Source organism: Acidovorax sp. LjRoot38, assembly GCF_964252975.1.
In the GTDB taxonomy this organism is placed as follows: domain Bacteria; phylum Pseudomonadota; class Gammaproteobacteria; order Burkholderiales; family Burkholderiaceae_C; genus Acidovorax; species Acidovorax facilis.
In genome coordinates this window covers 1-57,671 of the sequence record NZ_CAXUPT020000005.1, presented here as the reverse complement: position 1 = coordinate 57,671, position 57,671 = coordinate 1, and the positions used below count along the sequence as shown (strand labels likewise).

48 protein-coding genes and 1 riboswitch (1 of these 49 running past the window's edge) are annotated in these 57,671 nt (G+C 65.5%); of the genes, 32 read left to right on the top strand and 16 right to left on the bottom strand.

The features are described 5' to 3' along the window. The 10 genes from ACSQ22_RS10345 to ftsZ all read left to right on the top strand — a co-directional run. Positions 1–1,339, top strand: the 3' portion of a protein-coding gene (locus tag ACSQ22_RS10345; protein WP_436130236.1) for a UDP-N-acetylmuramoyl-tripeptide--D-alanyl-D-alanine ligase. 125 nt of this gene lie to the left of the window's left edge; the window shows 1,339 of its 1,464 coding nt (coding positions 126–1,464); the start codon falls outside the window, past its left edge; its stop codon occupies positions 1,337–1,339. A 51-nt stretch (positions 1,340–1,390) separates the two neighbouring features. Next, positions 1,391–2,569, top strand: a complete 1,179-nt coding sequence (gene mraY, locus ACSQ22_RS10340) for a phospho-N-acetylmuramoyl-pentapeptide-transferase (protein WP_121507542.1) — start codon at positions 1,391–1,393, stop codon at positions 2,567–2,569. Beyond that, complete coding sequence (gene murD / locus ACSQ22_RS10335) at positions 2,566–4,596, top strand: UDP-N-acetylmuramoyl-L-alanine--D-glutamate ligase (protein ID WP_436130235.1); 2,031 nt, start codon at positions 2,566–2,568, stop codon at positions 4,594–4,596. Before mraY ends, murD begins: the two co-directional genes overlap by 4 nt. Next, positions 4,593–5,867, top strand: a complete 1,275-nt coding sequence (gene ftsW, locus ACSQ22_RS10330; RefSeq protein WP_055399564.1) for a putative lipid II flippase FtsW — start codon at positions 4,593–4,595, stop codon at positions 5,865–5,867. The genes murD and ftsW overlap by 4 nt, the downstream gene beginning before the upstream one ends. Beyond that, positions 5,864–6,928, top strand: a complete 1,065-nt coding sequence (gene murG, locus ACSQ22_RS10325) for an undecaprenyldiphospho-muramoylpentapeptide beta-N-acetylglucosaminyltransferase (RefSeq protein WP_436130234.1) — start codon at positions 5,864–5,866, stop codon at positions 6,926–6,928. Before ftsW ends, murG begins: the two co-directional genes overlap by 4 nt. After that, on the top strand, positions 6,925–8,358 hold the full coding sequence (gene murC, locus ACSQ22_RS10320; RefSeq protein ID WP_436130233.1) for a UDP-N-acetylmuramate--L-alanine ligase: 1,434 nt from the start codon (positions 6,925–6,927) through the stop codon (positions 8,356–8,358). The genes murG and murC overlap by 4 nt, the downstream gene beginning before the upstream one ends. Then, positions 8,355–9,344, top strand: coding sequence for a D-alanine--D-alanine ligase (locus ACSQ22_RS10315; RefSeq protein ID WP_055399558.1), 990 nt, complete (start codon positions 8,355–8,357; stop codon positions 9,342–9,344). Before murC ends, ACSQ22_RS10315 begins: the two co-directional genes overlap by 4 nt. After that, complete coding sequence (locus tag ACSQ22_RS10310; RefSeq protein ID WP_121422313.1) at positions 9,344–10,159, top strand: cell division protein FtsQ/DivIB; 816 nt, start codon at positions 9,344–9,346, stop codon at positions 10,157–10,159. The genes ACSQ22_RS10315 and ACSQ22_RS10310 overlap by 1 nt, the downstream gene beginning before the upstream one ends. Before the next feature lie 107 nt (positions 10,160–10,266). Further along, positions 10,267–11,496 (top strand): cell division protein FtsA, encoded by a 1,230-nt coding sequence (gene ftsA, locus ACSQ22_RS10305; protein WP_008903721.1) that lies wholly within the window; start codon positions 10,267–10,269, stop codon positions 11,494–11,496. 235 nt (positions 11,497–11,731) lie between these two features. After that, entirely contained in the window at positions 11,732–12,973 is a 1,242-nt protein-coding gene (ftsZ, locus tag ACSQ22_RS10300; RefSeq protein ID WP_055399554.1) for a cell division protein FtsZ, read from the top strand. A gap of 124 nt (positions 12,974–13,097) precedes the next feature. Here the strand turns inward: ftsZ and ACSQ22_RS10295 are convergent, their stop codons facing one another. Then, positions 13,098–14,885: a methyl-accepting chemotaxis protein gene (locus ACSQ22_RS10295; protein WP_436130232.1), complete on the bottom strand. Its 1,788-nt coding sequence runs from the start codon at positions 14,883–14,885 to the stop codon at positions 13,098–13,100. Between the two features lie 215 nt (positions 14,886–15,100). Here ACSQ22_RS10295 and lpxC point away from each other — a divergent pair, with 215 nt between their 5' ends. The 4 genes from lpxC (at position 15,101) to ACSQ22_RS10275 (ending at position 20,234) form a co-directional block, all read left to right on the top strand. Further along, a complete protein-coding gene (gene lpxC, locus ACSQ22_RS10290) occupies positions 15,101–16,024 on the top strand; it encodes a UDP-3-O-acyl-N-acetylglucosamine deacetylase (RefSeq protein WP_121422316.1) in 924 nt (307 codons plus the stop codon). Positions 16,025–16,031: 7 nt separating this feature from the next. Continuing rightward, entirely contained in the window at positions 16,032–16,208 is a 177-nt protein-coding gene (locus ACSQ22_RS10285; protein ID WP_176888338.1) for a hypothetical protein, read from the top strand. 42 nt (positions 16,209–16,250) lie between these two features. Beyond that, positions 16,251–16,374: riboswitch (TPP riboswitch) on the top strand. Positions 16,375–16,488: 114 nt separating this feature from the next. Beyond that, on the top strand, positions 16,489–18,381 hold the full coding sequence (gene thiC, locus ACSQ22_RS10280; protein ID WP_436130231.1) for a phosphomethylpyrimidine synthase ThiC: 1,893 nt from the start codon (positions 16,489–16,491) through the stop codon (positions 18,379–18,381). Positions 18,382–18,578: 197 nt separating this feature from the next. Next, positions 18,579–20,234, top strand: coding sequence for a methyl-accepting chemotaxis protein (locus tag ACSQ22_RS10275; RefSeq protein ID WP_055398550.1), 1,656 nt, complete (start codon positions 18,579–18,581; stop codon positions 20,232–20,234). Between the two features lie 249 nt (positions 20,235–20,483). On the opposite strand, the gene ACSQ22_RS10270 is transcribed toward ACSQ22_RS10275, so the two are convergent. The 10 genes from ACSQ22_RS10270 to gspG form a co-directional block, all read right to left on the bottom strand. Beyond that, positions 20,484–21,872: a GspE/PulE family protein gene (locus ACSQ22_RS10270; RefSeq protein WP_121422318.1), complete on the bottom strand. Its 1,389-nt coding sequence runs from the start codon at positions 21,870–21,872 to the stop codon at positions 20,484–20,486. Positions 21,873–21,885: 13 nt separating this feature from the next. Continuing rightward, positions 21,886–24,498: a type II secretion system secretin GspD gene (gspD, locus tag ACSQ22_RS10265; protein WP_436130230.1), complete on the bottom strand. Its 2,613-nt coding sequence runs from the start codon at positions 24,496–24,498 to the stop codon at positions 21,886–21,888. 4 nt (positions 24,499–24,502) lie between these two features. Next, positions 24,503–25,312, bottom strand: coding sequence for a type II secretion system protein N (gene gspN / locus ACSQ22_RS10260; protein ID WP_121507533.1), 810 nt, complete (start codon positions 25,310–25,312; stop codon positions 24,503–24,505). 28 nt (positions 25,313–25,340) lie between these two features. Further along, on the bottom strand, positions 25,341–25,898 hold the full coding sequence (gspM, locus tag ACSQ22_RS10255; RefSeq protein WP_055398546.1) for a type II secretion system protein GspM: 558 nt from the start codon (positions 25,896–25,898) through the stop codon (positions 25,341–25,343). Further along, positions 25,895–27,163: a type II secretion system protein GspL gene (gene gspL, locus ACSQ22_RS10250; RefSeq protein WP_431151895.1), complete on the bottom strand. Its 1,269-nt coding sequence runs from the start codon at positions 27,161–27,163 to the stop codon at positions 25,895–25,897. The genes gspM and gspL overlap by 4 nt, the downstream gene beginning before the upstream one ends. An 82-nt stretch (positions 27,164–27,245) precedes the next feature. Then, positions 27,246–28,232 carry a type II secretion system minor pseudopilin GspK gene (gene gspK, locus ACSQ22_RS10245; protein ID WP_055398544.1) on the bottom strand — a complete coding sequence of 329 codons (987 nt, stop codon included), beginning with the start codon at positions 28,230–28,232 and terminating at the stop codon, positions 27,246–27,248. A gap of 134 nt (positions 28,233–28,366) precedes the next feature. After that, the gene (locus ACSQ22_RS10240; protein ID WP_228897326.1) at positions 28,367–29,044 is read right to left on the bottom strand and encodes a PulJ/GspJ family protein; all 678 of its coding nucleotides are present in this window, start codon (positions 29,042–29,044) and stop codon (positions 28,367–28,369) included. A gap of 82 nt (positions 29,045–29,126) precedes the next feature. Beyond that, positions 29,127–29,513, bottom strand: a complete 387-nt coding sequence (gspI, locus tag ACSQ22_RS10235) for a type II secretion system minor pseudopilin GspI (protein WP_436130229.1) — start codon at positions 29,511–29,513, stop codon at positions 29,127–29,129. Beyond that, positions 29,510–30,025, bottom strand: coding sequence for a prepilin-type N-terminal cleavage/methylation domain-containing protein (locus ACSQ22_RS10230; RefSeq protein ID WP_255484830.1), 516 nt, complete (start codon positions 30,023–30,025; stop codon positions 29,510–29,512). The genes gspI and ACSQ22_RS10230 overlap by 4 nt, the downstream gene beginning before the upstream one ends. Positions 30,026–30,056: 31 nt before the next feature. Further along, positions 30,057–30,521 (bottom strand): type II secretion system major pseudopilin GspG, encoded by a 465-nt coding sequence (gene gspG, locus ACSQ22_RS10225; RefSeq protein ID WP_370109541.1) that lies wholly within the window; start codon positions 30,519–30,521, stop codon positions 30,057–30,059. 48 nt (positions 30,522–30,569) lie between these two features. Here gspG and ACSQ22_RS10220 point away from each other — a divergent pair, with 48 nt between their 5' ends. After that, positions 30,570–31,025: a type II secretion system protein N gene (locus ACSQ22_RS10220; RefSeq protein WP_055398539.1), complete on the top strand. Its 456-nt coding sequence runs from the start codon at positions 30,570–30,572 to the stop codon at positions 31,023–31,025. A 31-nt stretch (positions 31,026–31,056) separates the two neighbouring features. On the opposite strand, the gene ACSQ22_RS10215 is transcribed toward ACSQ22_RS10220, so the two are convergent. The 3 genes from ACSQ22_RS10215 to ilvA form a co-directional block, all read right to left on the bottom strand. Further along, complete coding sequence (locus ACSQ22_RS10215) at positions 31,057–31,638, bottom strand: histidine phosphatase family protein (RefSeq protein WP_436130472.1); 582 nt, start codon at positions 31,636–31,638, stop codon at positions 31,057–31,059. Continuing rightward, positions 31,629–32,435: an adenosylcobinamide-GDP ribazoletransferase gene (locus ACSQ22_RS10210; protein ID WP_436130228.1), complete on the bottom strand. Its 807-nt coding sequence runs from the start codon at positions 32,433–32,435 to the stop codon at positions 31,629–31,631. The genes ACSQ22_RS10215 and ACSQ22_RS10210 overlap by 10 nt, the downstream gene beginning before the upstream one ends. Before the next feature lie 83 nt (positions 32,436–32,518). After that, positions 32,519–34,081, bottom strand: coding sequence for a threonine ammonia-lyase, biosynthetic (gene ilvA / locus ACSQ22_RS10205; RefSeq protein ID WP_431151900.1), 1,563 nt, complete (start codon positions 34,079–34,081; stop codon positions 32,519–32,521). Positions 34,082–34,437: 356 nt separating this feature from the next. On the opposite strand from ilvA, the gene ACSQ22_RS10200 reads away from it, so the two are divergent. Next, a complete protein-coding gene (locus ACSQ22_RS10200; protein ID WP_436130227.1) occupies positions 34,438–34,887 on the top strand; it encodes an OsmC family protein in 450 nt (149 codons plus the stop codon). A 163-nt stretch (positions 34,888–35,050) separates the two neighbouring features. Here the strand turns inward: ACSQ22_RS10200 and coq7 are convergent, their stop codons facing one another. Next, a complete protein-coding gene (gene coq7, locus ACSQ22_RS10195) occupies positions 35,051–35,668 on the bottom strand; it encodes a 2-polyprenyl-3-methyl-6-methoxy-1,4-benzoquinone monooxygenase (RefSeq protein ID WP_436130226.1) in 618 nt (205 codons plus the stop codon). Positions 35,669–35,983: 315 nt separating this feature from the next. On the opposite strand from coq7, the gene ACSQ22_RS10190 reads away from it, so the two are divergent. The 8 genes from ACSQ22_RS10190 to ACSQ22_RS10155 all read left to right on the top strand — a co-directional run bounded on the left by ACSQ22_RS10190 (position 35,984) and on the right by ACSQ22_RS10155 (position 46,206). Continuing rightward, a complete protein-coding gene (locus ACSQ22_RS10190) occupies positions 35,984–37,036 on the top strand; it encodes a porin (RefSeq protein WP_436130225.1) in 1,053 nt (350 codons plus the stop codon). A 361-nt stretch (positions 37,037–37,397) separates the two neighbouring features. Further along, a complete protein-coding gene (locus ACSQ22_RS10185; protein ID WP_121507525.1) occupies positions 37,398–38,978 on the top strand; it encodes an ABC transporter substrate-binding protein in 1,581 nt (526 codons plus the stop codon). Between the two features lie 152 nt (positions 38,979–39,130). Then, entirely contained in the window at positions 39,131–40,111 is a 981-nt protein-coding gene (locus ACSQ22_RS10180; protein WP_121422333.1) for an ABC transporter permease, read from the top strand. A 148-nt stretch (positions 40,112–40,259) separates the two neighbouring features. Beyond that, entirely contained in the window at positions 40,260–41,477 is a 1,218-nt protein-coding gene (locus ACSQ22_RS10175; protein WP_121507524.1) for a M20 aminoacylase family protein, read from the top strand. An 85-nt stretch (positions 41,478–41,562) separates the two neighbouring features. Continuing rightward, positions 41,563–43,143, top strand: coding sequence for an ABC transporter substrate-binding protein (locus ACSQ22_RS10170; protein ID WP_029413932.1), 1,581 nt, complete (start codon positions 41,563–41,565; stop codon positions 43,141–43,143). Positions 43,144–43,274: 131 nt separating this feature from the next. Further along, positions 43,275–44,186 carry an ABC transporter permease gene (locus ACSQ22_RS10165; protein WP_055398531.1) on the top strand — a complete coding sequence of 304 codons (912 nt, stop codon included), beginning with the start codon at positions 43,275–43,277 and terminating at the stop codon, positions 44,184–44,186. 26 nt (positions 44,187–44,212) lie between these two features. Beyond that, positions 44,213–45,199 carry an ABC transporter ATP-binding protein gene (locus ACSQ22_RS10160; protein WP_121422335.1) on the top strand — a complete coding sequence of 329 codons (987 nt, stop codon included), beginning with the start codon at positions 44,213–44,215 and terminating at the stop codon, positions 45,197–45,199. Next, on the top strand, positions 45,196–46,206 hold the full coding sequence (locus ACSQ22_RS10155; RefSeq protein WP_436130224.1) for an ABC transporter ATP-binding protein: 1,011 nt from the start codon (positions 45,196–45,198) through the stop codon (positions 46,204–46,206). Before ACSQ22_RS10160 ends, ACSQ22_RS10155 begins: the two co-directional genes overlap by 4 nt. Positions 46,207–46,359: 153 nt before the next feature. Here ACSQ22_RS10155 and ACSQ22_RS10150 read toward each other — a convergent pair whose 3' ends face one another. Next, positions 46,360–47,280 (bottom strand): LysR family transcriptional regulator, encoded by a 921-nt coding sequence (locus ACSQ22_RS10150; RefSeq protein ID WP_056745237.1) that lies wholly within the window; start codon positions 47,278–47,280, stop codon positions 46,360–46,362. 161 nt (positions 47,281–47,441) lie between these two features. On the opposite strand from ACSQ22_RS10150, the gene ACSQ22_RS10145 reads away from it, so the two are divergent. From ACSQ22_RS10145 to ACSQ22_RS10110, 8 genes are all read left to right on the top strand, one after another. Further along, positions 47,442–49,568, top strand: coding sequence for a 3-hydroxyacyl-CoA dehydrogenase NAD-binding domain-containing protein (locus ACSQ22_RS10145; protein WP_436130223.1), 2,127 nt, complete (start codon positions 47,442–47,444; stop codon positions 49,566–49,568). Between the two features lie 103 nt (positions 49,569–49,671). Then, complete coding sequence (locus ACSQ22_RS10140; RefSeq protein ID WP_436130222.1) at positions 49,672–50,847, top strand: acetyl-CoA C-acyltransferase; 1,176 nt, start codon at positions 49,672–49,674, stop codon at positions 50,845–50,847. A 162-nt stretch (positions 50,848–51,009) separates the two neighbouring features. Continuing rightward, positions 51,010–52,206: an acyl-CoA dehydrogenase family protein gene (locus tag ACSQ22_RS10135; protein ID WP_436130221.1), complete on the top strand. Its 1,197-nt coding sequence runs from the start codon at positions 51,010–51,012 to the stop codon at positions 52,204–52,206. 10 nt (positions 52,207–52,216) lie between these two features. Then, positions 52,217–53,350, top strand: a complete 1,134-nt coding sequence (locus ACSQ22_RS10130) for an acyl-CoA dehydrogenase family protein (RefSeq protein WP_436130220.1) — start codon at positions 52,217–52,219, stop codon at positions 53,348–53,350. A gap of 4 nt (positions 53,351–53,354) precedes the next feature. Beyond that, entirely contained in the window at positions 53,355–54,191 is an 837-nt protein-coding gene (locus tag ACSQ22_RS10125; protein WP_436130219.1) for an oxepin-CoA hydrolase, alternative type, read from the top strand. Next, positions 54,188–55,435: a CaiB/BaiF CoA transferase family protein gene (locus tag ACSQ22_RS10120; RefSeq protein WP_121422342.1), complete on the top strand. Its 1,248-nt coding sequence runs from the start codon at positions 54,188–54,190 to the stop codon at positions 55,433–55,435. Before ACSQ22_RS10125 ends, ACSQ22_RS10120 begins: the two co-directional genes overlap by 4 nt. Before the next feature lie 78 nt (positions 55,436–55,513). Next, positions 55,514–56,521: a Bug family tripartite tricarboxylate transporter substrate binding protein gene (locus tag ACSQ22_RS10115; RefSeq protein WP_121507517.1), complete on the top strand. Its 1,008-nt coding sequence runs from the start codon at positions 55,514–55,516 to the stop codon at positions 56,519–56,521. Between the two features lie 38 nt (positions 56,522–56,559). After that, positions 56,560–57,564 carry a Bug family tripartite tricarboxylate transporter substrate binding protein gene (locus tag ACSQ22_RS10110; protein WP_228897313.1) on the top strand — a complete coding sequence of 335 codons (1,005 nt, stop codon included), beginning with the start codon at positions 56,560–56,562 and terminating at the stop codon, positions 57,562–57,564. The last annotated feature ends 107 nt before the right edge of the window (positions 57,565–57,671 follow it).

Genomic DNA, 57,671 nt, shown 5'->3' with positions numbered 1-57,671 from the left:
GCGCACGCTGCAGGCGGGGGACCTGTTTGTGGCGCTCAAGGGCGAGCGGTTTGACGCCAATGCGTTCTTGCCCGACGCCCGCGCTGGTGGCGCCGCTGCTGCCATCACCCACGGCGGCCTTGCCGCAGCAGGCTTGCCCGGCATCGAGGTGCCGGACAGCCTGGCAGCGCTGGGCGCGCTGGCTGCAGCGTGGCGGGCGCAGTTCAGCCTTCCGTTGGTCGGCGTGACGGGCAGCAACGGCAAAACCACGGTGACGCAGATGATTGCGTCCATCCTGCGCGCCTGGAAGGGTGAAGCTGCCTTTGCCACGCAGGGCAATTTCAACAACGACATCGGCGTGCCGCTCATGCTTCTGCGCCTGCATGCCAGCCACGCCGCCGCCGTGATCGAAATGGGCATGAACCACCCGGGCGAGATCGCCACGCTGGCCGCCATGGCGCAGCCCACGGTGGCGCTGGTCAACAACGCGCAGCGTGAGCACCTGGAGTTCATGCACACGGTGGAAGCCGTGGCCCGCGAGAACGGCTCGGTGTTCGCCAGTCTGCCTTCCGACGGTGTGGCCGTGTTCCCTGCGGAGGATGCCTACACGGGCCTCTGGCGCTCGTTGGCGGCAGGGCGCCGCGTTGTCACTTTTGGCGACGGTGGCGATGTGGCCTGCGCGCAGGCTGCGTGGGGCCAGGGCGCTTGGGCCGTCACACTGGCCACGCCACAAGGCGAAGTGGCCACCCACCTGCACATTGCGGGGCGCCACAATGTGACCAATGCACTGGCAGCCGCTGCCTGCACGCTGGCGGCGGGGGCGCCCCTGGCCGCCATCGCCCAAGGGCTGAACGACTTTGTGCCAGTCAAGGGCCGCTCGCGCGCTTTCAGCGTGCACTGCGCGGGCCGCGACATCACCGTGGTGGACGACACCTACAACGCCAACCCCGACTCCATGCGCGCCGCCATCGACGTACTGGCCGAGCTGCCCGGCCCGCAACTGCTGGTGCTGGGCGACATGGGCGAGGTGGGCGACCAGGGCCCGCAGTTCCACGCCGAGGCCGGTGCCCATGCGCGTGCGGCAGGCATCCCCCTGCTGTTCGCGCTGGGCGCGCAGTCGGTGCACGCCGCCACGGCCTATGGAGGTGCCCGGCATTTCAACGATATGAGTGCGCTGCTGGTGGCAGTGCGCGATGCCCTGTCCACCGTGGGCAGTGTGCTGGTCAAGGGATCGAGATTCATGAAGATGGAACAGGTGGTGGAGGCGATTGCCGCCACTGCAGCCGCCGCAGCGCAGCCGCAAGAACAACAACAAAAGCAGAACCGGGCACTGGAGGGACACCATGGCGCAACACTCTGAAGTCACCCGTGTGGTGGCGGCACCCAAGGCCGTGCGAGCGGGGGAGGTCACATGCTGCTGATGTTGTCGCAATGGCTGCAGGGTCTGTCGCCCGAGTTCGGCTTTTTCCGCGTGTTCCAGTACCTCACGTTCCGCGCGGTGATGGCCGCCATGACGGCGCTGCTCATCGGCCTGATTGCGGGCCCCAAGGTGATCCGTGTGCTCACCTCGCTCAAGATCGGCCAGCCCATCCGGGGCTATGCCATGCAGACGCACCTGTCCAAGAGCGGAACGCCCACGATGGGTGGCGTGCTGATCCTGCTGTCGATTGCGATTTCCACGTTGTTGTGGTTCGACCTGTCCAACCGCTTTGTGTGGATCGTGCTCATCGTCACGCTGGGTTTTGGCGCCATCGGCTGGGTGGACGACTGGCGCAAGGTGGTCAACAAGGACCCCGAAGGCATGCGCTCACGCGAGAAGTATTTCTGGCAGTCGGTGATCGGCTTGATTGCTGCGCTGTATCTGGTGTTCAGCATTTCCGAAAGCTCCAACGCCAAGGTGTGGGAGCTGTTCGTGGGCTGGGTGCAGTCGGGCTTCTCGCTGGACCTGCCGCCCAAGGCAGGCTTGCAACTGCCGTTCTTCAAGGAGATCAGCTACCCGCTGGGCGTGCTGGGCTTCGTGATCCTGACCTACCTCGTCATCGTCGGCTCCAGCAATGCCGTGAACCTGACAGACGGCCTGGACGGCCTGGCCATCATGCCGGTGGTGATGGTGGGTTCGGCCCTGGGCGTGTTTGCCTATGTCACGGGCAGCTCGGTGTACTCCAAGTACCTGTTTTTCCCGCACATTCCGGGCGCGGGCGAACTGTTGATCTTCTGCGCCGCCATGGCGGGGGCGGGCCTTGCCTTCCTGTGGTTCAACGCGCATCCAGCCCAGGTGTTCATGGGCGACGTGGGCGCACTGGCGCTGGGTGCTGCGCTGGGCACCATCGCCATCATCGTGCGGCAGGAAATCGTGCTGGCCATCATGGGCGGCATCTTCGTGGTTGAAGCACTGTCGGTGATGCTGCAGGTGACCTGGTTCAAGTTCACCAAGAAGCGCTACGGAGAAGGCCGCCGCCTGCTCAAGATGGCGCCCCTGCACCACCACTTTGAAAAGAGCGGCTGGAAGGAAACGCAGGTGGTCGTGCGCTTCTGGATCATCACCATGCTGCTGTGCCTCATCGGCCTGTCCACCTTGAAACTGCGATGAACGCTGACGAGCCTCTCATCCGTCCCACGCCCGCCGAAACCGGGGCGCCCGATGCCGCGCGGCCGTTGGCAGGGCCGGGCGCGGACGCCGACGTGAATGCGCCCGCCGGTGACGACTTTTTTGCACCGGACCCCACGGAAACTGTCGATACCGATACCGATACCGAGGCGCTGAACACCGATGCGCAGCAGCCCAGCGTGGGCATTGCGGCTGAGCCGTCGTCCCGAGCTGGCGAACCCGTCGCCGCAGTGCCGCCTGAAATGGCCGCGCCGGACGTAACCCCTGCGGCCGGGAACGCACCCGCCAAGGGCCATACCTGGGACCCTGAAGCCGTGCCCGCCATCTCGGCTGCCAAGGCTGCCGCCGATTTCGTGGCGCAGATCTTTGCCGACGTATCGGCGCCCGAGGCCGCGCCCGTCGAGCACAGTGTCGACGTTGAAGGCGTTGACGTCCCGGGTGCATCCGGCGCAGAGGCCGAGCCGCAGGTCGCGCCGCGCGAAGCCATGGCCCAACTGCTGCAAGGTCAGAACATCCTTATCCTGGGGCTGGGCGCCTCGGGCCTGGCCATGGCCCGCTGGTGCGTGCGCTGCGGGGCCGAGGTCACCGTGGCCGACACCCGCGCTGCGCCGCCACAGCTGCCCCTGCTGCAGCAGGAGCTGCCCCAGGTGCGTTTTGTCGCCGGTGCCTTTGATGCCAGCCTGGTGGAAGGCCAAGGCCTGAACGCGGTCTACCGTTCTCCCGGTTTGAGTCCTGAGGCAATAGCTCCTGTTTTGATAGCTGCTGGTGCTTGTGGAATAAGCGCTGGGGGCGAACTAAGTTTGTATTCCATGGCGCTGAACGCGCTGCGGGCATCCCACGGCTACGCACCGGCGGTGCTGGCGATCACCGGTACCAACGGCAAAACCACGGTCACATCGCTCACGGGCCAGCTCGTGGAGCGTTCGGGCAAGAGCGTGGCCGTGGCTGGCAACATCGGCCCCACGTTGCTCGATACCCTGGCGGGCCACATCGACGCGGGCACGTTGCCCGAGGTGTGGGTGCTGGAGCTATCAAGCTTCCAGCTCGATGGTGTGACCAACTTTGAGCCCACTGCGGCGACCGTGCTCAACATCACGCAGGACCACCTGGACTGGCACGGTGACATGGCGGCCTACGCGGCGGCCAAGGCGCGCATCTTTGGCCAGACGGGGCTCATGATTTTGAACCGCGAAGACGTGGCCGTGATGCAGATGCTGCCGCCTCCGGTCAAGGTCAAGCTGCAAAAGCCCCAGGTGCGTGAGCACCTGACCTTTGGCGCCGACATGCCCCGGCGCCCCGGCGACTTTGGCATTGAGGTCGTGAGCGGCATGCCCTGGCTGGTGCGCGCGATGGACGCGGATGAAACCCGCAAGCGCGGCCGCAACGAAGTGGCGGAAGACCTGCACATCCAGCGCCTGATGCCCGCCGATGCGCTGCGCATCCGGGGCCGCCACAACGCGGTGAACGCGCTGGCTGCGCTGGCCCTGGCCTCGGCCGCAGGCTGCACGTTGGCCCCGCTGCTGTACGGGCTGCGCGAATACCGGGGTGAGCCGCACCGTGTGGAGCCCGTGGCGATCATCAATGGCATTGAGTACTTTGACGACAGCAAGGGCACCAACGTGGGCGCCACGGTGGCGGCCCTTACGGGCCTGGGCGCAGAGCGCCGCATCGTGGTCATCCTGGGTGGCGAAGGCAAGGGGCAGGACTTCTCGCCGCTCGCAGCGCCGGTGTCGCGCTATGCGCGCGCTGCGGTGCTCATCGGGCGCGATGCGCCGCAGATCCGCGCTGCGCTGCAGGACTGCGGTGTGGTACTGCTGGATGCCGAGACGTTGCCTCAGGCTGTGGCTCTGGCCACGCAGCGGGCCCATGCGGGCGATGCCGTGCTGATGTCGCCCGCCTGCGCCAGCTTTGACATGTTCAAGGACTACGAACATCGCGCACAGGTCTTCTGCGACGCGGTGCGCACGCTGGCAGACGATGCCGGGCAATCCCTGGAGGGCATGGCATGACGGCCGATGTGCGCAACTCCACATTGCTGCAGCGGGTGACCGGCTGGTTTGGCGGCCTGCCCGGCAAGGCCGCCGACGTATTGCCCGTGCGCGTGGGCGGCACGGAGTACCGCCAGTCGTCGAGCACGCCGGCCAGCGTGCTGGGCTTCGACCAGGCCCTGCTGTGGGTGGTGGTCGCGCTGCTGGCCTGGGGGCTGGTGATGGTGTATTCGGCCTCGATTGCCATGCCGGACAACCCGCGTTTTGCCAACTATGCCTCCACCCATTTTCTGACCCGCCACGCGATGTATCTGGTGATCGGGTTTGTGGTGGCCTTGCTGGCCTTCCAGGTGCCTATGGCGCTGTGGGAGCGTGCGGCGCCGTGGTTGTTCGTGGTCGCGTTGCTGCTGCTGATCGCGGTGCTGATCCCCGGCGTGGGCAAGGTCGTCAACGGCGCGCGGCGCTGGTTGTCCATCGGACCCATTGGCTTTCAGCCCTCTGAAGTGGCCAAGTTTGCCGTGCTCATCTATGCGGCCGACTACATGGTGCGCAAGATGGAAGTGAAGGAGCGGTTTTTCCGCGCCGTGCTGCCCATGGGCGCTGCCGTGGGCATTGTGGGCGTGCTGCTGCTGGCCGAACCCGACATGGGCGCGTTCATGGTCGTGGCCGTCATTGCCATGGGCATTCTGTTCCTGGGTGGCGTCAACGCCCGCATGTTCTTTCTCATCGCCGGGGTGCTGGTGGCGGCTTTTGGCGTGATGATCGCCAGCTCGCCTTGGCGCCGCGAACGCGTGTTTGCCTACCTCGACCCCTTCAGCGAGGAGCACGCTCTGGGCAAGGGCTACCAGCTCTCGCACTCGCTCATCGCCATCGGGCGCGGCGAGATTTTTGGTGTGGGCCTGGGCGGCAGCGTGGAAAAGCTGCACTGGCTGCCCGAAGCGCACACCGACTTTTTGCTCGCCGTGATCGGCGAGGAGTTTGGCCTGGTGGGCGTGGTCACGCTCATCGTGCTGTTCTTGTGGATGACGCGCCGCATCATGCACATCGGCCGCCAGGCGATTGCCCTGGACCGCGTGTTCGCTGGATTGGTGGCGCAGGGCGTGGCGATCTGGATCGGCTTTCAGGCCTTCATCAACATGGGCGTGAACCTGGGCGCGTTGCCCACCAAGGGGCTCACGCTGCCGTTGATGAGCTTTGGGGGGTCTGCGATTTTGATGAACCTGGTGGCGCTTGCGGTGGTATTGCGGGTCGACTACGAGAACAAGCTCCTCATGAGAGGGGGCCGCGTATGAGCGCGCAGAAGACTGCTCTGATCATGGCCGGTGGCACCGGTGGCCACATCTTTCCGGGCCTTGCGGTGGCCGAAGAGCTGCGCACGCGTGGCTGGCGTGTGCACTGGCTGGGCGCGCCCGGCAGCATGGAGGCGCGCATCGTGCCCACGCACGGCTTCGCCCTCGAACTGATTGACTTCTCGGGCGTGCGCGGCAAAGGCATCGTGACGCTGGCCCTGCTGCCGCTGCGCCTGTTGCGTGCCTTCTGGCAAGCCCTGCAGGTGGTGCGGCGCGTCAAGCCCGATGTGGTGGTGGGCCTGGGCGGATACATCACCTTTCCGGGCGGCATGATGGGGGTGCTGGCAGGCAAGCCGCTGGTGCTGCACGAGCAGAACTCGGTGGCGGGCATGGCCAACAAGGTGCTGGCCGGAGTGGCCGACCGGGTGTTCACCGCCTTCCCCAACGTGTTCAAACAAGGCCAGTGGGTGGGCAACCCCCTGCGCACGCCGTTCACGCAGCAGCCCGGCCCGGCCGAGCGGTTTGCGGGGCGCGCCGGTCCGCTGCGCCTGCTGGTGGTGGGTGGCAGCCTGGGGGCGCGCGCACTCAACGAGATCGTGCCAAAGGCTATTGCCCTGATGCCTTCCGACCAGCGCCCGCAGGTGATTCACCAGAGCGGCGCCACGCAGATCGACGCCCTGCGGGCCAACTATGTGGCTGCAGGGGTCGAGGCGGAGTGCACGCCCTTCATCGATGACACCGCCAGCGCGTTTGCGGCGGCCGACATCATCGTCTGCCGCTCTGGCGCGAGCACGGTCACCGAGATCGCTGCCGTGGGCGCTGCTGCCTTGTTTGTGCCGTTCCCGTCAGCGGTGGACGACCACCAGACCACCAATGCCAGGTTCCTCGTGGATGCCGGTGGCGGCTGGCTGGTGCAGCAGCGCGACCTGACGCCCGAAGGGCTGTCGCAGATGCTATTGAAATTGGAGCGCCCTGCGCTTGTAGATATTGCGCTGAAGGCCAAAAACATGCAAAAAATCAACGCCACCCGCGAAGTGGTGACTGCCTGCGAGGAGTTGGCATGAAACACGCGATTCGCCATATCCATTTTGTGGGCCTGGGCGGCGCGGGCATGAGCGGCATCGCCGAGGTGCTGCTCAACCTGGGCTACCGCATCTCGGGCTCGGACCTGGCCGACAGCGCCACGCTGCGCCGCCTGGAGGGGCTGGGCATCAAGACCTGCCTGGGCCATGCGGCTGCGCACATTGATGGTGCCGATGCGGTGGTCACCTCCACTGCCGTCACGCCCGACAACCCCGAGGTGCTGGCCGCGCGCGAGAGAAAAATTCCCGTGGTGCCCCGCGCGCTGATGCTCGCCGAGCTGATGCGCCTGAAGCAGGGCATCGCCATTGCAGGCACGCACGGCAAGACGACCACCACCAGCCTGGTGACCAGCGTGCTGGCCGAGGCGGGCCTGGACCCGACCTTTGTGATCGGCGGCAAGCTCAACAGCGCAGGCGCCAATGCCAAGCTGGGCAGCGGCGACTACATCGTGGTCGAGGCCGATGAGTCCGACGCGTCGTTCCTGAACCTGCTGCCCGTGATGGCCGTGGTGACCAACATCGACGCCGACCACATGGAGACCTATGGCCACGACTTCGGCCGCCTCAAGGGCGCGTTTGTCGATTTCCTGCACCGCATGCCGTTCTACGGCACGGCCATCCTGTGTGTGGACAGTCCCGCCGTGCGCGACATCCTGCAAAGCGTGACCTGCCCCGTCACCAGCTACGGCTTTTCGGAAGACGCGCAGGTGCGCGCCATCAACGTGCGCGCCGAGGCGGGCCAGATGCGCTTTACCGTGCAGCGGCGCAACGGCGTCACGCTGCCCGACATGGAGATCGTGCTCAACCTCGCGGGCGAGCACAACGTGCTCAACGCGCTGTCGGCCATTGCCGTGGCCGTGGAGCTGAACATTCCGGACGAAGCCGTACAGCGTGCGCTGGCAGGCTTCAAGGGTGTGGGCCGGCGCTTCCAGCGTTATGGCGACCTGCCCGCCAAGGATGGCGGCCAGTTCACCGTGATCGACGACTACGGCCACCACCCGGTGGAGATGGCTGCCACCTTGGCTGCCGCACGGGGTGCCTTCCCGGGGCGCCGCCTGGTGCTGGCTTTCCAGCCGCACCGCTACAGCCGCACGCGCGATTGCTTCGAGGATTTTGTGAAGGTTATTGGCAATGCCGATGCCGTGCTGCTCACCGAGGTGTATGCCGCTGGGGAGGCGCCTGTGGTGGCCGCCGATGGTCGATCGCTGGCCCGCGCGCTGCGCGTGGCGGGCCGCGTGGAGCCGGTGTTCATCGACAGCGTGGCCGACCTGCCGCAAGCCATTGCCGACAACGCGAAGGACGGCGACGTGGTGATGTGCATGGGCGCAGGGTCGATTGGCGCCGTACCTGGCAAGGTGGTGGAGATGCTACAAAATAGTGAGCTTTCGGCGCTTGAAGGGAGCGCGCTATGACCGTTTTTGATTCCAATTTTGATGTGAAATCCCTGGGCAAGGTTGCCGTACTGATGGGCGGTGACTCGGCCGAGCGCGAGGTCTCGCTGATGTCTGGCAGCGGCGTGCTGCAAGCGCTGCGTTCGCGCGGGGTGGATGCCCATGCCTTCGACCCTGCGCAGAACGCACTGGGTGACCTGAAGCGCGACGGCTATGCACGCTGTTTCATCGCGCTGCACGGCCGCCATGGTGAAGACGGCACGGTGCAGGGCGCGCTGGAGCTGCTGCGCATCCCGTACACCGGTCCGGGCGTGATGGCCTCGGCCATCGCCATGGACAAGGTCATGACCAAGCGCGTGTGGCTGGCCGAGGGCCTGCCCACACCACGCTACGTGTGGCTGGCGCCCGACCGCCAGCAGCGCGAGGTGGTGCGCACCGTGCCCGATGAGCTGGGCCTGCCCCTCATCGTGAAGCCGCCGCGCGAAGGCTCCTCCATCGGCGTGACCAAGGTGCGTGGCTACTCGGACATGCAGGAGGCCGTGCAGCTGTCTGCCCAGTACGACCCCGATGTGTTGTGCGAAGAGTTCATCGAAGGCGAAGAAGTGACCTGCCCCGTGCTGGGCCAGGGCGCCAGTGCCCGTGCGCTGCCAGTGATCCGCATCGTGGCGCCCGATGGCGCCTACGACTACCAGAACAAGTATTTCACCGATGACGTGAAGTACCAGTGCCCGAGCGGCCTGCCCGAGGCTGAGGAGCGCGAGATCCAGCGCATCGTGCTGGAGGCGTACCGCACCCTGGGCTGCCGGGGCTGGGGCCGTGCCGACCTGATGATCCGCGCCAGCGATCGCAAGCCCTTCCTGCTGGAGATGAACACGTCCCCCGGCATGACCGGGCATTCGCTGGTGCCGATGTCCGCACGGGCTTCGGGCATCAGCTACGAAGAGCTGTGCCTGCGCATCCTGGCCGATGCCGCCTTGGACACACCGACAAGGTCGAAGGCAGACTGATGACCCAAACGTTGCCCGCACCGCTGGACGTCAAGCTCATGAACCTGACCGCATCGGTCTTGTTCGTGGGCTGCGTCCTGCTTGTGCTGGCGGCGGGGGCCTGGTGGGTGCTGCGCTACCCGGGCTTTGCGATTGCGCGCATCGTGGTGCAGGGCGAGCTGGTGCACAACAACGCGGTGACCTTGCGGGCCAATGTCGCGCCGCACCTGGTGGGCAATTTCTTCACGGTGGATTTGCGTGCCGCGCGCGAGGCCTTCGAGCAGGTGCCCTGGGTGCGCCGCGCCCAGGTGCGGCGGGTGTACCCCGGCAGCCTGCGCGTGGAACTGCAGGAGCATGACGCGGTGGCGTACTGGGGGCCGGACACCGGCTCTGCACTGGTCAACAGCCAGGGCGAAGTGTTCGAGGCCAACGTGGGTGATGTGGAACAGGACGGCCTGCCGCGCCTGCTGGGACCTGCCGGCAGCTCCCCCGAGGTGCTGCAGATGTTTGGCCTGCTGCAGCCGGTGTTCAAACCGCTCGGGCTGGAGGTGGAGACGCTGGAGCTGACGGGGCGGGGCGGTTGGCGGGCCACGCTGGACAGCGACGCCGTGGTGGAGCTGGGCGGCGGCACACCGCAGGAGGTGGTGCAGCGCACGCAACGCTTCACGCGCACCCTGACACAGGTGGCTGCGCAGTACGGGCGGCGTGTGGATGCCCTGGAGTCCGCCGACCTGCGGCATGCCGGGGGCTACGCCCTGCGCATGCGCGGTGTGACCACGGTGGTGACCGATACCGCAGCGGCGGCTGCTTCGGCCAGTGCCGTGCGCAGGAGGTAATGGCATGCAGCAACAGCAACAGCGCTGGTATGTGGAGCGGTACGCAGGTGGGTTCGTGAATGGGGCCGTGGGGCGGCGGGACAGAACAGAGAAGGGCAGAGACTGATATGGCAAGAGAATACAAAGACGTTGTGGTGGGGCTGGATATCGGCACCGCCAAGGTCATGGCCGTGGTGGCCGAGGTCCTGCCCAATGGCGAGCTCAAGCTTGCAGGCTTGGGCGTGGCCCCGAGCAATGGCCTCAAGCGCGGCGTGGTGGTGAACATCGACGCTACCGTGCAAAGCATCCAGCAGGCCCTGAAAGAGGCCGAGCTGATGGCCGACTGCAAGATCCAGCGTGTGTACACCGGCATCACCGGCAGCCATATCCGGGGGCTCAACTCCAGCGGCATGGTGGCCGTGAAGGACAAGGAAGTCACCTCGGCCGACGTGGCGCGCGTGGTCGAGACGGCCAAGGCCATCAACATCAGCAGCGACCAGCGCCTGCTGCTGGTGGAGCCGCAAGAGTTTGTGATCGACGGGCAGGATGTGAAAGAGCCCATCGGCATGAGCGGCATCCGCCTGGAGGCCAAGATCCACATCGTGACCGGTGCGCAGAGCGCGGCCGAAAACATCATCAAGTGCGTACGCCGCTGTGGCCTGGAGGTCGAGCAGCTCATGCTGAACCCGCTGGCCAGCAGCCAGGCCGTGCTGACCGACGATGAGCGCGAGCTGGGTGTGGTGGTGGTGGACATCGGCGCGGGCACGACCGATGTGGCCATCTTCACCGGTGGCGCGATCCGCCACACGGCAGTGATTCCGATTGCGGGCGACCTCATCACCAGCGATATCGCGATGGCGCTGCGCACGCCCACCAAGGACGCTGAAGACATCAAGGTGGAAAGCGGCTACGCCAAGCAATTGCTGGCCGACCCCGAGGCGCAGGTGGAAGTGCCGGGCCTGGGCGACCGCAGCCCGCGCATGCTGAGCAAGCAGGCGCTGGCCGGTGTGATCGAGCCGCGGGTGGAAGAAATTTTCTCGCTCGTGCAGCAGGTGGTGCGCGAGTCGGGCTATGAAGAAGTGCTGTCGTCGGGCATCGTGCTCACAGGCGGCAGCTCGGTGATGCCCGGCATGATCGAGCTGGGGGAAGACATCTTCCTCAAGCCCGTGCGCCGAGGCATTCCCAAGTATTCCAGCGCGTTGTCTGACATGGTGGCCCAGCCCCGTGCTGCTACCGTCATGGGCCTTCTCGAAGAGGCCCGGCTGGCCCGTCTGCGCGGCTTCAAGGTGGCGCAAAAGAGCGGGTCCATGAAGACGGCGTTCGGCCGTTTCAAAGATTTCATCGTGGGGAATTTCTGACCATGAAATACCCAGGAATGAGCGCCGCCGGGCCGCCCCAAGGTGCGAAGGCCCCCTTGGGGGGCAGCGCAGCACACGCAGTGGCAAGCGTGGGGGCCTTGTGGTTAGCCCGTGGTAGCCCGCACGGCACTGCGCGAGAGCGATGGCGATGTACAGGACCGCCTCGTTCTCCAGCCACCAGTACCCCCTTCCCCATATGGCAATTGCCTACGAATTTAGAAACAGGAGCTCCAAGATGACCATCGAAATGATCGAAGCCGAAGAATTCAACCAGGGCACCCAGATCAAGGTGATCGGTGTGGGCGGTGGCGGCAGCAATGCCGTCGAGCACATGATTTCCCGCAGCGTGCAGGGCGTGGAGTTTGTCAGCGCCAATACCGACGCGCAGGCGCTCACGCGCAGTTCGGCCCACCGTGTCATCCAGCTGGGTGGCAGTGGTCTGGGGGCAGGCGGCAAGCCTGAAAAGGCGCGCGATGCAGCCGAAGCGGCAGTGGAAGACATCCGCGACGCCATCCAGGGCGCGCACATGCTGTTCATCACGGCCGGCATGGGCGGCGGCACGGGCACGGGGGCTGCCCCGGTGATCGCGCGCATCGCCAAGGAGATGGGTATTCTGACCGTGGGTGTGGTGACCAAGCCTTTCGACTGGGAAGGTGGCCGCCGCATGAAGAACGCCGACGAAGGCCTGGCCGAGCTGGAAGCCAATGTGGATTCGCTGATCGTGGTGCTCAACGAAAAGCTGCTCGATGTGCTGGGCGATGACATCACCCAGGACGAAGCCTTTGCACACGCCAACGATGTGCTCAAGAACGCCGTGGGCGGTATCGCTGAAATCATCAACGAGTACGGCCAGGTGAACGTGGACTTCGAAGACGTGCGCACCGTGATGGGCGAGCCCGGCAAGGCCATGATGGGTACGGCCACTGCCAGCGGCCCCGACCGCGCCCGCATCGCTGCCGAGCAGGCCATTGCCTGCCCGCTGCTCGAAGGCATCGACCTGTCGGGTGCCAAGGGCGTGCTGGTGCTGGTCACCGCGAGCAAGGGCAGCCTCAAGCTGTCCGAGTCGCGCCAGGCCATGAACACCATCAATGCCTACGCATCGACCGACGCTCATGTGATCTTCGGCGCTGCCTACGACGAAACCCTGGGCGACGAGATCCGCGTGACCGTGGTGGCCACAGGCCTGTCGCGTGCCAACGCACGCCGCCAGCCCATCTCGGTGGTGCAAGGTGGCCTGCGCACGGGCACGGACAATATGGCCTACCAGATGCCCATGGCCGGTGTGGGAACGCTGGGGGGGGCTGTGGGTGTGCAAGGCGGCCACACGGGCAGCGCGCAAGCCGACTACGGCAGCATGTCGGTGCCCAGCGTGTGGCGCACCAACCGCACGCAGGCGGCAGCCCGCGTGGACGCGCTGTCCTCGGGTGGCATGGATGACCTGGAGATCCCGGCCTTCCTGCGCAAGCAAGCAGACTGATCGACAACAGGCTCTTCCATGGGCCGCAAGACAAGAAGCCCTGCCAGCACAAGCTGGCAGGGCTTCTTTTTTTTGGCAGCGAGGTTTGCTTGCGCTGTGCTTGTGCTGCTTCAGGTCCTGGGGGTCAGAAGGACTCCCAATCGTCGTTGTTGTTGTCCGTTGCAGGTTTGGGGCTGCTGGCCTTGGGCGGCAGCGCCGCTGCCGGGGCCTTGGCGGGCGACGCTGGGCGGGGTGCAGCGGCCTTGGCCAGTGCGGGGCGCGGTGCGGCAGCGCGTCCGGGAGCGGGTGTGGGGCGGGGTGTGGCCGCAGGGGCGGGCCGGCTTGCCGGGGACGGCGCTGGGGCATTGCTGCCATTGACCCGGAACAGCGCGACCACCTGGGTGAGCTTCATGGCCTGCTCGCGCAGACTGTCTGCGGCGGCAGTGGATTGCTCCACCAAGGCAGAGTTCTGCTGCGTCATCTGGTCGAGCTGGTTCATGGCCGTGTTGACCTGGGCAATGCCCTGGCTCTGCTCGGATGTGGCCGAGCGGATTTCGCCAATGATGTCGGTCACGCGCTGAACGCTTTCCACGATCTCGGTCATGGTGGCGCCCGCATTGCCCACCAGCTGCGTGCCCGATTCCACCTTTTCGACCGACGCGCCAATCAGGGCCTTGATCTCCTTGGCGGCTTCGGCACTGCGTCCGGCAAGGCTGCGCACCTCGCTGGCCACCACGGCAAAGCCCCGGCCTTGCTCGCCCGCGCGGGCCGCCTCGACGGCGGCATTCAAGGCCAGGATATTGGTCTGGAAGGCGATGCCATCGATCACGCCGATGATGTCGCTGATCTTGTTGCTGCTGGCGTTGATGTCCTGCATGGTGGCCACCACCCGCGACACCACTTCACCCCCACGTGCCGCGACCGCAGCGGCCGATGTGGCCATCTGGTTGGCCGTCTGGGCGGAGTCCGAGGTCTGCTTGACGGTGCTGGTCAGCTCCTCCATGCTGCTGGCCGTGCTTTGCAGGTTGCTGGCGGTGTCTTCGGTGCGGTGGGCCAGGTCGTTGTTGCCCTGCGCGATTTCGCTCGACGCGGTGGCGATGCTGTCGGTGGCGGCGCGCACGTCGGTGACCAGCTTGCGCAGCGAAGTGACCATGTGGGCGAGCCCGTCGAGCATCGAGCCTGGGTGGGCCGTGGGGATGTGTGTATCGAGATTGCCTTCGGCCACTTCCGACATGATCGCGATGGCGTCAGTGGGCTCTCCCCCGATCTGGCGCAGCACGGAGCGCGATACGAACAGGCCGATGGCCCCCACCACAAGAATCACCACCACCACCATGGCCAGGCTCGACAGCAGGGCCTTGCGCAGCAGCATGTCCACGTCATCGGTATACAGCCCCGAGCCCACCATCCAGTTCCAGCCGTCTACACGGACGATGTACTGGAGCTTGGGCACCGGGGTAGTCTGGTTGGGGCGGGCAAACATGGTGGGGACAAACGCTTTGCCATCCTTGCTGCTGCGCATGCCGTTCACCAGCAGGGCGATGATGTCCACCCCCGAGCCGTCCTTGACCTTGCCCAGCATGTTCTGCCCATCCCACTCGGGTTTGAAGGGGTGCATCACCCCCACGCCCTCGGTGGTCCAGATGTAGAAATACTCGGTCTTGCCCTCGGGGCCGCCATAGCGCGCAATGCGCAGGGCGTCCTTGGCGGCCTTTTGGGCCTCCTCCTGGGGCATGGCGCCGCTGGCGGCCTTGGCCTGGTAGGCGGCCACTATGCTGTGGGCGGACTGGACGGCGGTGGTCAGCAGCTCTTTTCGGGACTCGGTGATGAGTCGTCGCTCCTGCAGGAGGGAGGTGACGGCCATGATCAGCAGCGCGACAAGCGCAGTGCCGATCATGAGCATGATTTTCATTTTGAAGCTGAGCTTGCTCATGGGAGTCTCCTGGGGGGCATTTGTGGTGTGTTCATGTTGTATCTTTTCAAGGCCCTCTGGCCCCAAATTGTGCGGCGAACCCGGGGGCCTGCGCAGTAGGTGAAAACGCGGCGGTAGCTCTACGTACGGGCCCCAAGCGCTCCGGGCATGGCGTCTGCAAGGCAGGCAAGACCTCAGCCCGTGCGGGACAGGGCGCCAGAAACTAAAATGGCGGGATGCTCCAGCAACGCACCCTCAAGACACTGACCCGCGCCGTAGGCGTCGGGCTGCACAGCGGCCAGCGGGTCGAGTTGACCCTGCGGCCAGCGCAGCCGGACACGGGGATTGTCTTTCGGCGGGTGGATCTGCCACAGCCCGTGGACATCCCGATCCGCGCCGAGGCCGTGACGGACACCCGGCTGGCATCCACCATCGCGGTCGGCAATGCCAAGGTGCACACGGTGGAACACCTGATGTCGGCCTGTGCCGGGTTGGGGCTGGATAACCTTTATGTGGACATCACGGCCGAAGAGGTGCCTATCCTCGACGGATCTTCCGCATCTTTCGTTTTCCTGCTCCAAAGCGCAGGGGTCGAGCTGCAAAACGCGCCCAAGCGCTTCATCCGCGTCCTGCGGCCGGTGGAGGTCCGCGAGGGCGAGGGCGCCAATGCCAAATGGGCACGTTTGACGCCTTACCACGGCTACAAGCTCAGTTTCGAGATCGACTTTGACCACCCGGCCGTGGACTCCACCGGCCAGCGTGTGGAGTTTGACCTGGGGCAAGGCAACTACAGCCGCGACATTGCCCGCGCCCGCACCTTCGGCTTCACCCGCGATGTGGAGATGATGCGCTCCAACGGCCTGGCCTTGGGCGGCGGGCTCGATAACGCCATCGTGATGGACGACTACAAGGTGCTCAACAGCGACGGCCTGCGTTATGACGACGAGTTCGTGAAGCACAAGATCCTGGATGCCATGGGCGACCTGTACCTCATTGGCAAGCCCCTGCTGGCTGCGTACAGCGCTTTCCGCTCGGGCCACGCCATGAACAACCTCTTGCTGCGCGAGCTGCTGGCCCAGCGTGATGCCTGGGAGGTGGTCACCTTCGAGGATGAGCGCCAGGCCCCCACCGGCTTCGCTCAGCCCGCGCGCGCCTGGTAGCACGCACATGTTGATCTTTCGCTGGCTGGCCATGCTGCTGCTTCTGGCGGCTGCCGTGTCGTTTGCGTTTTATGCCGGTACGGGGCAGGCGCGCTACAAGCGCCTGGGGCTCATCATCCTCAAGTGGACGGTGATTGCCGCCGTCTTTTTCTTTGCGGTGATCCTCATTGGCCGACTCGCGTGATGCGCGGGCTCTGCAACGCAGTTTTTTCTCTGGCCTATACTCGCGCCTGCTCCGGGGTGTGCTGATGCGCTGAGATGCAAGAGGCCTGAAGAAATTCAGGCCAGCTTGCGAACCCGACGAACTTGATCCGGTTCATACCGGCGGAAGAAGAGCCGACCTCCTTGTCCCCGTGCCCGCAGTCCCTGTGGGCACGTCATGCCCCAGGTGCTGCCGCCCCTGGGGGGCGCACAGGTCCATTCCGGAGCAGACCCCACCGCCACCGGAACCAGGAGACCTGCCCATGAACGCCCCCGATCCCATCGCTCGCGAGAAGTTTGCTGAATTGCTGGCGCTGACGCGCGAGCCCTTCCCCGCATCGCGCAAAGCCTATATCCCCGGCCAACTGCACACCGACCTGCGCGTGCCCGTGCGCGACATTGCGTTGACCAACGGCGAGCTGGTCAGCGTGTACGACACCTCCGGCCCCTACACCGACCCTGAAGCCGTGATCGACGTGCGCAAGGGCCTGGCCAGCGTGCGCGGGGGCTGGATCACCGGCCGTGGCGATGTGGAGCACTACGAAGGCCGCGCTCCCGTGGCGCTGGACGATGGGCAAAAGAGCGAAGACGCCACGCGCCTGGCCCAGCTGCGCGCCGAGGCCGCCGCCCTGCAGCGCAAGCCCCTGCGCGCCAAGGCCGGTGCCAACGTCACGCAGATGCACTACGCCAAGAAAGGCATCATCACGCCCGAGATGGAGTACGTGGCCATCCGCGAAAACGGCAAGCGCGAGTGGATGGAGCAGTACATGGCTGACGCAGGCCGCGAGCAGCGCCTGATGGGCAACCCGATGGGTGCCAGCATCCCGCGCATCATCACCCCCGAATTCGTGCGCGACGAAGTGGCCCGGGGCCGCGCCATCATCCCCGCCAACATCAACCACCCCGAAGTGGAGCCGATGGCAATCGGTCGCAATTTCCTGGTCAAGATCAACGCCAACATCGGCAACTCGGCCGTCACATCGAGCATTGAAGAAGAGGTAGAAAAGCTCGTGTGGGCGATCCGCTGGGGTGCCGACAACGTGATGGATCTTTCCACCGGCAAGAACATTCACACCACACGCGACTGGATCGTGCGCAACTCGCCCGTGCCGATTGGCACGGTGCCGATCTACCAGGCGCTGGAAAAGGTGGGCGGCGTGGCCGAAGACCTGACCTGGGAGATCTTCCGCGACACGCTGATCGAGCAGGCCGAGCAGGGCGTGGACTACTTCACCATCCACGCGGGCGTGCGCCTGGCCTACATCCACCTCACGGCGCAACGGCGCACGGGCATCGTCTCGCGCGGCGGCTCCATCATGGCCAAGTGGTGCATGGCACACCACCGCGAGAGCTTCCTGTACGAGCACTTCGAGGACATCTGCGACATCATGAAGGCGTACGACGTCTCGTTCAGCCTGGGCGATGGCCTGCGTCCCGGCTGCGCGTCTGACGCCAATGACGAAGCGCAATTCGCCGAGCTGCACACGCTGGGCGAACTCACGCAAGTGGCTTGGAAGCATGACGTGCAGACCATGATCGAAGGCCCCGGCCATGTGCCCATGCACATGATCCAGGCCAACATGACCGAGCAGCTCAAGACCTGCCACGAAGCGCCGTTCTACACCCTGGGCCCGTTGACCATCGACATCGCACCGGGCTATGACCACATTGCCAGCGCGATTGGCGCGGCCATGATCGGCTGGATGGGCACGGCCATGCTGTGCTACGTGACGCCCAAGGAACACCTGGGGCTGCCCGACCGTGATGACGTGAAGCAGGGCATCATTGCCTACAAGATCGCCGCCCACGCGGCCGACGTGGCCAAGGGGCACCCGGGCGCCCGCTCGCGCGACGATGCGCTCAGCCAGGCGCGCTTCGACTTCCGCTGGCAGGACCAGTTCAACCTGGGCCTGGACCCGGAAACAGCGAAGGAGTACCACGACGAAACCCTGCCCAAGGACTCGGCCAAGGTGGCGCATTTCTGCTCGATGTGCGGCCCCAAGTTCTGCTCGATGAAGATCACGCAGGAAGTGCGTGACTTTGCAAAGCAAAAGGGTGTGGCCGAGGCTGAAGCCCTGGCCCAGGGCATGCAGACCAAGGCGGCAGAGTTTCAGAAGGGCGGGGGCGAGTTGTACATCCCCCTGAAGCCCGTTTGAGAACAGTGCAATAAGCGCAGCTACTGGCCCCGAGGATTCCCTGAAGCAGGGCCTCGGGGCCGTGCTTACCCTGTGCGGTGGATAGCCCCGCCCGGCATATAGTCCCGCCCACCCCCGGTTCAGAAGACCGGGAGGAAGGGCGTGTGGCACTAAATTTGCTATGCTGAGTTACCTGTTAAAAAATGTAAGGAAGAGCCATGAATGCTCTCGGCCGCTTCTCTATCCGCACACGTCTTTACTTCGGAACCGTTTTTTCGCTGATTCTTCTGATCGTCATTGGCGCCATGGGCTATGTGGCCCTGGACCGCACCCGGGGCACATTGCAGGAGCTGTTTTCGCAGCGGGTGCAAACCCTGACTGATATGTCCGACCTGCGCACGACCCTGGGTGACCTGCGCCGGACCGAAAAAGACATCATCATCAATTTCAACAACTCGGTCGAGGTCTCTGCCCTGCGCGAGTCCTGGGCCAAGACCCTGGCTGCCCTGCGCAAGAGCCTGGCCGAGGTGCGCCAGGTGCAGTCGGGCGATGCAGAGTTTGTGGCCTCCATCGACAAATCCCTGGACGAGATCAAGCAGTACGAAACCGGCATTGCCCCCATCTTCGAGAAGATTGAGGGCGCGCAGCTCGATGGTGCGGGGGGCGGTGCCTACGCCGACCGCCTGAAGGTCCACATGGAGGCCACCGACAAGCTGTTCTCCAGCCTAGCCAGCGCGGCCCGCTCGCAGATGGACGAGGCCCGTGCGGGGGTTGAATCGCGCACTTCCACCATGTCGGCGTTGATTGGCATCGGGCTGGTGCTGGGGTTGGCGGTGCTGATTCCGCTCACCTTCTTCAGCGTGCGCTCCATCACCAAGTCGCTGGGGCAGGCGCAGGAACTGGCCGACCGCATTGCCAGTGGTGACCTCTCTCGCGATGTGGCGGCCATGAACCAGGACGAGGTGGGCCAGCTGGTGTCAGCCATGGGCCGCATGCAGGACGCCTTGCGGGGCCTGGTGCGCCAGGTGCAGGACGCGGCAGGCAACATCACCACCGCCAGTTCCGAGATCGCCAGCGGCAACCATGACCTGAGCCACCGCACCGAGCAGACCGCGGCCAATCTGGAGGAAACCGCTTCGTCCATGGAGCTGCTGACCAGCACCGTGCAGCAAAGCGCCCAGTCCTCCCGCCAGGCCAGCGACTTCGCTTCGTCGGCCGCCGAAGTGGCCGCACGCGGTGGTGCCGTGGTGTCGCAGGTGGTGACCACCATGGACCAGATCACCACCAGCTCGCGCAAGATCGCCGACATCACCGGCGTGATCGACTCCATTGCCTTCCAGACCAACATCCTCGCGCTCAATGCCGCCGTGGAGGCCGCGCGTGCTGGCGAGCAGGGTCGGGGTTTTGCGGTGGTGGCCAGCGAGGTGCGCAACCTCGCGCAGCGCAGCGCCGAGGCGGCCAAGGAGATCAAGGGCCTGATCGGTTCGTCGGTGGAGCGCGTCGAAGATGGTTCGCGCCTGGTCAGCCAGGCCGGGCAGACCATGACCGAGATTGTCAGCAGCGTGCGCCGGGTGTCTGACATCATTGCCGAGATCACGGCCTCGTCGGCCGAGCAAAGTGACAACATCGGCCAGATCAGCCAGTCCGTGAGCCAGCTCGACCAGATGACGCAGCAGAACGCCGCGCTGGTGGAAGAGTCCACCGCTGCCTCTGAATCGCTGCGCGAACAGGCGCTGCACCTGAGCAGTGCGGTCAGCCAGTTCAAGCTGCAGGACGGCGGGGCTCCTGCACCCTCGGTCTTCAGCGCGGCAGCGGCGCCCGCTGCGCCAGCCGTGGCCCAGGCGCAGCGCAGGCCTGCGCTGCGCATACGTTAATTTTGAGCATTTTTTGAACGCTAGGGACCCTCTGCACGAATCACCTCGCCGTGTGCATCTGCGGTCTCGGGCGGTCTGCCGCGTTGCAAAACCTCGCAATAGCTACGGCTATTGCTGCGTTTTGCGCCTTGCAGCCCATCCCGATCCGCAGCGCACACTTGCCGCTCGATTCGTGCAGAGGATCCCTAGCGCTTATCTATTAATCGCTAGTTGCTATCAAAATGATATCAAACTGGCCTCTGCGGCTGGCTAGTCCCGCGTCACCCGCAGCACTTCCTCGCGGCTGGTGATGCCTGCTGCAATCAGCCGTTCCCCATCCTCGCGCATCAGCGCCATGCCGTCGGCCAGCGCGGCGGTGCGGATGTCGGCTTCGGACGCCTGGTTGTGGATTTGCGCGCGGATCGCGTCGGTGGTCACCAGCAACTCGAACACACCGGTGCGGCCCGTGTAGCCCGTCTGGCCGCAGTGCTCGCACCCGCTGCCGTGGCAATGGCTGCAGTATTTGCGCACCAGCCGCTGGGCCAGCACGCCGAGCAGGGACGACGACAACAGGAACGGCTCCACCCCCATGTCGGTCAGCCGCGTGACGGCGCTGGCTGCGTCGTTGGTGTGCAGCGTGGCCAGCACCAGGTGGCCCGTGAGTGAGGCCTGGATGGCGATCTGTGCGGTTTCGAAGTCGCGGATTTCGCCGATCATGATGATGTCCGGGTCCTGGCGCAGGATGGCGCGCAGGGCCTTGGCAAAGGTCAGCTCGATCTTGCTGTTGACCTGCGTTTGCCCCACCCCGGGCAGCTCGTACTCGATGGGATCTTCCACCGTCATGATGTTGTTGCGCGTGGCATCGAGACGACCCAGCGCCGCGTACAGCGTGGTGGTCTTGCCCGAACCCGTGGGCCCCGTCACCAGAATGATCCCGTGCGGCTGGCTGATCAGGCCCTCGAAGCGGCGCAGCGTCTCACCCTGCATGCCCACGGCTTCCAGGCTCAGTTTGCTTTCGCTCTTGTCCAGCAGGCGCAGCACCGCGCGTTCACCATGGGCGCTGGGCAGGGTGGAAACGCGTACGTCAATGGCGCGGGTGCCCAGGCGCAGGCTGATGCGGCCGTCCTGCGGCAGGCGTTTCTCAGAGATGTCCAGGTCGGCCATGATCTTCAGGCGCGAGATCAGCGCGGCGTGCAGCGCGCGGTTGGGTTGCACCACCTCGCGCAGGGTGCCGTCCACGCGAAAACGCACGCTGGAATGGCGCTCGTAGGGCTCGATGTGGATGTCGCTCGCGCCATCGCGCGCGGCCTGCGTGAGCAGGGCGTTGAGCATGCGGATGATGGGTGCGTCGCCCGCGGATTCGAGCAAGTCCTCGACGGCGGGAAGCTCCTGCATCATGCGCGAGAGGTCCGCGTCGCTCTCGACCTCGCTCACCACGGTGGCGGCGCTTGATTCGCTGTGCGAATACACGGCGCTGATGCGCTGGGCCAGGGCCGGGGCGTCCAGCGGCAGCAACTGCTGCACCGGGTGTTTGCGCAGCACTTCGGACAGCGCACCGGCGTCGGGGTGGGGGCCATGCCACAGCACCAGCTGGTGGCCGTCGTCCTCCAGCAGCAGCTGGGCGGTGCGGGCAAAGGCGTAGGGCAGGGGGTGGCGCATGGGCGTGGGTCCGTCAGAGCGCCTTGGGCGAGACCGTGGCGTTGAGTGCCAGACTGCGCACGGTGGCGGCAGCGGCGTTGGCCGCATCTTCGGTGTTGTAGGGGCCCACACGCACGCGGGTGAGCGTGCCCCGGTTGGTGTCTACCGCCTGGATGGACAGGGGCAGTGCCGTGCTGCGCAGCTTGGTCATGGCGCTGCGCGATTCCGCGTCCTTGCCGAACACGCCCACGTTCACGTAGTACAGCGGCGCGGGGACCTGCGCCTGGGCCGTGGGGCTGGACTGCTCCACAGGCGCGCTGCTTTGGGGAGCGGTACCCGGTGTGGGTGGGGGCGGCGCTACAGGGGTGAGCTGCTGCATGGGAACGGGCACCGGCGCGGCGGGCTGCACAGGCATGGGGCTGGCGACCGAAGGCGCCCGCTCGGGCAGCGAGGGAAGGATGGGGGCGCCAGAGACCGACTTCATGACGGTGCTGGCGGCGGGCTGCGTGGCCTGCTGCAGCGCGCGGATCGCTTCGTAGCGGTCCATCATCAGTGCGTCGCTGGTGGCGTTGTCACGCACCACAATGGGGCGCAGGAAGACCATGAGATTGGTCTTGTTGCGCGAGCGGGTTTCGCTGCGGAACAGGTTGCCCACCACCGGCAGGTCGCCCATCACCGGCACCTTGTCCTGGCCTTGTTGGTAGCTGTCTTCCAGCAGGCCGCCGATCACGATGATGCTGCCGTCGTCCACCACCACGTTCGACTCGATGGAGCGCTTGCTGGTGCTAGGGCCGTTGGCATTGCTGAGGGTGGCGGTGTCGATCTTGGACACCTCCTGGTAGATCGCCATCTTCACCGTGCCGTTTTCGCTGATTTGCGGACGCACCTTGAGCATCAGGCCCACGTCCTTGCGTTCCACGGTCTGGAACGGGCTCACGGTGCTGCTGCCCGTGGTGTTGGCGTACGAGCCGGTGACGAAGGGCACGTTGTTGCCGATGATGATTCGCGCTTCCTCGTTGTCCAGCGTCATCAGGTTGGGAGTGGAGAGCACGTTGGCATCGCCGCTGTTCTGCAAAAAGTTGGCCAGTGCGCCCAGGTAGTACTGGCCGTTGATGCGTGGCGCCAGCGCCAGGTTCATGCCCTGACCCAGCGTGCCCGCCGCCGTGGCGATGCTGGATGCATTTCCTGTCGCCAGTGCCGCAGTGATGCCCAGGATGTTGGCGCCCGCCTGTCCGGAATTGGTGCCGATCACGCCCACGGTGCCATCGCCTTGTTTGCCCAGGATGCCTTGCCACTGGATGCCGAACTCGGCGAGCTTGTTGGCCGAGACTTCCACGATCAGGCTTTCCACCAGCACCTGTGCGCGGCGTCCGTCGAGTTTGTCGATCACTGCACGCAGCTGGCGGTACAGGGGCTCAGGCGCCGTGATGATGAGCGAGTTGGTGGTGGGGTCGGCCTGGATCTGGCCGCCCGTGGACGGCTGGTTGTTGTTGGTGCTGCTGGTGCCCATGCCACTGCTTCCCGAGCCCAGTCCCCCACTGCTGCCACCTGATAGACCGCTGCCTGTGGACAGCATGTTGCCGCTGGTGCCGCCACCGCCCAGGCCTCCACTGGGCGCGGCCGGTGCGGCGCTTGCGCCCGCGCTGCCACCTCCCGTGTTGCCGGTGCCGCCCATGGCTGCCATGGCGGCACGCAGCGTGGTGGCCAGCTTGGTGGCGTCGGCGTTCTTCAGGTACACCACATGGATGTTGCCGGTGGACGCACTGCTGCCGGGCGCAGGCGCCTGGTCCAGCTGTGCCACCAGCGCGCGCACCTGGGCCACACGGGCCGGGTTGGCGGCGCGCAGGATCAGCGCGTTGCTGCGCGGCTCGGCAATCAGCGTGGTCTTGAACGAGGTGTCCGCCTGCCCCTGTGCGGCGACCGGCGCGGCACCGCTGCCCCCGTCGATCAGGCGCGCCACCAGCGGCGCGAGGTCAGTGGCGACGGCGTTGCGCAGCGGGATCACTTCCACATCGCTGGCGTTGGAGACATCCATGGCCGCCACGATGCGCGCCAGGCGCTGCAGGTTGTCAGCGTAATCGGTGATCACCAGCGAGTTGTTGCCGGGGTTCACGTTGATGGTGTTGTTGGGGCTGATCAGCGGGCGCAGCACGGGCACCAGATTGGCGGCGTTTTCAAAGTTGAGCTTGAAGATCTGGGTGACGATCTGACCGCCACCGGGCGCGCTGCCAGAGCTGCCCTGCACCACGCTCACGCTGCCGCCTTGCAGTTTGGCGTCGGCCTCGGGCACCACCTTGTACAGGCCTGCAGCCTCCACCACCGTAAAGCCCTGCAGCCGCAGCGCGGCCAGGAACTGCTGGAAGGCGGCGGCGGGCGACACGGCGCGTTCGGTGACCAGGTTGAGCTGGCCCTTCACGCGCGGGTCGACCACCACGTTGCGGCCCGTGATGGTGGCCATGGTGCGGGCCACGGCTTCGATCTCGGCGTTGGCGAAGTTCAGGGTGACGGGCTCGCCGGCGCGCACGCTGCCGGTGCCGGTATCAATGGCGGTTTGGGCGATAATTTGCCCGCTAGCGCACGCCAGTATTGCGCTAGCTGCTATTGCTTTAAGAGCAAAACCCAGGCGTGGTGACAACAAGGAGTTCATAGGTTCAACCCACGGTGATGATGGAGCGCGCGCCGTTGCGTCGTCCAATGATGTTCAGAAGATTCGACAGGGCGGCTTCGCGCTCGGGGGTGGCGCTGGCCTCGCCCGCAAAGCGCAGGCGGTTGCCCACCCACTGGCCGGTGCCGTTGAGCTGCAGGTGACCGTCCAGCGTGCTCAGCGTGAGCGTGGGCGCCTCGCCGCCCTGCACCGCCAGCCGGTAGCTGCCCATGGGGCGCAGGGTGGACAGGCGGGACGACATGGCCCGTGCATCCAGCTGCACCTGGCCTGCCAGGGACATGCGTCCGGCACTCCAGCGCATGGTGAAGCCACGGGTCTGCAGCGCCAGCTGGCCCTGGGGCTGCAGCGTGTTCCAGGGCGTGCCCAGCCCGGTCAGCACGGAGGCCGGCCACAGGCTCTCGCCGTCGATGATGGTCAGGCGCGTACCGGACCAGCCGGCACTCGCCTGCAGTCGCAGGGGTGTAGGGGTGCAGCAGCTGGCATTCAGTTGCGCGTGCAAGCCACCCCAGCCGGGGCGGATGCGCCAGTCCAGGCGGCTGGGCAGGGCGGCGCTGTCCTGGCTGGCCGAGCCCCCCGTCAGCACCAGTTGGGCCGAACCTGTCCAGACCGTACCGCGTGCCTGCAGCAACTGTACCTGTCCGCCCGTTGCGCTGGCGACACTTTGTGCCAGCCAGTGCGCGGGTGCAAACGCCACCACGGCAGGCACTACGCCCGCCACAGCGCCGACCAGCGCCCAGCCCCATGCGCTGCGGGGAGTGCGGGGTACGGGTTTTCGGTGTCGTGAGGAGGTGGCCACGGGAGAGAGTGTCTGTGCGGGGGCTGATTCAGGGCTGGGCAGGCGGCAGGGCCAGCACCAGAGTGCCGTCCCAACGTGGCATCGCCGTGGCCGCGTTGCCCAGTTTGACCGGTGCCGGGGCGTTGGGTGCGGAGCCTGCAGGGGCGGCGCTGCGCGTCAAGCGCGCCTCCACCGGGGCGGCGCGGGCGTTGCTGCGTGCCTGGGCCAGCCATTGGGCCAGCGCATCGGCGGGAGCGCCTTTGAGCGTGACCGTGGCGCGGTCTCCCACCACATTGAGCTGGGCCGTATTGCCCAGGCGCTGTGTGAGCGCGGTACGCAGCGCACCGACGGAATCGCCGCGCGTGTTGCGCGGGGCCGACTGCAGCTGCTGCGCTTCGGCGCGCAGGCCTTGCATGCGCTGCAGCTGTGAGTCCAGCTCGGCATGGCGCGCGGGTGCGGCGCGCAACGTGGACAGGGCCGGGGCCACGGCCAGCCACCACAGCAGGGCAAACGCGACGAGGCCACCTGCGGCCAGGACCAGGGTCTGCTCCCGGGGGGCCAGGGCCTGCCAGCGGGCGCGCAGGGCGGGAGAGGTGATGACAGTCATGGTGTGCCTTCAGCGCGCAGCAGCAGGCTGCCGTCGTCCAGCCGGGCCCGGTAGCCCGCAGCCTGCAGGCGGGCCGAGAGCACGGTTTCTTCATCGGGGGCCAGCGTGACGCCGCGCAGGCGCAGCTCGCCGGGGGCGTATTCGATGCCCGTGGGCTGGCGGCCGCTGGGGAGGGAGGCTCCGGCGGCGGCAAGCAGGGGCTCTAGGTCGCGGGCCGAAACGGCGCCGGCCGCCTGCCGCAGCTGGGCCAGCTCGCGCTCCATCTGCACCGGGGCATCCACCACCACCTGCACCTTGGGGAAAGTCTGGGTCAGCGTGGACCGCACGGCCGCCTGTTTGGCGGCCAGCGCCTTGCGCTCCTGCCAGGCCCAGGCATTGAGACCCACCAGATGCGCCACCACCAGCAGTGCTGCGCCCCAGCGCGCTGCGCGCCACTGCGGGGCGTTCAGCAGTGCGCTGGCCAGGCTGCCCGCCTTGCGCAGCGCCCGGGTGCGGCCGGTGCTGGCCAGATCGAACTGGGCCAGATCCCAGTCGCCGCGCGCGGCGTCCAGCGCCCGCTGGCTGGCCGTGTGCAGAGCCACGCGCTGGCCCAGCGTGCGCTCTGCCAGGGCCGCGACCGCAGGCTCGGCGCGCACCACGGGCGCATCGTCTCCGTCCGTGGCCGTATCCTGGGGGAGCCCGGCACGGGCCAGCATCACGGAGGCAATGGACAGGGGCAACACGGCCACGCCGTGTTCGGCGCCCTGCCCAGTCAGCACCACGCAGGCGTCTTCGGGGGTGCCCAGGGCGCACAGCTCGGGGCGGCCACTTTGGGTGGGGCCGGGGGCGAATTCAGGCACGACACGCGACACGCGGCGACCAGCGGCTTCCAGGGCCTGCAGGTTGTCGCGCAGCCAGGTGCGGTCGCACACCGCCACCCACACGGGTTCTCCGGGATTGGCATCCGGCTGGATGGCAAAGTGCAGCTGTGATGCGTCGTCGAGCAGGCGGTCTTCAAGCAGACCCTCCAGCACCGATCGCAGGCGCGGTGTCTGCTGGCCCGCGCCCAGTGCCAGGCCGGGCGGCAGTTGCACCCGTTGCCAGGACAGCGCCCGGGCGGGTACCACGGCCACCACTTCGCCGCCGGGGCGCGTGGGTTCGGGCAGCAGCGCGGCCGGGGCAGTGGCGTGGCGAAGGGCAGTGTGGCCGTCCGCCGTCAGCGTGTAGCTGTACTCGGTGGCCGGCCCCGGACGGGCCGGCGGCAGGAAAAGGATGAGGGTGCTCATGGACAGGTTTTGCGGGCCATTTTAGGGGGCGGGCTTCACAGTGCGGGCCGAACCTGCGGATGTGTTGCAGATGTGTCAGATTTCAGCGCTGGGCCTCCCGAGCGCCCGGGGCGGTTTCGCGGTCAAAAGCACCCCGTTCGCGCCATAGCGTGGTGACCTCGATGCCCTGTTTGCGCACCAGTGATCGCTCGTCCACCATGGCATCGCCCAGGCGCAGGCGGCCGCGCACCTCAAAGTACGAAGAGGCCACGGCATGGGCGCCTTCATTGATGTCGATGCTGGCACCCAGAAGGTCGCGCACCTCGCTGAGCGTGCGGAAATGCCGAGCCTCGCGGGCCTGCAGCATCTTTTGGGCGCTGGCCATGTCCAGGCCGTCGATGGCGGCCAGCAGCACGTCGATGTCGGCGGTGTTGAGGTTGACCGGCGCGCGCACGGGCAGCAGCGTCACGTGGGGCGCCAGGCGGGCCACGGTGGTGGGCGCCAGGCCCAGCCAGCCCAGTTGCGACATGGTGGGGGGCAGCAGCGGGGCGTTCGTGCTGTCGGTGCCGGTGGTGGCCTGCGCGCGCCGCAGGGCGTCGGTGAGCAGGCTCAGCTCCTGCAGCGGCAGGCCCAGGCGCTCGAACAGCCGCGTGAACTGCCGCAGTGCCAAGGTCTGCACATTGCCGTTGTCGACCAGGTTGGTCAGATTCAGGCGGCCCTGCATGTCCGAGATCTGCCCCGACAAAAAGGCCTCGGTGGTGTCGGTGGTGGCGTCGTCCACCTGGCTGACGTTCTTGTCGGCCGCGAGAAAGGTGGACAGCCGTGCCTCCTGCAGGGGCACGGCCCAGGGCTCGGCCAGGTGGTCCGCACCACCCGAGCGCCCGTCTTCGCGCAGGATCAGGCGCGACCAGTCGAGCGCACCGACCAGAATCCAGGTGGACTGCACGCGGCCGCGCTCGGCCGTTTCAATCTCTACCGCGCGCCATTGCTGCCACATGGACGCCGCTGCAAAGGTCGCCACGAGGGTGACCGTGAGCATAGCCAGCAGCAGCGCCGCACCGCGTTCCCTGCGGACCGGGCGCGGCCCCATGTGGAATCCCCCTGGGTCGCTGTGAAACTGGCGCGGCCCAGACCAGTGCCATCGTCGAACAGGCTTTGCCAGGCCACGAGTGGCGTCCCCCTGGGGGGAAGCGGCGCGGCTGTTCAGGGGGGGGCTTGTCATTGTCATGTCCGACCCCCACCCAGCACGGGGTTCACCCAATCGCGTGTGAGCCGCCCCACCAGGGCCTGGCCGGGCGGCAGGGTGATCTGCAGGCGCACCCCGTCGGGGATGGCCGAGGTGCCCACCGGGGTGGTGCCACTGCTGGACAGCGGGTTGGACCACGCACCGCCCCGGTAGTAGAAGATCTGCCAGTCCTCCAGCGGCAGCAGCGTCATCTCATGGCGCCGCTCGGCGTCGCCCGGGCTGCGCGCCCACTGCGCGGCCAGCTGCCACGCCTCCTGCCACTCGGCGCGCGTGCGCACCGGGGGCGACTGCCAGCGCATCCACTGGCCCACACCCTGGCCGCCCCGGCGCGTCCAGGCAACCACCAGGGCGCCCTCGTCGGGCACTGCGCTGGTGCGCCGCGTCAAACGCAGCACCTGGCCGTCCCAGTCGAGCGGCGTGGTATTGGCAATGGGCAGCAGCGCATCCAGGTCCGTGCCCCACTGGCCCAGGGCAGACTGCAGTACCAGCATCTCGTCGGCCCGCTGGCGCGTGATCTCCTGCGCCCGCACCATCCCATCCAGCCCACGCCAGCTCAGGATGGCCAGCAGGCTCATCACCGCAATGGCCAGCAGCAGCTCTACCAGCGTGAAGCCGCGCGCGCCTTTCAAAACCGGCGCGGCGCGAGGCCAGTGCACCCGTGGAACTGGCTCTGCCAGGCCACCGGGTGCGTCCCTCCCAAGGGGGGAAGGCGCGAAGCGACTCAGGGGGGACATCTGGTCAATACCTTCCGATGATGGTCGAGATGCGCAGGATCGAGTTGTCGCCATCCAGCACCTGCGCGTCCATCCGGCGAAAGCTCGGGTTGGGCGTGGGCCGCACGATCAGGGCCACGGTGAGCTGGCGCCCGGCCTGTTCGCAGGTGACCTGGCTGTCGCCCACGCTGGGCATCTGGCGCGACAGGCGCGCATAGACCAGTTCGTTCTCGGCACATAACTGGGCCAGCACGATGTCTGACTGGCGCAGCGCGTTGCGCGTGAGCGCCGTGGTGGCCTGCAGCCCCGCCATCAGTGCAATAGCCACGATGCTGAGCGCCACCAGCACCTCCACCAGCGTGAAGCCGCGCTGGCGCCTGCAACAGCGTTGGGGGGGCAGGGTGGACTTCATTGGACGGTCTCGACGGTGAAGGGGCGCACCCCGTCGGTGGCAATGCGCAGCGTGCGCTCGGGATAGGCCTGGTGGGTGATCAGCACCTGCTGGGGGCCAATGAGGGGCTCTGGCCCCAGCACCAGCAGCGTGGGCGCGCGCACCGTGGTGCCCGCATCCAGCCACTGGCCGGGCATCGCCGCCAGTGCGCTGGGCGGCAGGCCCTCGAACCGGAACCCTCCGGCATCGGCACGCCAGCGCACGGGCATTCCCCCGGCGCGCGACTGCGCACGCGCAGATTCCAGCAACGCCGCCAGCCGGGCTGCCTCGCGCTCGACCAGTGTCTGCCCGCTGTCGCGCATGGCGATGCTCACACCGGCGGTGGCCAGGGCAATGATGCTGATGACCACCAGCAACTCAAGGAGGGTGAAGCCCCCCTGAGCCGCCGCGCGGCTTCCCTTCGGGGGGGAGATGCCGATGGCCTGGCGAAGCCAGTTCCACGACATCCCTGGCCGAGGGAGCGCCAGTTTCATGGAGCAGGGGTCTGTCGCGAAGAGCCGGTCGTCATTGCCAACTGCCAATATCAGCATCCTTGCCTTCACCGCCCGACTGCCCATCGGCGCCGAACGACATCACGTCGATCTCGCCCTTGATGCCAGGGTTCAGGTACTGGTACGGACGGCCCCAGGGGTCGTTGGGCAGTTTTTCGAGGTACAGCTTCCAGTTGTTGGGCACGGGGCCCGAGCTGGGCTTGACGATCAGCGATTGCAGGCCTTGCTCGGCCGTGGGGTAGCGCTGGTTGTCCAGGCGGTACAGCTTGAGCGCCTGCATGATGTTGGTGATGTCGGTGCGGGCAGCGGTCACGCGGGCGTCGTCGGCGCGTTCCAGCACATTGGGCACGATGAGGGCGGCCAGCACGCCGATGATGACGAGCACCACCATCAGCTCGATGAGGGTGAAGCCACGGGCCACGTTCGTGGCCAGGCGGTGGCGGGCGGAGCGCAAGAGGAGGGGGAAAGAAGTGTTCACTGCTGGCGGTCTCTGGGATGGTCGAATCGCGTGAATCATAATCCCCGCATGGTGACCAATACGTACAGCAAATGGGGCGTCCGCTTGGGGACTCTGGCGCTATGGGCCGCCGCAGGCGCCAGCGTGGTTTTTTGGGGGCTGCGCCTGTCGGCCCCTGCGGCCGGAGCCGCTGCGCCCGTGGTGCTGCCACCCCCCGTGGCGCCCGATGCGCAGGCTCTGGCCCGGCTGCTGGGGGCTGCGCCCGCTGCCCCGGGGGTGGTCGCAGCCGCCCCGGTGGCAACACTGGCCAGCCGCTTCGCACTGATCGGGGTGCTCTCGGGCCGCAACAGCGGGGGCGGCGCCGCGCTGATCGCGGTGGATGGCAAACCCGCCAAACCGTTCCGCGTGGGTGCCGCGGTGGATGAAGGGCTGGTGCTGCAGGCGCTGGGCCCGCGCCAGGCGCAGCTGGGGCGCGATGCTGATGGCCCCGCCACGCTGACGCTGGACATGCCGCTCAAGCGTTGATGCTTGATGCCGGGGCAGGGGGCTCCGGCTCCTATCCCAGTTCGATCCTCTCCCACTGGCCCCAGCCCGGCGCGGCAACGGGCCATTCTTCCGAGCGCGGCAGCACGCCGTTGCCGTGCGCCCTCAGCCACGCCACGCTGCGGATGACCCCGGCGTGGGTGATCCACACCACATCCTGTGTAGCCCCGGGGTCGTGGTCCTGCAGCGCAGCCGCCACGCGGGCCAGCACCGCCGCCAGGTTTTCCCCCAGGCCAGGGCGGTAGCTCGCGAAGGCGGCCGTCCAGGCGTCGATGTCGCTGCGGGCAATGGACTCCCAGGCCTGCCCCTCCCAGCTGCCAAAGTCCATTTCGCGCAGGCGGGCGTCGGGTTTTGATGCCAAATCGGGCCGCAGCGCTTGAAGCTCTAGCGCAAGCTGCTCGCATCTTTGTAGGGTGGAGTGAATCACCCGCGACTGGGGTGGCAGCGCGGCGGCCAGGTGTTCTGCGGCAGCGCGCGTGGCGGCGGGGTCGGCGGGGATGTCCAGCGCCCCATAGCAGGTGCCGGGTGCCACCAGCGGCTGGGCGTGGCGCACCAGCCAAAGGCGAGTTTTGGGGGGTGCGCCGGTCACATCCAGCGCAAGGCCAGCGCCGCGCCCAGGTAAAAGCCGATTTCGCTGACCTGCTGCGTGGCACCCAGGCAGTCGCCGGTAAAACCCTGCAGCCTGCGCGCGAACCAGCGGGCCATCCAGGCGGCGGCAAGGGCGCTGCAGAGTATAGACGCTATAAAATAAATAGCTGATTGCGCTTGATAGACAAGCGCTATCGGCATAAAACACCACAAAAATGCCGCCAGCAGCGCGCCGCCCGAAATCTGGTCGGCCAGCGGCTTGCTTTTGGACCGGGCGGTGTCGCCCACATGCGGCAGGCTGCGCACGATGAGCAGCGGCCAGAAACGCGACAGCACATGCGCCCCCACCAGCGCGGCCACGGCAGCCAGCAGGCTGTGGGCCCCCAGCAGCGCCAGCAGGCTGAGCTTGGCCAGCAGCGCCAGCACCAGCGCCATGGCCCCGAAGGCGCCAATGCGCGAGTCCTTCATGATGTCGAGTGCCCGCTCGCGATCGGCACTGCCGCCCAGGCCATCGGCCACGTCGGCAAGCCCATCCTCGTGAAAGCCGCCGGTCATCAGCACCGTGGCGATGGTGCAGAACACGGCGGCCACGGCCGGGGCCAGCGGGCTGGGCGCCAGGGCCCAGTGCAATGCGGCATAGACGCCCGTGGACAGCAGCGCGGCCAGCCAGCCAATGCCCGGAAAGTGTGCCGCGCTGGCCCGCAGCATGGCGGGGCTGTAGCCGACCCAGTCGGCCAGCCGACCAGTGACCGGGATGCGGGTGAAAAACTGCACGGCCAGCAGATAGTGGCGCAGGGCTTGCATGGGTTGGCTGGGACTACGTCAGATTTGATAGCTGCCAGCGCTTGATGGATAGGCGCTGGAGGCCAATTTGGCCCATATTCTGGTTACTTGGATCGCAGGAACAGCCGGTAGGCCGGGTTCAGCGTCTCTTCCACATACGGATAGCCCAGCGTGGCCAGGAAGGCGTCGAACGTGGCGGCGTCTTCGGGCGGCACCTGCATGCCCACGAGGATGCGGCCATAGTCGGCGCCCTGGTTGCGGTAGTGGAACAGGCTGATGTTCCAGGTCGGCTGCATCAGGCTCAAAAACTTGAGCAGCGCGCCGGGCCGCTCGGGGAAGGTGAAGCGCATCAGGCGCTCGTCCTGCGCGAGCGCCGAATGCCCGCCCACCAGGTGGCGCAGATGCTCCTTGGCCAGTTCGTCGTGCGTCAGGTCCAGTGCCTCGAAGCCGTGGCGGCCGAAGTTCTTGGCGATTTTCTCCGACTCGCCCTTGCCATTGGTGGTGATGCCCACGAACACATGGGCCTGGGCGGCATCGCTGATGCGGTAGTTGAACTCGGTCACGTTGCGCGGGCCACCCGGCAGGCCGCCCACCACCTCGCAAAAGCGGCGGAAGCTGCCGCGTTCTTCGGGGATGGTGACGGCCAGAAGCGCCTCGCGCTCCTCGCCCACTTCGGCGCGCTCGGCCACAAAACGCAGGCGGTCGAAGTTCATGTTGGCGCCGCACAGGATGGCGGCATAGGTTTCGCCCTTGGTTTTCTTTTCAGCAACGTACTGCTTGATGGCCGCCACGGCGAGAGCCCCTGCGGGTTCGACGATGCTGCGCGTATCCACAAAGATGTCCTTGATGGCGGCGCAGACGGCGTCGGTGTCCACCGTGATGAATTCGTCCACCAGGCCGCTGTGGGCGATGCGGAAGGTCTCCTCGCCCACCAGCTTGACGGCGGTGCCGTCCGAGAACAAACCCACGTCGGCCAGCGTCACGCGCTCATGTGCGTTGACGGACTGGATCATGGCGTCCGAGTCGTTCATCTGCACGCCGATCACCTTGATCTCGGGCCGCACGGCCTTGATGTAGTTGGCCACGCCCGAGATGAGCCCGCCGCCGCCAATGGCCACAAACACGGCGTCGAGCTGGTTGCTGCCCAGGCTTTGCAGCTGGCGCAGGACCTCCATGGCGATGGTGCCCTGGCCGGCAATGACGTCCGGGTCGTCGAACGGGTGCACGAAGGTCAGGCCCTGTTCCTTCTCCAGCTTCACCGAATGGCCGTAGGCATCGGAATAGCTCTCGCCAAACAGCACGACCTCGCCGCCCAGCGTCTTCACGGCGTCGATCTTGAGCTGCGGCGTGGTGGTGGGCATCACGATGACGGCGCGCGTGCCCAGCTTGTGGGCGCTCATGGCCACGCCTTGCGCGTGGTTGCCGGCCGAGGCGCAGATCACCCCGCGTGCCAACTGCTCGGGCGTGAGGTGCGCCATCTTGTTGTAGGCACCCCGCAGCTTGAAGCTGAACACGGGCTGCTGGTCTTCGCGCTTGAGCAGCACTTTGTTGTGCAGGCGGCGGCTGAGGTTCTTGGCGGGCTCCAGCGCCGACTCCACCGCCACGTCGTACACGCGGGCGGTCAGGATTTTTTTCAGGTAGTCGGCGGGGGTGAGGTGCTGGGTCATGGCAGGGCAGGTGGGCCGCCACGGGGCAGCGGCGGGGGTCCACATCATAGGGGGTCGGTTTTTTGGGGGGCGATGCGCCGCTGAGGGAAGCTATCGAGGCCAGTTCAGCCAAAAAAAAGCCCCAAGCCGTGAGGCCTGGGGCTAATCCATCCTTTGAGGAGATGGAGGAGACAATCGGTGCGGGACAAGTGCCGAAAACCGGGCTTCTTGCCATCTGCCTTTTCCATCCAGAAAAAGCAGCGCTTGGTGGAAGTTTAGCGCGAGTCTTGTTGCATTGCAGCAAAATCAACACCAAATTTTTATTTCGCCGGGCCATTCCGTGCGAAAAAAACCACGCACCAAAAAGGAGATACACCATGGAATGCACAGTCAGCTGGACCGGAGGCACAGGAACCCGTTCTGGCATGGGCTTTGTGGCCGAGACCGGCAGCGGCCATGTTTTAACGATGGATGGCGCGCCCGATGCCGCCAATCCGGCCAACGGCGGGCTGAACCTGGCGCCCCGGCCCATGGAGACAGTGCTGGCCGGCACAGGCGGCTGCACGGCCTACGACGTGGTGCTCATCCTCAAGCGGGGCCGCCACGATGTGCGCGGCTGCAGTGTCAAGCTGACCACCGAACGCGCCCAGACGGACCCCAAGGTGTTCACCAAGATCCATATGCATTTCACCGTGACCGGCAAGGGTATCCCGCCCGCTGCGGTAGAGCGCGCGATCGCCATGAGCCATGACAAATACTGCTCGGCCAGCATCATGCTGGGCAAGACGGCGGAGATCACCACCGGGTTTGAAGTGGTCGAAATTTGAATTTACCCCCCTGAGTCGCCTGCGGCGCCTTCCCCCCCAGGGGGACGACGCCTTCGCTGCGGGGCGGCCCTGGCTCGGCATCCCTGGCCTGGGCTGCGACAGTTTTTGAGGCGGCAGACGCGCGATACCTCTGGCGCACCCATAGCGTACGCCCGGGCCGTCGTCAGAGGTAGTGTGCGGTGGTGGTCATCACCTTGGCTGCTACCTTCATCGCCGCCCGGGCGGGGGCCGGCAGTTCCAGCGCTCCGGATGCCCGTGCCTGGGCGGCATGGCGCTCCTCGTCGTCCTTCATACGGGCCACCACGGCCCGCGAGGGCAGGTCTTGTGTGGGAAGCCGTGCGAGGTGGCTTTGAAGGTGCGCCGCCACCTGGTTTTCCGTTTCCGCCACAAAACCCAGACTTGCCCGGTCGCTGACCTTGGCGGCGACCAGCCCCAGCGCGAAGGCGCCCGCAAACCACAGGGGGTTCAGCAGGCTGGGCCGGGCGCCCAGCGCGTCCAGGCGCTGCTGGGTCCAGGCGAGATGGTCTGTTTCTTCGCGGGCGGCCTCCAGCAGATGGGCTTGAAGCGCGGGGTCGCGCGTGATGGCTGCCTGCGCGGTGTACAGGGCTTGTGCGCAGACTTCGCCCACGTGGTTGACACGCATCAGCGCCCCCGCCAGCTTCTTCTGGGTGGGGTCGAGTGCTCCTTCGTCCATGCCGCGCGCCGGCGTGGGCTCCGATGCCCGGGGTGTTGCAAAAAGTGTGCGCAGTGCGGTGTCAGCCGCAATAAGCAAAGAGTCCATGGAGGCTTTCAGGTTGGCAAGAGCGCAGAAACACAATTTTCACTTGGATACAAATCTCAGGCGCTGGCAGGAGCTGCTACAAGGCGCAGCAGATCGATTTTGCCGAGGTTCATGGAAATGTTGCAACACTGCAACGATTTTTCCCTTTCGGGTCGATTGTGGGTGAATTCCTTTGCGAAACCTGGCCGGGTCTGGTGCAATAAGAGCAACTTCCCCACCAGGAGGTTGGCCCGGGGAACCGGCGGGACTGTGCAGGTGCTTTCACCATAGACCCCCCGTACCGGAGCCCGATGTTTAACCTTGGAGTAACTCGCAATGAAAAAATCCCTGATTGCCCTGGCTGTGCTGGCTGCTTCCGGCGCTGCAATGGCTCAATCGTCCGTAACCCTGTTCGGTATCGTTGACGCTACCTACGCATACGGTTCCGGCAGCGTCGCCAACAAGTCCCAACTGACGAACTCCGGCTACAACAGCAGCCGTCTGGGCTTCCGCGGTGTTGAAGATCTGGGTGGCGGCATGTCCGCTTCGTTCTGGCTCGAAGCTGGCGTGAACAACGACAACGGTTCCGGTGGCACCACCAGCACCAACAACCAAGGCGCAAGCGGCGTCACCGGCGGTGGCGGCTTGACCTTCAACCGTCGTTCGACCGTCAGCCTGAACGGCGGCTTCGGTGAAGTGCGTCTGGGCCGTGACTACACGCCCCAATTCTGGAACCTGACCGTGTTCGATCCGTTCGGCACGAACGGTGTTGGCACGACCCAAACCCTGAACTCCAGCCTGGGTGGCCCAACCACCTTGCGCGCTTCGAACTCCATCGGCTACTTCCTGCCTGGCAACCTGGGCGGTTTCTACGGCCAAGCCCAGTACTACATGGGTGAAAACCTGAGCAACGCAGCCAACAAGAAGGACGGCAACGGCCTGGCTCTGCGCGCTGGTTACGCCAATGGCCCCATCAACGTGGCTCTGGCTTTCTCTGACACCAAGTTCCTGTCGGGCAACATCAAGGCTGTGAACCTGGGCGGTCAATACGACCTGGGCGTGGCCAAGATCATGGCTCACTACAACCAAGACGACGTCAAGGGCGGCGCTGAAGGCAAGGGCTTCCTGATCGGTGGTCTGGTGCCCGTGGGCGCTGGTGAAATCCGTCTGGCTTACTCCACCTACAAGATCGACCAAGTTGGTGCTGACCCACGTTCGAACAAGATCGCTCTGGGCTACGTGCACAACCTGTCCAAGCGCACGGCTCTGTACGCAACGTACGCTCACGTGAGCAACAAGAACGGCGCTGCTCAGTCCCTGAACGGTTCCGTGACTGCTGCTGGCGACAACTCCAACGGCTACGACTTCGGTATCCGTCACAGCTTCTAATATCGAGACTGGCTTCTGGCCAGTTACCGGTATCAAAGCTAAAAAAGCCGCCTTCGGGCGGCTTTTTTTTGTCTGCTGATTTGTGCTTGGTGGTTGGTTGTGCGGACTTCCTGTATGTAACTCCGGGTACATCCGCCCTACGGATCGGTCGGATGATGTCGGGCAATGGCGTCCTTCGGCCTGTCTCCGAGGTTTCTTCCTCTTGTTTGCTTTGGTGCAGATTCTTGGCACCATCCTTGCGTGCTGCTTCCCTACAAAATCAGCCCTTAGAGGCCCTTCGTAGTGCCCGGGATTCAGGGATTTCCCGTTGGCTATAGAGCAACCTTTACTGCATAGTAAAACTTTTATTCAAGAGGGTTCCATGAAACTCAAATACAGTCTTTTGTCGGTGGCTGCGGCTGCTGCACTGCTTGTGGCGCCAGCCCTGCATGCCAAGCCCTTCAAATGGGCTAGCCAGGGGGAAATCGCGACCTGGGATATCCATTCCCAGAACAACGCGCTCCAGAATGGCATCCATGCGAATGTGTATGAAAGCCTGGTTTACTACAACAGCAAGACCTTTGACGTAGAGCCCGTGCTGGCAACGGCCTGGAAAGAAATCAGCCCCACGCAGGTGCGTTTCACGCTGCGCCAAGGGGTGAAGTTCCATGATGGTTCGGCCTTCACCGCCGACGATGCGGTGTATTCGCTGCAGCGCGCGATGGCCAAGACATCGAATTTCACCCCCTACATCCAGGGAATCAGCAAGATCAACAAGGTGGATGCGCAAACCATCGACGTCATCCTGACCGCTCCCAACCCTGTGCTGCTGCGCCAGATGACCGAACTGCGCATGATGAGCAAGGCCTGGGCGGAAAAGAACAAGTCGGTCGAGCCCAAAGACATCAAGGGCACCGACGAAAACTTTGCCCACCGCAATGCCATGGGCACCGGTCCTTACACGCTGGAATCGTGGCAGCCTGATGTGAAGATGGTGTTCAAGCGCAACCCCAACTGGTGGGGCAAGATGGACGGGAACGTGACCGAAATCGTCTACACCCCGATCAAGTCTGCTGCCACACGCATTGCAGCCCTGCTGTCGGGCGAAGTGGACATGGTGCTCGACCCCACTCCCCAGGATCTGGGCCGCTTGCGCGCCAGCCCCGACCTCAAGGTGATTGACGGCATTGAGAACCGCACCATCTTCCTGGGCATGGACCAGTTCCGCGACGAACTGCCAGGCTCGAACATCAAGGGCAAAAATCCGCTCAAGGACGTGCGCGTGCGCAAGGCCCTGTACCAGGCGATTGACGCAGAAACCATTTCCCGCAACATCATGCGTGGCCTGGGCAAGCCCACGGGCACCATCGTGGCCCCACAGGTGGCGGGTTATACCGAGGCCGTTGGCAAGCGTTTCCCCTACAGCGTTGAAGCCTCCAAGAAGCTGCTGGCCGAGGCCGGTTACCCCGATGGTTTTGAGGTGGACTTTGCCTGTCCCAACAACCGCTACATCAATGACGAAGCCATCTGCCAGGCCGTGACCGCCATGTGGTCGCGCGTGGGCGTGAAGGCCAAGCTGCGCACGCTGCCCCTGGTCAATTACTTCCCGATGATCCAGCGCTACGAAGCCAGCATCTACATGCTGGGCTGGGGAGTGCCGACCTTCGATGCGCTGTACAGCCTGCAATCGCTGGTCCGCACTGTGGGCCAAGGTGGTGACGGCAACTACAACGTGGGCCGCTACAGCAACCAGCGCATGGACTATCTGGTGGACCGCATCAAGGCAGAAACCGATGCACCCGTGCGCGCCCGCATGCTGACGGAAGCGCTGCAACTGTCCAACGACACCGTGTCCCACATTCCTCTGCATGACCAAGTGATCCCATGGGCCGTGAAGAAGAACATTGAACTGGTTCACCGCGCGGATAACCGCGTGGACATGCGCACCGTCAAGGTGAATTGACCGGTGCGTGACACACTGAGAGCAAGGGCCCCGAGGCCCTTGCTTTCTTTGTTTTGCTTTCTGGTCCGGTTTGACGACCGCATATTGCCTGCCAGCGCCCTGCCATCAAAAGTGGCTGTGGCGTTCCCATCGAACACTCAATCGACTCTCCGATGCTCGCCTTTATATTGCGCCGCCTGATACAGGCTGTGATTGTCATGGTCACGGTGGCCTTCATCTCCTTCATGCTGTTCCAGTACGTGGGAGACCCTGTGGTGTTCCTGCTGGGCCAGGACGCCACCCCCGAGCAGATCCGCGAACTGCGCGCCTCGCTCGGTCTGGACAAGCCCTTTTTCGTGCAGTTCTGGCATTTTTTGGTCAACGCAGCCCAGGGCGAATTCGGCCTGAGCCTGCGCCAGGGCGCCAAGGTTTCGCGACTGATTGCAGAGCGCTTTCCCGCCACACTGGAGCTGGCCTTGGTGGCTGCTTTCCTGGCCCTGGTCATTGGCGTGCCCATGGGCGTGTATGCAGCCCTCAAGCGCGGCACCTTCACAAGCCAGCTGTTCATGACAATCTCACTGCTGGGCGTGTCGCTGCCAACGTTCCTGATCGGCATCCTGCTGATCCTGGTGTTCGCTGTCACCCTGGGCTGGTTCCCCAGCTTCGGGCGCGGTGAAGTGGTACAGATGGGATGGTGGAGCACGGGCCTGCTAAAGGCCAAGGGCTGGCACCACATCACGCTGCCTGCCATCACGCTGGCGATCTTCCAGCTCACGCTGATCATGCGGCTGGTGCGCGCAGAAATGCTGGAGGTGCTGCGCACCGACTACATCAAGTTCGCACGCGCCCGGGGTCTGTCCAATCGCGCCATCCACTTCGGCCATGCGCTCAAGAACACGCTGGTGCCCGTGATGACCATCACCGGCCTGCAGCTGGGTGGTCTGATTGCCTTCGCCATCATCACCGAGACCGTGTTCCAGTGGCCCGGCATGGGCCTGCTGTTCATCCAGGCCGTGACCTTTGCCGACATTCCGGTGATGGCCGCCTACCTGTGCCTGATCGCCTTGATCTTTGTGGTGATCAATCTGGTGGTGGACCTGTTGTATTTTGCGGTCGACCCTCGCCTGCGCGTAGGCAAGGCAGGAGGGCATTGAATGAACTCCCCCCTGAGTCGCTTCGCGCCATCCCCCCAAAGGGGGGACGCTCCCAGCGCGGCGGGGCGGCCCTTGCGCGGGAGCGCTGGCCTGGGCCGCGCCGGTTTTGCCGGCTGCTGGCGCTGCACGAGCTTTCGGGGCGCCTGACATGCAGTCGCTTCGATACAAAGCCGGAGGCCGGGCGTTTGCGCACATTGCGCAGTACCACCCCGAGCTGACCGCACTGCGCCGGGACCTGCATGCCCACCCTGAGCTGGGTTTCGAGGAGATATACACCAGCACGCGCGTCAAAGAGGCTCTGAAGCTCTGCGGCGTGGACGAGATCCACGACGGCATTGGCCGCACAGGAGTCGTGGGCGTGATCCGCGGCCGCAGCACTTCCAGTGGCAGCATGGTCGGCCTGCGTGCCGACATGGATGCGCTGCCGCTGGCCGAGCACAACGATTTCTCCTGGAAGTCGTGCAAGCCCGGCCTCATGCATGGCTGCGGCCACGACGGCCACACCGCCATGCTGGTGGGGGCTGCGCGCTACCTGGCCGAGACCCGCAACTTCGACGGCACAGCCGTGCTCGTGTTTCAGCCGGGTGAAGAAGGTTTTGCTGGCGCCCGCGTCATGATGGAAGACGGGCTGTTTGACCGCTTCCCGGTGCAGTCCATCTACGCCATGCACAACTGGCCCGCGATGAAGCCCGGCACCGTGGGTATCAACTCCGGCCCCATGATGGCTGCGGCGGATCGCTTCACCATCGAGATCACGGGACGTGGCGGCCACGGTGCCCATGCCTACCAGACGGTGGACGTGCTGGTTGTGGCCGCGCACATCATTACGGCCGCGCAAAGCATCGTCTCGCGCAATGTGCGCCCCATTGAAAGCGCCGTGGTAAGCATCTGCGCCGCACAGGCTGGCGACCTGGGGGCCTTCAGTGTGCTGCCGGGCTCTGCCACGCTGGTGGGCACCGTGCGGACATTCGATCCGGTCGTGCAGGAGATGGTGGAAAAGCGCCTCAAGGAGCTGTGCAACGCCATCGCCCTGGGCTTTGGCGCCACGGCCACGGTGCACTACGAGCGCATCTACCCGGCCACGATCAATAGCGAAAGCGAAGCCATCTTTGCTGGCGACGTGGCCGAATCCCTGCTGGGTGCCGACCATGTGGTGCGTGACCTGGAGCCCAGTATGGGCGCCGAGGACTTCGCCTTCATGCTCCAGACCCGCCCCGGTGCCTATCTGCGCATCGGCCAGGGCACAGGGGCCAGTGGCAGCGCCTTGCACAACAGCCGCTACGACTTCAACGACGACATCCTGCCCCTGGGCTCAGCGCTGCACGCAAGCCTTATCGAGCAGGCCATGCCTTTGGCGGCAGCTTGAAGCACCGTCCAGCCAGCCTGCCCATTTGCACTACCGCGCCACGGCCCAACCCTTTCACCCCGCTTTCCCCAACCTGGAGGTTTCCATGAAATTCCATAAAAAAATCGCTCTGACCGCTCTCTTTACCGCGTTGGCGGCGGCGAGCCTGGTGGCCCAAGCTCAGACCATCCGCATCGCCAACCAGGGTGACTCGCTGTCGATGGACCCCCACTCGCTCAATGAGTCGCTGCAGCTGAGCGTCACCGGCAACGTCTATGAGCCGCTGGTCGGCCGCAACAAGGATCTGAGCCTGGCGCCTGCCCTGGCGACGAGCTGGAAGCAGACGTCGCCCACCGTGTGGCGTTTCGAGTTGCGCAAGGGCGTGCAATTCCACGACGGCACCCCTTTCACGGCCGATGACGTGGTGTTCAGCTTCGGGCGCACCCAGGTGGAAGGCTCGGACATGAAGAGCTACACCAACGACTTCAAGGAAGTGCGCAAGATCGACGACCACACGGTCGAAATCGAAACCAAGACCCCCTTCCCGATCCTGCCGGATGTGATCTCGCTCGTGTACATGATGAGCAAGAAGTGGTGCGAGACCAACCAGGCCCTGGGCCCGGTGGACCGCCGCAAGGGCATCGAGAACGCCGCCTCGTTCCGTGCCAACGGCACGGGCCCCTTCCGCCTGCGTGAGCGCCAGCCCAACGTGCGCTCGGTGTTTACACGCAACGGCAGCTACTGGGGCAAGATCGAAGGCAACGTCAGCGAAGTCGTTTTCACCCCCATCGGCAACGATGCGACCCGTGTGGCCGCCCTGCTTTCGGGCGAGGTGGACGTGATGGAACCCGTACCCGTGCAGGACATCGAACGCGTGAACGGCAGCGCCAACACCCGTGCCATCACCGGCCCCGAACTGCGCACCATCTTCCTGGGCATGGACCAAAAGCGTGACGAGCTGCTGTACTCCAACGTCAAGGGCAAGAACCCCTTCAAGGACAAGCGTGTGCGCCAGGCCTTCTACCAGGCCATCGACATCGAAGGGATCAAGAAGACCGTGATGCGTGGTGCATCCAACCCCTCGGCCCTGCTCGTGGGTCCCGGCATCAATGGCTTCCAGCCTGACGCGAAGCGCCTTCCCTACGACGTCGAAGCTGCCAAGAAGCTGATGGCAGAAGCCGGCTATCCCAATGGCTTCGAAGTGGCCATGAACTGCCCGAACGACCGCTACGTGAATGATGGCCGCATCTGCCAGACGGTGGCCGCCAACCTCTCTCGCATCAACGTCAAGATCAACCTGCAGGCCGAAACCAAGGGCACCTACTTCCCCAAGGTGCTGCGCCGCGACACCAGCTTTTACATGCTGGGCTGGACGCCCGCCACCTACGACTCGCACAACGCGCTCAATGCCCTCATGCGCTGCGTGGATGACAAGGGGTCCGGCCAGTTCAACCTGGGCGCTTACTGCAACCCCAAGGTCGATGAGCTGACACTCAAGATCCAGGCCGAGACCGACAAGGTCAAGCGCAACGCGATGATCAAGGAAGTCTTCGATCTGCACGCTGCCGATGTGGGCCACATTCCCCTGCACCAGCAAGCGCTGGCTTGGGGCGTGGGCAAGAACGTCAAGCTCGTGCAGCTGGCCGACAACTTCATGCACTTCAAGTGGATGAGCATCACCAAGTAAGAAGGGGCGCAGAAGTCCCTACGTTAGTCGATCGCAGAGAAAAGAGAGAACGACCGGTTCTTTGAAAGTCCACACCAACGCATGGCCGCTACCCGGGCTCTGCGTTGGTGCTTGTTTACTGGTTTCCCACAATGAAAACAACCCTTGCCCGCTGGTTTGACAGCGATGTTGGCTACAGCTTCCGCACATCGCCCATGGCGATGGTGGCCGCTGCCATCGCGCTGATCTGTGTGTTCTGTTCGGTATTTGCCGGATGGGTCGCGCCCCATAACCCCTTTGACCTGGCCACGCTCGAACTCAGCGACGCGCGGCTGCCACCGGCCTGGAGCGCCGAGGGCTCCATGAAGTACCCCCTGGGCACCGACGACCAGGGCCGGGACATTCTTTCCGCCCTCATCTATGGCGCGCGCATATCCCTTGTGGTGGGCCTCGCATCGGTGGTGCTCTCCGTGGTGGTGGGCGTGGCGTTTGGACTGCTGGCCGGCTTTCGCGGTGGCTGGATCGATGCCGTGCTCATGCGCCTGTGCGACGTGATGCTGTCGTTCCCCGCCATCCTGGTGGCGCTGCTGATTGCGGGTGTGGGCCGTGCGCTGTTTCCCAACGCGCACGAGTCGCTGGCATTTGGTGTGCTGATCATCTCCATCTCGCTCACGGGCTGGGTGCAGTACGCGCGCACGGTGCGCGGCTCCACCCTGGTCGAGCGCAACAAGGAATACGTGCAGGCTGCCCGCGTGACGGGCGTTTCGCCGCTGCGCATCATGCGCAAGCACGTGCTGCCCAACGTCATGGGCCCTGTGATGGTGCTGGCCACCATCCAGGTGGCCACGGCCATCATCACCGAGGCCACATTGTCCTTCCTGGGCGTGGGCGCACCGCCCACCTCGCCTTCGCTGGGCACGCTGATCCGCATCGGCAACGACTACCTGTTCTCCGGCGAATGGTGGATCACCGTGTTCCCCGGTGCCATGCTGGTGCTGATCGCCCTGAGTGTGAACTTGCTCGGCGACTGGTTGCGTGATGCCCTCAATCCGCGCCTGCGCTGAACAAGAACAAGAAAAGCGATATCCCCATGAGTCTCCTAGAAGTCAAAAACCTCGTTGTCGAATTCCCGGGCCGTCGCGGTACCCTGCGCGCCCTGGACGACATTTCCTTCTCCATTGCACCCGGCGAGATCCTGGGGGTGGTGGGGGAGTCCGGCGCGGGCAAATCGCTCACTGGCGCTGCCATCATCGGCCTGCTGGAGCCCCCGGGCCGCGTGGCATCTGGCCAGATCCTGCTCGAAGGCCAGCGCATCGACAACCTGAGCAATGAGGAAATGCGCCACATCCGTGGCCGCCGCATCGGCGCGATCTTTCAAGACCCGCTGACCTCGCTGAACCCGCTGTACACCGTGGGCCGACAGCTCACCGAAACCATCCTGGCCCACCTGCCGGTCACGCCCGCCGAGGCGCGCCAGCGTGCCATTGCGCTGCTGCAAGACACCGGCATTCCGGCCGCTGCAGAGCGCATCGACCACTACCCGCACCAGTTCTCCGGTGGCATGCGCCAGCGCGTGGTGATTGCCCTGGCCCTGGCGGCCGAGCCCAAGCTCATCGTGGCCGATGAGCCCACCACGGCGCTCGACGTGTCCATCCAGGCGCAGATCATCACGCTGCTGAAAAACATCTGCAAATCGCGCGGTGCCGCGGTGATGCTGATCACCCACGACATGGGCGTGATCGCCGAGACCTGCGACCGCGTGGCCGTGCTGTATGCCGGGCGCGTGGCCGAGATCGGCCCCGTGCACGACGTCATCAACAAGCCCTCGCACCCGTACACCAGCGGCCTCATGGCCTCCATCCCCGACATGACGGTGGACCGTGAACGCCTGAACCAGATCGACGGCGCCATGCCCCGTCTGAACGCCATTCCCCAGGGCTGTGCCTACAACCCGCGCTGCCCCCAGACTTTTGACCGCTGCATGACTGATCGCCCCGACCTGATGGACGCAGGCTCCACCCGCGCCGCCTGCTGGCTGCACGCTGGTGCCACGACAAAAACCGAGGTGACCGCATGAGCGCAGCAATGAAAAGCAAGGCTTTGGTGCAGGCGCACGACCTGGCCAAGACTTTTGACGTGTCCGCCCCCTGGCTCAACCGCGTGATCGAGCGCAAGCCCCGCACGCTGCTGCATGCGGTGGACGGCGTGAGTTTCGAGATCGAAAAAGGCAAGACCCTGGCCCTGGTGGGTGAGTCCGGCTGCGGCAAAAGCACCGTGGCGCGCCTGCTGGTGGGTTTGTACGAGCCCACACGCGGCGGCCTCACGTTTGACAACCAGGATGCGCACGCCGCCTTCAAGGGCAACGACGCCAAGGCCATGCGCCGCCGCATCCAGATGATCTTCCAGGACCCGTATGCCAGCCTGAACCCCCGCTGGCTGGTCGAAGACATCATTGGCGAGCCGCTCAAGGAGCATGGCCTCATCACCGACAAGGCTGAGCTCAAGCAGCGCGTGGGTGAACTGCTCAAGTCCGTGGGCCTGTCGCCGCTGGACATGGTGAAATACCCGCACCAGTTCTCCGGCGGCCAGCGTCAGCGCATCTCCATCGCGCGCGCCTTGGCCACCGAGCCCGAGTTCCTGGTGTGCGACGAGCCGACGAGTGCGCTTGACGTGTCGGTGCAGGCCCAGGTGCTCAACATCATGAAGGACCTGCAGCGCGAAAGGCACCTCACCTACCTGTTCATCAGCCACAACCTGGCCGTGGTGCGCCACGTGAGCGATCAGGTCGGCGTGATGTACTTGGGCCGCCTGGTGGAGCTGGCCGACAAACACACGCTGTTCGACACACCGCGTCACCCCTACACGCGCATGTTGCTCGATGCCATCCCCAAGATGCACGACACCGGCAAGGCCCGCACCCCCGTGCAGGGCGAGGTGCCGAACCCGCTGAACCCGCCGCCCGGTTGTGCGTTCAACCCGCGCTGCCCCCACGTGAATGACCGCTGCCGCACCGAGCGCCCCCAGCTCCTGAGCATTGGCGGCATTCGCATTGCGTGCCATGCGGTGGAGGAAGGGCGGATCTGATGCCAGCCGCCACGCGGGTTTGCTGACGCGCGGCGGAGGGACTCATCCGGCATTGCTACTGTCGCAGTAGCGATTGCTATCAATAAAATAGCTGCTAGCGCAATGAATACATGCGCTTGCGGCTATTTTTGCTTGTAAACGCGCAGAAGATGCTCATCCTGGCTCCGCAGTCACTCCTTGGCCGGCTGCCGGCAGGGCCCGCCCCAGCAGGTAGTCAATGCACGTGCGCACCGCACGCGTCTGGTGGCGGTTGGGCATGTAGAGCATGAACATCTGGGTGCCAAAAATGCTCAACCGCCAGTCGTCCAGCGTGGTCAGCACTTCCCCACTGGACACGGCGTCCTGCACCACGTAATCCGGTACCAGCCCTACGCCCAGCCCTGCCAGGATGCCTTGGCGCAGAAACGGAAAGTGCTCCGAAATGAGGGTGGGCTCCAGCAGGGCTTCCTGGCGCTGGTCACCCCGGTACCCGCGCAGGCGCAGCTGCTTGCCCACCACCCCTGCGGTGATCACCGGCGCGGCCTGCAGCGCTTCAAAGCTTTGGGGCAGCCCATGCGCCTCGGCGTACCCGCGCGATGCGCAGGCGATGTAACGCACGCTGCCCAGGTCGCGCGCCACGAGCGTGGGCGGGGGTTCGGGCATCACGCGGATGGCGATGTCCACCTCATCGCGGATGAGGTCGTCCACCCGGTTTTCGAAGCGCACATCCAGCACGATGCCGGGGTACAGCCGCTTGAAGTCGATCAGCCAGTCTGACATCACCATCTGCCCGTAGCCACTGGGCACGCTCAGGCCCACGCGGCCCTGCAGGCCCTGGCCCAGCGTGGCAATGGTCTCGCGCGCAGCCAGCATCTCGTTCTGAATGGCGCGGCCATGGGCATACAGGCGCAGGCCCACCTCGGTGGGCTCCACCCGGCGCGTGGTGCGGCGCACCAGCTGCACACCCACTGACTTTTCGAGCTGGTGCAGGTGGTAGCTGACGTTGGCACGGGACATCTTCAGGTTGCGGGCGGCCTGGCTGAGGTTGCCGGCATCGAGGATGTCGACCAGCACGGTGAGGGAGGTGAGTTCCATTGAACAGGGAGGCGGCGCGGGATGCCGTTGTGGGGGTGTTTGTCAAAAGGCGTTTGACAGTCTGTCAACGGGCTATGTAATTGTCAAGATAACTTCACGCATCAACAATCACCGAGTCATTCACAGGCAGTCAATAGCCATCGACCAGGAGACTTTCCAGCATGGGCGCCGCCATTCCCGCATCTTCCGTTGTCACCACCGCGCTGCAGGGCGATGTGCTTGTCGTCACCATCGACAACCCACCCGTCAACGCCCTGGGCGCCGCCGTGCGCCAGGGCCTGTTGGCCGCCATGCAGCAGGCGCAGGCCGACGCCGCAGTGGCGGCCGTGCTGCTGGTGGGCGCTGGCAAGGCCTTCATTGCCGGGGCGGATATCCGCGAATTCGGCAAGCCACCGGTTGCCCCCATCCTGCCCGAGGTCTGCCGCGCCATCGAAAACCTGAACAAGCCCGTGGTGGCCGTGCTGCACGGTGCGGCGCTGGGCGGCGGTCTCGAAGTGGCTCTGTCAGCCCATTACCGCCTGGCATTGCCTGCCGCTACGCTGGGCCTGCCCGAGGTGAACCTGGGCCTGCTGCCCGGCTCGGGAGGCACCCAACGCGCCCCGCGCTTGATGGGCGTGCAGGCCGCCACCACCCTCATGCTCAGCGGCCAGCCCCTCAAGGCACAGGCCGCACTGCAGGCCGGGCTGGTGGACAAGGTGGTGGAAGGCACCGACCCGCTGGCCGCAGGCCTGGCCTACGTGCGCGAACTGCTGGCTGCCAACGCCCCCGTGCGCCGCACGCGTGACCTGGCCATTGCCGAGCCGCAGGCTGCGCTGGCCTGGCTGGACGAACAGAAGGCCGAGACCGCCAAAAAGTCGCGCGGCCTGTTCTCGCCCCTCAAGATCATCGAATGCGTGCATGCTGCGCTGCAACTGCCGTTTGACGAAGGCATGGCCCGCGAGCGTGCGCTGTTCATGGAGTGCCTGGACAGCCCGCAGCGCGCCGGTCTCATCCACGCCTTTTTTGCCGAACGCGAGGTCGTCAAGGTGCCCGAAGCACAGGCCGCACAGCCGCGCCCCGTGGCCAGCATTGCCATCATCGGCGGCGGCACCATGGGCGCGGGCATTGCAGTGGCAGCCCTCGATGCCGGCTTGCCGGTGACCATGATCGAGCGCGACGCCGAGTCCATCGCCCGTGGCCGCGCCAATGTCGAGAAGGTTTACAACGCCCTGGTGGCCAAGGGCCGCATGACTGAAGCTGCCCAGGCCGCCGTGATGGCGCGCTACACCGGCAGCACCGACTATGCCGACATCGCCCAGGTGGACCTGGTGATCGAGGCCGTGTTTGAAGACATCGAAGTCAAGAAGGCCGTGTTCCGCGAGCTGGACCGCACGTGCAAGCCTGGTGCGGTGCTGGCCACCAACACCTCCTACCTCGACATCGACGCCATTGCCGCTGCCACCGGCCGCCCGCAGGATGTGATCGGCCTGCACTTCTTCAGCCCCGCCAACATCATGAAGCTGCTGGAGATCGTGGTGCCCGCCAAGGTGGCGCCCGACGTGGTGGCCACGGCATTCGAGCTGGCCCGCAAGCTGAAAAAGGTGCCTGTGCGCGCCGGTGTGTGCGACGGCTTCATCGGCAACCGCATCCTGGCCGTGTACAAGCAGGCCGCTGACTACCTGCTGGAAGACGGCGCAAGCCCCTACGAGATCGACGCTGCCGTGCGCGGCTTTGGTTTTGCCATGGGCCCCTTCCAGGTGACGGACCTGGCCGGTGGCGACATTGGCTGGGCCACCCGCAAGCGCCGCGCCGCCACGCGCGACCCCAAGGCCCGGTACGTGGAGATTGCCGACCGCATCTGCGAACGCGGCTGGTTCGGGCAAAAGACCGGGCGCGGGTTCTACCTGTACCCTGACGGTGCTCGCACGGGCCAGCCCGACCCGGAAGTGCTGGCCATAGTGGATGCCGAGCGCGCCAAGAAAGGCGTCACGCCCCGCAGCTTCAGCGCCGACGAGATCATGCGCCGCTACATGGCCGCCATGGTCAACGAAGGGGCCAATGTGGTGCACGAGGGCATTGCCCTGCGCCCGCTGGATGTGGATGTGACCTTTGTCGCAGGCTACGGCTTTCCGCGCCACCGTGGCGGCCCCATGAAGTGGGCCGACATGACGGGGCTGGACAAGGTGCTGGCCGACATCGAGGCCTTTGCCAAGGAAGACCCGCTGTTTTGGAAGCCCTCGCCTTTGCTGGTGCAACTGGTGCGGGAAGGGCGCAACTTTGACAGCCTGAACCAGGCTGAAAAGAGCTGAGCCCGCCTCGCGATTCGATTTTTCAGATTCATCAAATTCAAATAATTTTGGCCTCTAGCGCTTGATTAATAAGCGCAAGCAGCTATTAAATCAGGAGCAAATCATGCGTGAAGCCGTCATCGTTTCCACCGCCCGCACCCCGCTGACCAAGTCGCACCGGGGCGAGTTCAACGCCACGCCCGGCCCGCAGCTGGCGGCCTTTTCCGTCAAGGCAGCGGTCGAGCGCTCGGGCATCGACCCCGAGCTGATCGAAGACCTGGTGATGGGCTGCGGCTACCCCGAGGGCATCACGGGTAAGAACATTGGTCGTCAGACGGCACTGCGCGCCGGCTTGCCGCTGTCGGTGGCGGGCATGGTGGCCAGCCGGTTTTGCGCATCGGGTCTGCAGTCGGTGGCGATTGCCGCAGGCCGCATCGTGGCCGAGGGCGTACCCGCCATGGTGGCCGGTGGGGTGGAAAGCATCTCGGCCATCCGCGCAGGCAACCCGGCAGACATCGACCCCTGGCTGCAAGAGCACAAGCCCGACCTCTACATGGCCATGATCGATACCGCCGACATCGTGGCCCACCGCTACCGCATCAGCCGCGAAGACCAGGACCTGTTCTCGCTGCAAAGCCAGCAACGCACCGCCGCCGCACAGCAAGGCGGCGTGTTCGCCGACGAGATCGTGCCCTGCACCACGCGCATGATGGAAAAGAACAAGGAGACCGGCGAGGTCACCTACCGCGAAGTGACGGCCACGCACGACAACTGCAATCGCGCCAGCACCACGCTGGAAGGCCTTGCCAAGCTGGAGCCGGTGAAAGGTCCGGGCCAGTTCATCACCGCAGGCAACGCCTCGCAGCTGTCCGACGGCTCCAGCGCCTGCGTGCTCATGGAAGCGAAAGAAGCCGAGCGCCGTGGCCTGCAGCCCCTGGGCGCGTTCCGTGGCTTTGCGGTGGCCGGTTGCGAGCCCGACGAAATGGGCATTGGCCCCGTGTTTGCCGTGCCCAAGCTGCTGGCGCGCCACGGCCTCACGGTGCAGGACATTGACCTGTGGGAGATGAACGAAGCCTTTGCCTCGCAGGCCCTGTACTGCCAGCGCCGCCTGGGCATTCCGTCCGAGCGGCTGAACGTGAACGGCGGAGCGATTGCCATTGGCCACCCCTTTGGCATGACGGGTGCACGCCTGGTGGGCCACCTGCTGCTCGAAGGCCGCCGCCGCAAGGCCAAGTACGGCGTGGTGACGATGTGCATTGCCGGTGGCATGGGCGCTGCAGGCCTCTTCGAAATTTATTGAAACACCCCCTGAGCGGCTGGCGCCGCTTCCCCCTCTCCTGCGGGAGGGGGACGACGCCCTCGCTGCGGGGCGGCCCTTGCTCGGCGTCCCCCGCGTGGGGCGCGCCGGTGCGAAGGCCGTAGACAGGCGCACAGCGCCATGGATGACTGAGGAAAACCGTCAATGGACCTGAATTTCACCCCTGAAGAAGAAGCCTTCCGCGCCGAGGTGCAGGCTTTCTTGAAAGCCAAGCTGCCCGAACGCATCGCCACCAAGGTCAAGGCCGGGCAGCGCCTGTCCAAGGCGGACCAGGATGAATGGCACGCCATCCTGAACGAGCGCGGTTGGCTGGCCAACCACTGGCCCCAGGAATACGGTGGCCCCGGCTGGGGGGCGGTCGAGAAGTTCATTTTCGACACCGAGTGCGCCCTGGCCGGTGGCCCGCGCATCGTGCCCTTTGGCGTGAACATGCTGGGCCCGGTGCTCATCAAGTTTGGCAACGAAGCGCAGAAAAAATACTGGCTGCCCCGCATCCTGAGCGGCGAGGACTGGTGGTGCCAGGGCTACTCCGAGCCCGGCGCGGGCTCGGACCTGGCTTCCGTGAAAACTACGGCTGTGCGCCAGGGCGACCACTACATCGTCAACGGCCAGAAGACCTGGACCACCCAGGGCCAGCACGCCAACATGATCTTCTGCCTGGTGCGCACCGACCGAGAAGCCAAGGCCCAGTCGGGCATCAGCTTCTTGCTGGTAGACATGCAATCGCCCGGCGTGGAGCTGCGCCCCATCCGCACGCTCGATGGCGACAAGGAAGTCAACGAAGTCTTCTTCACCGACGTGAAGGTGCCCGTCGAAAACCTGGTGGGCGAGGAAAACAAGGGCTGGACGTATGCCAAGTACCTGCTGACCTACGAGCGCACCGGCATCGCAGGCGTGGGCTTCTGCATTGCCGCACTGGCCAAGCTCAAGGTGGTGGCCGCCAAGGTGATGAAGAACGGCCAGCCGCTGGACCAGGACCCGCTGTTTGCCGCCCGCATGGCCCAGGTCGAGATTGACCTGGAGAACATGAAGACCACCAACCTGCGCGTGATTGCCGCCGTGGCGGGTGGCGGAGTGCCGGGGGCTGAAAGCTCCATGCTCAAGATCCGTGGCACCGAGATCCGCCAGGAAATCCTGTCGCTCATCCGCCGCGCGATGGGTCCGTATGCGCTGCCTTTCATCGAAGAAGCGCAGTACGAAGGCTATGCCGATGAACCCGTGGGGCCGAAGGAGGCAGCGACGGCAGCCGCGAATTACTTCAACTACCGCAAGCTGTCGATCTTTGGCGGCTCCAATGAAATTCAGAAGAACATCATTTCCAAAATGATCCTTGGTTTGTGAGGTTGCCGCGATGAACTTTGAACATACCGAAGACCGCCGCATGCTGGCGGACACCCTGAACCGTTTTGTGGCCGAGCAGTACGGGATCGAAATCCGCAACCACATCGCCTACGGCGACAGCGGCATGGACGCAGCGCTGTGGGGACGCTTTGCGGAGCTGGGTGCGATTGGCGCGCTTTTCCCCGAGGCCGATGGCGGCTTTGGCGGTGCGGGCTTTGATGTGGCCGTGGTGTTTGAAGCCCTGGGCAGTGGCCTGGTGGTCGAGCCGTTTGTGGGTGCACTCATGGTGGGCCGGGCATTGGGCCTGGCGGGCAGCGCTGCGCAAAAGGAACACATCGCCAGCATCATCGACGGCAGCACCGTGGTGACCCTGGCGCACGAGGAAGCCGGCGCGCACTACGCCCTGGACCGCGTGACCACCCGCGCCGTGCGCAATGGCGACGGCTGGTTGCTCACCGGCCACAAGGCCGTGGTGCTGCATGGCGACCAGGCTCAACTGCTGTTGGTCAGTGCCCGCACAGCGGGCGCCGTGGACGATGAAGAGGGTATCTCGCTGTTCCTGGTGCCCGCCGATGCCGCGGGCCTGAGCCGCCGTGGCATGGGCCGTGTTGACGGAGGGCGTATGGCTGAAATCACGCTGCAAAACGTGCAAGTCGGCGCCGGCGCGCTGGTGGGCTCGGAAGGCCAAGGTTTTGCCACACTGGAACATGCCGCGGGCTGGGGCATTCTGGCCGTGTGCGCCGAGGCGCTGGGCGCCATGGATGTGGCCAAGAAGCACACGCTGGAATACCTGCAAACGCGCAAGCAGTTTGGTGTGCCCATTGGCAGCTTTCAGGCCCTGCAGCACCGCATGGCCGACCTGCTGCTGGAAGTGGAGCAGGCGCGCTCTGCCGTTATCAACGCAGCGGCCGCGATGGACAGCACCGACCGCACCGAGCGCGAGCGCGCGCTGTCGGCCGCCAAGGTCACCATGGGCCGCATCGGAGCGTTGGTGGCTGAAGAAAGCATTCAGCTGCACGGCGGCATTGGCATGACGTGGGAGCTGCCCCTGTCCCACTACGCCAAGCGCCTCATCATGGTGGACCACCAGTTTGGCGATGAAGACCACCACCTGGCGCGCTTTATCGCGCTGGGTCGGAGTTGAAGCCATGGAGCAGCCACTGCCTCTGCTGCAACGCCGTGAGGGCGCGGTGCTCGTGCTCTCCAACAACAACCCTGCCGCGCGCAATGCGCTGTCGCCCGCGTTCTATGCGGCGCTGACCGAGGCACTGGCACAGGCCGAGGCCGACCCCACCGTGGGCGCCATCGTGCTCACGGGTGAAGGCGGGCACTTTTGCGCGGGCGGCGACCTGCGCCAGTTGGCCAAGCGGCGCGAGCTGCCCGTGGAAGAGCGCCGCGCCAAGCTCGAAGGCCTGCACGACCTGATCCGCACCGTGCGCGATTGCCGCAAGCCGGTCATTGCCGCGGTGGAGGGCGCTGCGGCGGGCGCCGGCCTGTCGCTGGCGCTGGCCTGCGACATGCTGGTGGCTGCGCGCAATGCCGTGTTCTCGGTCGCGTATGTGAAGGTGGGCCTCACGCCCGACGGCGGTGCTACCGCCTTCCTGGCCGAGTTTGTGTCCCGCCAGGTGTTGACCGAGCTGTGCCTCACGGGCGAACGCATCTCGGGTGAGCGGCTGCATGCGCTCGGCCCCGTCAACCGCCTGGCCGAGCCGGGCGAGGCACTCGCCCAGGCCGTGGCCCTGGCTGCGCAAGTTGCCACCGGGCCTGACACCGCGATGGCGAACATCAAGGCCCTGTGCCGCAGCGCCTATGTGCAGCCGCTGGCTGACCAGCTGGAGCTTGAGGCACAGCTGATGGTGCTGTCACAGGCCACCGAAGAATCCCGCGAAGGCATCGCTGCGTTTCTGGAAAAGCGCCCGGCCGATTTCGCACGCTTGCGCGAGGCTCCTGCCACTGCCGCTACCCAACCCGACACTACGAAATGACCACTACAACACCGACACCCCCGCTGCCCGAGGGCATGGACTTCCCGCTCGACGGCGTGCGCGTGCTCGACCTCTCGCGCGTGTTTGCCGGGCCGCTGTGCGGCCAGGTGCTGGCCGACTTTGGCGCTGACGTCATCAAGGTGGAGCACCCCGGCCGGGGCGACGACACCCGCGACTGGGGCATGCGCATCGGCAAGACCGAGACCACCTACTACAACAGCATGAACCGCAACAAGCGGTCCATCACGGTGGATTTGCAGACGCCCGAAGGCGTGAAGATCATCCGCGATTTGCTGCCGCAGTGCGATGTGGTGATCCAGAACTTCAAGACCGGTGGTGCCGAGAAGCTGGGCCTGGGCTACGAGCAGCTCAAGGCCATCAAGCCCGACCTCATCTACTGCTCGGTGGCGGGCTACGACAGTTCCGGCCCCGAGGCCAAGCGACCCGGCTACGACCTGGTGATTCAAGGCGAGGCCGGGCTGATGGCGCTGAACGGCGAGGCCAGCCAGCCACCGCTGAAGTTCGGCGTGGCTGCCGTGGACATGATGACCGGCATGTACGCGGCGCAGGCCGTGCTGGCCGCGCTGTTTCGCCGCAGCACTACGGGCAAGGGCCGCCACATCGAAATGGCGCTGTACGACTGCGGCCTGATGATCACCGGCTACTACGGGCTCGACGCCATGCTGCTGGGCCACGACCCGCAGCGCTACGGCAATGCCCACCCGTCCATCGTGCCCTACGGCATGTTCGAGGCACAGGATGGTCCGCTCATCATCGCCGTGGGCAACAACAGCCAGTTCGACAAGTTCTGCCGCCAGGTGGTGATGCGCCCGGATATCGTCGAAGACCCACGTTACGCCACCAACGTCGAGCGTGCCCGCAATCGACTGACCCTGTTGCCCCAGATGAAGGCGCTGATCGCCAGCTTCCCGCGTGATGTGCTTCTCGAACGCCTGAGCGCTGCTGGCATCCCTTGCGGCAGGGTGGCCGGCCTGCACGAGGCGCTGACCAGCGAGCGTACGCGCCGCGGCGGCCTGCTGCAGGAAATGCCCCACCCCGTGGCGGGCACTACGCATGTGTTCGCGCCGCCTTATCGACTCGATGGGCAGCGCCTGCCCATCCGCAACGCCCCGCCCACGCTGGGCGCCGCCACGCGGGAGGTGCTGCAGCAACTGCTGCAGCTGCCCGAGGCAGAGCTTGAAGCCCTGCGCGACAAGGGCGTGCTCACGCTTCCGTCGCTCTAAATACTATAAAAATAATAGCTTTAATCGCTTGCTGGGTAAGCGCTGGAGCAAATTTTCAACCTCAACCAGGAGACAAACATGAACATCACCCACATTCACCGCCGCCGCGTCCTGCAGGGCTTGGCCGCCTTGGCCAGCACCGGCCTGCTGGGTTCCGCCATGGCCCAGTCGGGCAAGGAGGCCTGGCCCAGCAAGCCCATCAAGCTGATCGTGCCCTACCAGGCCGGTGGCGCCACCGACATCACCGCCCGCACGCTGGGCGAGAAGCTTTCGGCACGCCTGGGCCAGCCCGTGCTGGTAGACAACCGCGGTGGTGCGGGCGGTGTGACCGGCACTGACCAGGCGCTCAAGTCACCGGCCGACGGTTACACGCTGCTGGTGTCGCTGGGTACCACCATGCTGATCAACCAGTACCTGTACGAGCGCCTGCCGTACCAGCCGCAAAAGGACCAGGCCCTCATCACGCAGATCGCCCTGGCTCCGGTGGTGCTGCTGGTGCATCCGCAGCTGCCGGTGTCCACCGCGGCCGAGCTGATGAGCTATATCGACCGCAACAAGGGCAAGGTCGCCTACGGCTCGTGGGGCATGGGCTCGTATGCCCACCTGGCTGGCGCCTGGCTGTCCGACAAGCACAAGGCCGACATGAATCATGTGGCCTACAGGGGCGAGGCGCCCATGCTGCAGGACCTGGTGGGCGGGCAGTTGCAAATGGCATTTGCTAGCCTGCAGTCGGCCCGGCCGTACATTGATTCCGGCCGCCTCAAGCCGCTGGCCGTGACGGGCACCCAGCGCATGGATGCGCTTCCCAAGCTGGCCACCATGGCCGAGCAGGGCATCAAGGACGAGGTGTTCCAGGTGACAGGCTGGTTGGGCATGAGCGCCCCGGCCAACACCCCGCCGGAGGTCGTGGCCCGCCTGGGCCGCGAGCTGCAGGCCGTGATTGCGCTGCCTGAGGTGCGTGAGCGCATCCAGCAGATGGGTTTCATCCCCGTCGGCAGCAGCCCCGAACAGTTCGGCGCCCAGTTCAAAAAAGATGCACCCGTCTGGGAGCGCGTGGTCAAGGTGTCCGGCGCCAAGCTGGACTGATGCAACCCCTCCAACAACCTGAGCCCGTTTTGACCCCAATGTTTGTCTCTCGCACCTTCGCAGCCCGCCGCGCCGTGCTGGCCGTGTCCGCCGCTCTGGCGGCCAGCGCCCTGTGGGGCGCGGCCCCGGCACACGCCCAAGCCTGGCCCAGCAGGATGATCAAGCTGGTGGTGCCCTTCCCGGCAGGCGGCCCTACCGATACTGCCTCGCGCATCGTGGGCCAACGCCTGGTCGAACGGCTGGGCCAGCCCGTGGTGGTGGAAAACCGTGCAGGTGCTTCGGGCTCCATCGCTGCCGCCCAGGTGGCCAAGAGCCCGGCCGACGGCTACACGCTGATGATGCTGGCCACGCCCACGCTGCTGGCGCCGCATCTGTACAAGAAGGCGGGCTACGACACGGTGAAAGACTTCACGCCCGTGGCCACGGTGTACGACCTGCCCATCGTCGTGGTGGTCAATCCTGCCCAGATGCCTTCTGTGACCGATCTGCAAAAGCTCATTACCCATGCCAAGGCCCGGCCAGGTCAGCTCAACTACACCAGCTCAGGTGCGGGCAGCTTTGGCCATTTGAGCATGGAGCTGCTCAAGCAGATGGGGGGCTTTGAAATGCAGCACATTCCCTACAAAGGGGGCGTGCCCGCCATTACCGACACCATCGGCGGCCAGGTGCCGCTGATGTACGCCGATCTGGTGGCTGCGCTGCCGCACATCCAGACGGGGAAGCTGCGCGCCATCGCAGTGGGGTCGCCCCAGCGCGTGGCCATGCTGCCCGATGTCAAGACCATCGCCGAGCAGGGCTTCAAGGGCTACGAGGCCGTCTCGTGGGGTGGTCTGCTGGCGCCGCCCGGTACGCCCAAAGCCGTGGTGGACCGCATCGCAACCGAGGTGCAGCAAATCCTGGCCGAGAAGGACACGCAGGACAAGTTGTTGACTGCAGGCGCCATCGCTGCATACCAAGCGCCCGACAAGATGGCCCGCCGCATTCAGCAGGACTACGTCAAGTGGGGTACTGTGATCCGCGACAAGGGCATCTCGAACGAGTAAGCCTGCGCACCCGCTCTCCCACAACAAAAATCAAGGAAAACATTCCCATGAAAGTTCTCGTCCCTGTCAAGCGCGTGGTGGACTACAACGTGAAGGTCCGCGTCAAA

Coding starts and splice junctions, on each gene's coding strand:
- mraY (WP_121507542.1), top strand. CDS start 1,391: ATGCTGCTGATGTTGTCGCAATGGCTGCAGGGTCTGTCGCCCGAGTTC.
- murD (WP_436130235.1), top strand. CDS start 2,566: ATGAACGCTGACGAGCCTCTCATCCGTCCCACGCCCGCCGAAACCGGG.
- ftsW (WP_055399564.1), top strand. CDS start 4,593: ATGACGGCCGATGTGCGCAACTCCACATTGCTGCAGCGGGTGACCGGC.
- murG (WP_436130234.1), top strand. CDS start 5,864: ATGAGCGCGCAGAAGACTGCTCTGATCATGGCCGGTGGCACCGGTGGC.
- murC (WP_436130233.1), top strand. CDS start 6,925: ATGAAACACGCGATTCGCCATATCCATTTTGTGGGCCTGGGCGGCGCG.
- ACSQ22_RS10315 (WP_055399558.1), top strand. CDS start 8,355: ATGACCGTTTTTGATTCCAATTTTGATGTGAAATCCCTGGGCAAGGTT.
- ACSQ22_RS10310 (WP_121422313.1), top strand. CDS start 9,344: ATGACCCAAACGTTGCCCGCACCGCTGGACGTCAAGCTCATGAACCTG.
- ftsA (WP_008903721.1), top strand. CDS start 10,267: ATGGCAAGAGAATACAAAGACGTTGTGGTGGGGCTGGATATCGGCACC.
- ftsZ (WP_055399554.1), top strand. CDS start 11,732: ATGACCATCGAAATGATCGAAGCCGAAGAATTCAACCAGGGCACCCAG.
- ACSQ22_RS10295 (WP_436130232.1), bottom strand. CDS start 14,885: ATGAGCAAGCTCAGCTTCAAAATGAAAATCATGCTCATGATCGGCACT.
- lpxC (WP_121422316.1), top strand. CDS start 15,101: ATGCTCCAGCAACGCACCCTCAAGACACTGACCCGCGCCGTAGGCGTC.
- ACSQ22_RS10285 (WP_176888338.1), top strand. CDS start 16,032: ATGTTGATCTTTCGCTGGCTGGCCATGCTGCTGCTTCTGGCGGCTGCC.
- thiC (WP_436130231.1), top strand. CDS start 16,489: ATGAACGCCCCCGATCCCATCGCTCGCGAGAAGTTTGCTGAATTGCTG.
- ACSQ22_RS10275 (WP_055398550.1), top strand. CDS start 18,579: ATGAATGCTCTCGGCCGCTTCTCTATCCGCACACGTCTTTACTTCGGA.
- ACSQ22_RS10270 (WP_121422318.1), bottom strand. CDS start 21,872: ATGCGCCACCCCCTGCCCTACGCCTTTGCCCGCACCGCCCAGCTGCTG.
- gspD (WP_436130230.1), bottom strand. CDS start 24,498: ATGAACTCCTTGTTGTCACCACGCCTGGGTTTTGCTCTTAAAGCAATA.
- gspM (WP_055398546.1), bottom strand. CDS start 25,898: ATGACTGTCATCACCTCTCCCGCCCTGCGCGCCCGCTGGCAGGCCCTG.
- gspL (WP_431151895.1), bottom strand. CDS start 27,163: ATGAGCACCCTCATCCTTTTCCTGCCGCCGGCCCGTCCGGGGCCGGCC.
- gspK (WP_055398544.1), bottom strand. CDS start 28,232: ATGGGGCCGCGCCCGGTCCGCAGGGAACGCGGTGCGGCGCTGCTGCTG.
- gspI (WP_436130229.1), bottom strand. CDS start 29,513: ATGAAGTCCACCCTGCCCCCCCAACGCTGTTGCAGGCGCCAGCGCGGC.
- ACSQ22_RS10230 (WP_255484830.1), bottom strand. CDS start 30,025: ATGAAACTGGCGCTCCCTCGGCCAGGGATGTCGTGGAACTGGCTTCGC.
- ACSQ22_RS10220 (WP_055398539.1), top strand. CDS start 30,570: ATGGTGACCAATACGTACAGCAAATGGGGCGTCCGCTTGGGGACTCTG.
- ACSQ22_RS10210 (WP_436130228.1), bottom strand. CDS start 32,435: ATGCAAGCCCTGCGCCACTATCTGCTGGCCGTGCAGTTTTTCACCCGC.
- ilvA (WP_431151900.1), bottom strand. CDS start 34,081: ATGACCCAGCACCTCACCCCCGCCGACTACCTGAAAAAAATCCTGACC.
- ACSQ22_RS10200 (WP_436130227.1), top strand. CDS start 34,438: ATGGAATGCACAGTCAGCTGGACCGGAGGCACAGGAACCCGTTCTGGC.
- coq7 (WP_436130226.1), bottom strand. CDS start 35,668: ATGGACTCTTTGCTTATTGCGGCTGACACCGCACTGCGCACACTTTTT.
- ACSQ22_RS10190 (WP_436130225.1), top strand. CDS start 35,984: ATGAAAAAATCCCTGATTGCCCTGGCTGTGCTGGCTGCTTCCGGCGCT.
- ACSQ22_RS10185 (WP_121507525.1), top strand. CDS start 37,398: ATGAAACTCAAATACAGTCTTTTGTCGGTGGCTGCGGCTGCTGCACTG.
- ACSQ22_RS10180 (WP_121422333.1), top strand. CDS start 39,131: ATGCTCGCCTTTATATTGCGCCGCCTGATACAGGCTGTGATTGTCATG.
- ACSQ22_RS10175 (WP_121507524.1), top strand. CDS start 40,260: ATGCAGTCGCTTCGATACAAAGCCGGAGGCCGGGCGTTTGCGCACATT.
- ACSQ22_RS10170 (WP_029413932.1), top strand. CDS start 41,563: ATGAAATTCCATAAAAAAATCGCTCTGACCGCTCTCTTTACCGCGTTG.
- ACSQ22_RS10165 (WP_055398531.1), top strand. CDS start 43,275: ATGAAAACAACCCTTGCCCGCTGGTTTGACAGCGATGTTGGCTACAGC.
- ACSQ22_RS10160 (WP_121422335.1), top strand. CDS start 44,213: ATGAGTCTCCTAGAAGTCAAAAACCTCGTTGTCGAATTCCCGGGCCGT.
- ACSQ22_RS10155 (WP_436130224.1), top strand. CDS start 45,196: ATGAGCGCAGCAATGAAAAGCAAGGCTTTGGTGCAGGCGCACGACCTG.
- ACSQ22_RS10150 (WP_056745237.1), bottom strand. CDS start 47,280: ATGGAACTCACCTCCCTCACCGTGCTGGTCGACATCCTCGATGCCGGC.
- ACSQ22_RS10145 (WP_436130223.1), top strand. CDS start 47,442: ATGGGCGCCGCCATTCCCGCATCTTCCGTTGTCACCACCGCGCTGCAG.
- ACSQ22_RS10140 (WP_436130222.1), top strand. CDS start 49,672: ATGCGTGAAGCCGTCATCGTTTCCACCGCCCGCACCCCGCTGACCAAG.
- ACSQ22_RS10135 (WP_436130221.1), top strand. CDS start 51,010: ATGGACCTGAATTTCACCCCTGAAGAAGAAGCCTTCCGCGCCGAGGTG.
- ACSQ22_RS10130 (WP_436130220.1), top strand. CDS start 52,217: ATGAACTTTGAACATACCGAAGACCGCCGCATGCTGGCGGACACCCTG.
- ACSQ22_RS10125 (WP_436130219.1), top strand. CDS start 53,355: ATGGAGCAGCCACTGCCTCTGCTGCAACGCCGTGAGGGCGCGGTGCTC.
- ACSQ22_RS10120 (WP_121422342.1), top strand. CDS start 54,188: ATGACCACTACAACACCGACACCCCCGCTGCCCGAGGGCATGGACTTC.
- ACSQ22_RS10115 (WP_121507517.1), top strand. CDS start 55,514: ATGAACATCACCCACATTCACCGCCGCCGCGTCCTGCAGGGCTTGGCC.
- ACSQ22_RS10110 (WP_228897313.1), top strand. CDS start 56,560: ATGTTTGTCTCTCGCACCTTCGCAGCCCGCCGCGCCGTGCTGGCCGTG.